Genomic DNA, 57,671 nt, shown 5'->3' with positions numbered 1-57,671 from the left:
CACCTGCTGGCCAAAACGGTCCGGTGGTTCAGGATACGCTGGTGGATGCCGGTGCAACCCTCGACGTGGACGCCACAGGTGGCTCGGGTGTTGTCGGGCTGGACGTCATCGACAACCAGATCGAAACGGACATCCTCAGCTCGATCGAACGGGTTGTCGGCTCGGGTGACAGCGACACGATCGACCTGTCGGGCTTCGACGGTGTGGCAATCGATCTGGACCTCAGTGGCCCGGTACCCAGCCCTCTGGTAGACGGCGACGTAGGTCCGCAGGACGGGGCCATCATCCAGTTCGGCGAGATCGTGGCCGAGGTTGACGACTTCGAAAACGTGATCGGGTCGGAAGGCGATGACCTGATCCTTGGCAACAACGAGTTCAACGTGCTCGACGGTGCTGGGGGCAACGATGCCATCCACTCGTTCGGTGGGGCCGATATCATCATCGGCGGCGAAGGCATTGACACCGCGCTGTTCACCGCTGGGCCGGGCGTTGTTCTGGACCTTGACGAAGACGGCAACGGTGTCGCCAGCGTCAACGCGCCCGATGGGGTCACGCTGGATCAGGTCTTCGGGTTCGAAAACATCAGCGGCTCGAACAACGTGAACAGCCCGAACGGTGGCGACGACATCTTGTCTGGCAACTCGGGCGACAACGTCCTGCGCGGTCAGGCCGGTGACGACATCCTGAACGGTGAGGGTGGCAATGACGTCCTGATCGGTGGCGCCGGAGAAGACATCCTGATCTTCGAAGGTGAGTTCGGCCACGATGTGGTCGAAGAATACGAGACCGGCATCGACCGTCTGGACTTCACCGATTTCGGTCCGGATTTCCGCGACAATCTGAACATCGAACAAGACGGAGAAGATGCGGTTCTGTCCTTCTCGTCCGACAACTCGGTGCGTCTGGTTGGCGTCAACGCCTCGGATCTGACTGACGATGACTTTGTCGTCTGATCACTGACCCAACGGGGTGGCGGCGTAGGTCGCCACCCTTTCACCCTGAAAAGAGATCACCGTCATGTTTCAGAAAAAATCATCCGTCAAAACAGCCTGGGCCTCGTTGCGAGGCGGCTTTTTCGCAATCGGCTTTTTCAGCCTTGTCCTTAACCTTCTTATGCTCGCCGGTCCGCTTTACATGCTGCAGGTCTATGACCGCGTACTGACCAGCCAGAACATGGACACCCTGATCGCCCTGACCCTGCTGTTAGGCGGCGTGTTCATCGTCACCGGCCTGCTGGACCTGATGCGAGTCCGCATCCTGAGCCGGCTGGGCGCGCGGTTCGAGCTGAAGATCGGCGCACCACTGCTGCAGGCTTCGATCCGCCGCCGTCTGCAGGGCAAATCCACTGCCACGGACAATCCGTCCGCAGATATCACCGGTCTACGTGATTTCATCTCGGGCCCCACATTGATCGCGTTTTTCGATGCGCCGTGGATCCCGATCTATCTGGCGGTGCTTTACATGCTGCACCCCTATCTGGGCGCGCTTGGCCTTTCTGGAGCGCTGACCCTTACAATTCTGGCCCTGATCAACAATTCGCGCGCCGCCGGCGTCATGCAGGACGCATCCCGCGCGCGCAGCAGGTCCGACGCTTTGTTCACCGCAAGTGAGCAAAATGCAGAGCTTGTCCAAGCAATGGGGATGAATGGTGATCTCGCCCGGCGCTGGACAGCTCTGCAACAGGATGCCCATGCGCTGAAAACCCGCGTGGCCGACCGCATCGCCAGTTTCTCGGTTCTGTCCAAGACGATCCGCATGGCGCTGCAGTCGGGCATGCTGGGACTGGGCGCAGCACTAGCCATCACCGGGCAGGCTACGGCTGGGGTGATGATCGCTGCAACCATCGTTCTGGCCCGCGCTCTGGCCCCGATCGATCAGCTGATTGGCCAATGGCGTGGGTTTCTGGCCGCGCGGGGGTCGTATAAGAACCTGCGCGCTCTGGACGAGGCTTTCCCCGAGCAGCCCAAGCGCCTTGCGCTGCCGCATCCGCAATTCTCGATCAACACGGTGATTTCTCAGGCCGGACCACCGCTGGCTCGCAATGCCACCATCGGCGATATTGAGTTTGCATTGTCTGCAGGGGACGTGATGGCCGTGATCGGTCATAGTGGCTCGGGCAAGAGCACATTGGCGCGGATGTTGGCGGGGATCTGGACCCCTCAGCGCGGGGCGATCCGGTTGGACGGGACGCCCATGTCGAAATGGGATCCGCAGGATCTGGGCCACTTGATCGGATATCTGCCGCAGGATGTGCAACTGTTCGATGGTACGATCCGCGAGAATATCGCGCGCTTTTCAACCTCGGTCGATGACGCCAAGGTGTTTGAGGCCGCCGTCGCTGCCGATGTTCATGGCCTGATCAGCAACCTGCCCGATGGCTATGACACGCAGCTGGGTGACGGTTTCCACCTGTCGGGCGGTCAGAGACAGCGTATCGCGCTGGCGCGTGCGCTGTATGGTGACCCATTCATTCTGGTGCTGGATGAGCCGAACTCGGACCTCGACGCGCAAGGTGAGCTTGCCCTGCGTAACGCCATTCGCGGTGCCAGTGCACGCGGAGCTATCACCTTCGTGATGACCCACCGTCCCAGCACGCTGGAAGCCGTGAACAAGGTCCTTACGCTCAGCAAGGGCACTCAGACCGGCTTTGGCGACAAGGATGAGATTCTGCGCCCGCGTCAGCAAACCGACCTGCCGCGACAAGAACGTCCTCAGATTACGACTCGTGACACGCAGTCGTCTGTACGGAAAGGACCAATCCAATGACCCCTACAGTTTACAACGCACCCGAACAGGGCCTTCTACGTCTGGAAGATTATAATCGGGCCGAGCAAAAGCTTCCCGGTGCAGGTATCAAGGGATTTGTGATCCTGGGACTGCTGATCGTGGCCGGGTTTGTCGGAGGTTCGGTTTACTGGGCCGCCGCGTCAAAACTGGATGGCGCGGTTGTGGCTCCGGCATCCTTCGTGGTCGAAGGTAACCGCAAGACGGTCGAGCATCTGGACGGCGGTATCGTGCGCACGATTTTGGTCGCCGATGGGGATCTGGTTGAGGCCGGGCAGACATTGGTTGAACTCGATAGCACCGATCTGGACGTCAACCTGGACGTTATCAAAAGCCAGTTGGGCGAGTTGACGGTGCGCCGTGCCCGTTTGGTTGCGCAAATCCGCGACGAAGGCCGATTCGAACGGGCAGATGTCGATCAGATGATGCGGGTCGAGATGGACAGTCGCGACTGGCAAGATGCGTTCCTGACGCAGAAATTACTGTTCGATGCCGAAATCCGTACACGGACAGCCGAGAAGAATCTGCTGGACCAGCAGATTGCCAACCTGCGGGACCAGATCGCAGGGCTTCAGGCCCAGCGTGCGGCCAATGCGCGCCAGATGGACATCACGCGTGAAGAGCTTGGCAATCTTGAGACGCTGCAGAGCAAAGGGTTGGTCGCCGCGAACCGCGTCAACAGCCGTCGGGTCGAGGTCGAGCGCCTGATCGGTGTCGAGGCTTCCTTGACCACGCAAGAAGCTCAGGCGCGCAACCGGATCAACGAATTGCAGTTGGCCAGTATCGGTCAGCAGACCCAGCGCGCCGAGGCAATCTCGACCGAACTGGCGCAGGTTGAGGCACTGTTGGCAACCCTGGAGCCGCAATATGTGGGTGCTGCCGAGCGTCGCAAACGCGTCGCGGTCACCGCCCCGGTCAGCGGGCGTGTCGTGGGCCTGACGGTGTTTACATCAGGGGGTGTTGTGCGTCCGGGTGAGTCCATTCTGGACATTGTCCCGGCCGACCAGCCTCTGATCGTTGAGGCCCGTGTGAATACGGCTGATATCGAGAAGCTGTTTGTCGGTCAGTCGACCCGCGTGCGTCTGTCGGCCTTTGATCAGGGCGAGGTGCCCGAAGCGACCGGCAGGATCACCGATATCTCGGCAGACAGTCTTGAGGACGACCGCACAGGACAGCCCTATTATCTGGCGCAGATCAAGCTGGACGAGGCGCAACCAGAACAGGTGGCCTCGCTGGAGCTGGTGCCGGGGATGCCTGCGGATCTGTTCGTGAATACTGGTGAACGTACGGCGCTCAGCTATCTGGCCCAACCGCTCAGGGACCGTCTGGCACGGACTTTCATCGAGTGATTTGATAGCCGCCGACATCTGCGTCGGCGGCTATCCTAACTGCGGGATAGAGCGCTTTGCAGCGCGCGGTAGGAGGCTTTGGGCCTCCGCTCCAGCGTCTCGAAATCCACATCGACCAGTCCGAAACGCTTTTCATATCCCAGGGCCCATTCGTAATTGTCGAGCAGCGACCATACGAAATACCCTTTGACTGGGACACCTTGCTCCTGCGCCCTACGAACCTCGGCTAGGTGTCGATCCAGATAGTCGATCCGGTTCTGATCCTGCTGACGATCCTGGCTCGCCATCCCGTTTTCGGTGACATAGATCGGCAGGTCGCCTGTGTGGTCCTTTGCAGTGCGGATCAGGAAGCGCGAGAGGGCGGCGGGATCGATCTCCCATCCCATCTGGGTCTTGGGTAGAGGGCCGGGCACCTCTTGCAGAGAGGGCCATGGCGTGTCAGCAGGCGCAATCAGTTTGCGTGTATAATAGTTCAATCCGCACCAGTCGACTGGCGTGCCGATGGTGTCAAAATCGTCCTGCCAGCCTTGGGGCAGATGAGGGGAGAGACCCTCCAGAACGTTTTCGGGATAGGCTTTGTTGAATACACCGCCCAGAAAGAAGCGATTGTAGATGCCGTCATAGAGTGCGGCAGCCGTTTGCGCCCCGGCGCTGTCGTCGGCGGGTTCAGCCCATTCCAGATTGAACACCGCTCCCAGATTGGACATGCCCAGGGCGCGCATGGTTTGAATGGCATGACCATGCGCCAATAGGACGTGATGCATCGCGCGTGCGGTGGCACGGATGTCACGCAGCCCGGGGGCGTGGTGACCTTCAAAATGGCTCAGCCAACTCACACACCATGGCTCATTGATCGGGGCGACGCTGTGCATCCGGTCACCGATGCGCCCCATGATGACCTGCGTAAAGTCTGCAAACCAGCCCGCAATATCGCGATTGCGCCAGCCGCCCAGATCGGCAAGCGGCGAAGGCAGCTCCCAATGATAAAGCGTGGCGCATGGCTTGATGCCGCGTTCCAGCAGTGCATCTGTCAACCTGTCATAGAAATCCAACCCTTCTTGATTCACCTGGCCGCGCCCCTCGGGCAGGACCCGCGCCCAGCTGGTCGAGAACCGATAGCAGTCGAAGCCTGCGTCCCGGATCAGGTCGAAATCTTCTTCGAACCGGTTATAGTGATCACAGGCCACGCCCCCGTTTTCCGCATGCGCAACGTTGCCTGGGGTGGCGGCAAAACTATCCCAGTGAGTTGTGCCTGCACCGCCTTGGGCATGCCCCTCGATCTGGTAGGCTGAGGTTGCCACGCCAAATAGGAAATCCTGAGGAAAATCTATGCGTTTATGTTTCATATCAATCCCTTCGCAGCGCAGGCCCGGTTGAGCTACCAACAACCAGCTCAGCCTCTAGAAGTCGCGTTTTTGGTGGGTCATTGGGTGCGTTGATCCGTTCGATCAACATTTCTGCTGCCAGATCTCCGGCATGTCGGACGGATGAACGCGTCGCGGTGAAAATCGGTACGTCCTGCCCGTTACGCATGTATGACAACTCATCATCATGGGCGATGACTGAGATATCACGGCCCATCTTCAACCCGTTCTCTTCCAGTGCGCGCCGGATACCCACCGCAGAGATAATGGACGAGGCCAGAATTGCCGTGGGCGGGTTCGGGAGTTTCAGCATGTCGCAAGCAGTTTGGTGCCCGTAAATCTCGGTCATTTCGGCGCTGCGCAGCAATTCCGGATCAGGGGTGATCCCGGCTTCGGCCAAGGCCGCCATATAGCCGTTTCGGCGGCGCTGGGCAAAATCCATCTCTTCCAAGCCGTTGATGAGTGCAATTCGACGATGCCCGAGGTCGATCAGAAAACGCGTCGCACGCTCGAAGGACCGCTGGTTGTTCACGTCGATCCAGTCATAAGGAACTTCTGCGCCGGTCGAGCGACCGTGGACGATAAACGGCACTCCCATCCGGGACAGAACCGAAATCCGCGGTTCGTTCACCTTTGGGCCTTGCAGCACAATGCCATCCACCACGCCGCGATTAAAAAGGCTGCGATAGGAGGCCTCGATCGATGTATCAGGCGCATGGGTGAACATCATGTCATAGTTGTTATCAGCGTATTTCTGCGCCGCGCCGGCAACAAAATCCCCAAAAATCGGATTTACCATCTCATGCTGCGATGAGGTGGGAATCACATGGCCGATCACCATCGAGCGCCCTGTAGCCAGCCCTTTGGCACGACTATTTGGACGGTAGCCGTGCCTGTCGGCAGCGGCCTGAACTCGGATGCGCGTATCCTCTTTCACTTCGGGGTACCCGTTCAACGCTCGGCTGACCGTTGTCTGTGAAAGGCCGAGTATTTCCGAGAGCTGCTTTAAGTTCATGGCTTTCAAAGCGCCTTCAAAAGTTGATTTACATTGTTGTGATTCGAAATCCAGTTTCCGTCAACCTGTTTCGCGAGATAAGCAAAAGTAACCGGTATTATGGCGATGGAGTAACGAAATGTTGACAGAGCTTAAATGTTAGCGGATAAACTCAGGCATTCAAAGCGCTTTGAAAAACGAATCTCGATGCGCGGAACATACTGGGAGGAGAATTCATGAAACACTCGCTTTATGCAGGTGCGGCCACGTTCGCCCTGATGGCGGGCGCGGCGCAGGCTGACAAGGTGACTGTGTTCGGGCCATGGCTGGGGCCGGATCAGGAGAATGTCGAAAAGGTTCTGGATGGCTTCGCCGCCGCGACGGGTCATGAGTATGCCTATGTTGGTTCGGACAGTTTCGAGCAGCAGATCAGAATTGATGCCGAGGCCGGGTCGGCGCCGAATGTTGCTGTCTTCCCTCAGCCTGGGCTTGCGGCGGACATGGCCAAGTCGGGATTTCTGACCCCGCTGGGTGATGGAACAGCGGATTGGATACGGGACAACTATGCCGCAGGTCAGTCCTGGGTTGATCTGGGAACTTACCCGGGCGCGGACGGACAGGAGCATCTGTACGGCTTCTTCTATAAGGTCGATGTGAAGTCGCTGGTCTGGTACGTGCCAGAGAATTTCGAGGATGCGGGCTATGAAGTCCCAACCACGATGGAAGAATTAAAGGCGCTGACCGACCAGATCGTAGCTGACGGAGAGACGCCGTGGTGTATCGGGCTGGGATCCGGTGGCGCAACCGGATGGCCGGCGACGGATTGGGTCGAAGACATGATGCTGCGTACGCAGTCGCCCGATGACTACGACGCCTGGGTCGCGAACGAGATGAAGTTTAATGACCCTAAAGTCATCGCAGCGATCGAAGAATTTGGGGCCTTCGCACGCAATGACGACTATGTAGCAGGTGGTGCCGGTGCGGTCGCGACAACAGATTTCCGTGATAGTCCGAAGGGCATGTTCAGTTCTCCTCCACAGTGTTACCTGCATCGTCAGGCGTCATTCATCCCTGCTTTCTTTCCAGAAGGCACCGTCGTGGGTGAAGATGCGGATTTCTTCTACTTCCCTGCGTATGAAAGCACGGATCTGGGCAGCCCAGTTCTGGGTGCAGGCACGCTCTGGGCAATAACCAATGACAGCCCTGCTGCACACGATCTGATCGCTTACCTGCAAACGCCCGAAGCGCATGAGATCTGGATGCAGTTGACCGGTTTTCTGACCCCCCACAAGGGCGTTGATACCTCATTGTTCTCGGACCCAACGCTGGCGAAAATGAACGACATCCTTCTGGGCGCGACCACGTTCCGATTTGATGGCTCCGACCTTATGCCGGGCGGGGTGGGTGCGGGCACCTTCTGGACCGGAATGGTCGATTACACCGGAGGCAAGCCTGCACAAGAGGTAGCCGATGAAATCCAATCCTCCTGGGATGCGCTGGACTAAGCGCCTCTGAGACCGGGCGGTCTACTCAATAGGCCGCCCCAATCCCTTTTTTGCAACGGAGAGTGTCATGCATCCGGCACTTCAGGGCCTGCTGACCATCGCCATCGGCGTGTCGGGCTGTGTGGGCTATTTCTATCTGTCGAACCAGTTTCTGGACAAGGTTCTGTTCCCGGCACGCGGACCGAATGCAGGTCGCAATATCAACCGTGCCAATATGATCCGGCCCTGGCTATTTCTGTTTCCTGCGCTGCTCGCTCTGGGCCTGTATCTGGCCTACCCGGTGGTTGAGACGCTGCGCCTGTCGCTGACAGATCGCATCCCCGGGGGCGGCTACGAATGGGTTGGCCTTGAAAATTATCGCCAGATGGCCGCCGAGCCGAAATTCTGGGAGGCCATGCGCAATAATATGCTCTGGCTGATTGTGGTTCCGGCGATGTCGACAGCGTTTGGGCTGCTGGTGGCACAACTGACCGACCGGATCCGCTGGGGCAATGTGGCCAAGGCACTGATCTTCATGCCGATGGCGATTTCGTTTGTCGGAGCCTCGGTGATCTGGAAGCTGGTCTATGACACAAGGCCAGCGGAACAGGATCAGATCGGCATCCTGAACGCGCTTTATATCTTCTTTGGCGGAACCGAGCCGCAGACTTGGCTGACGATCCCATTTTGGAACAGTTTCTTCCTGATGATCGTGCTGGTCTGGATTCAGACCGGGTTTGCCATGGTTATCCTATCTGCCGCACTGCGGGGCATTCCAGAAGAGACCATCGAGGCTGCCATTCTGGACGGTGCGAACCCGTTCCAGATCTTTTTCAAGATTAAGGTACCGCAGATCAAGACCACAATCCTCGTGGTGTGGACGACGATCACGATCACCGTTCTAAAGGTCTTTGACATCGTTTTCGCCATGACCAACGGGCAGTGGGAAACTCAAGTGCTGGCCAATTACATGTTCGACAAGCTGTTCCGCGCCAATGATTGGGGCGTGGGATCGGCTTCGGCCATGGTGATCATGCTGCTGGTGACACCGATCCTGATCTGGAACGTGCGCAATGCGCGCCAAGAGATGAAGTAGGGGGCTGGCATGAACGATATTGCAGGAACCAAACCGGCCCTCAGATGGGTGGTCCATGCCTCAGTCGTATTACTTGTGGTGCTATGGGTCTTTCCGACGCTGGGTCTTCTGATCTCGTCCTTTCGGACGGCGGATCAGATTGCGACCAGCGGCTGGTGGCGCTCGCTGTTTCCGTCCGAGCAGAACCTGACACTGCGCAGCGCAGCGCCCGATACGCAGGCCCTTGAAAATGGGGTTTACGTCATCGAAGGCAATCTGTTTGACGCAGGCGTGACGGCCAAGATTTCGCAGTGGGGCGTCAGCTCTCGCGCAATCGATGCGTTCAAACCGGGCGAAACGGCTGAGCTTCGTCGAGGTGGAGATATTACGGTTGACGCTGATGGCAACTACCGGATGAAGAACACCGAAGAGTTCTCGGGCAGCCGCGGCGCGCGCGTCTTTGTAACGGCCGAGTTGCCGCCTGAATTCACGCTAGAGAACTATCACAAGGTGCTGCTGGCTGAAGACAGCACCGACAGCATGGGCAAGGCCTTTTTCAACACACTCACGGTAACGATCCCGGCAACGATCATTCCGATCCTAGTCGCCGCCTTTGCGGCCTATGCGCTCGCTTGGATGGATTTCCCGGGTCGTGCCCTGCTGATCGCAGCTGTGGTCGGATTGCTGGTCGTACCTTTGCAATTGGCACTGATCCCGCTGCTGAAACTTCACCTGAGCATTGGGATTCCCAAAGGGTATCTTGGCGTCTGGCTCGCGCATACCGGTTTCGGGATGCCGTTGGCGATTTACCTGCTGCGGAATTACATGGCCGGGCTGCCTCGCGATCTAATTGAAAATGCGCGGGTCGATGGCGCGACCGAGTTTCAGATCTTCACAAAACTGATCTTGCCGCTCAGCTTCCCGGCCTTGGCCTCATTTGCGATCTTTCAGTTCTTATGGACATGGAACGATCTGCTAGTCGCCAAGGTGTTTCTGATCGATGCCACCGGCCAGACCACGGTGATGACCAACCGCATCGTTGAGCTTTTGGGTACACGAGGCGGCAACTGGGAAATCCTAGCCACAGCGGCGTTCGTCTCAATCGCGGTACCGCTGGTGGTCTTCTTCGCAATGCAAAAATATCTGGTCCGCGGTTTGCTGGCCGGGTCTGTAAAATAAGGGCGTGTGATGAACGTGCAAAACAACGCGACAGCATTCGAAACAACCAAAGCGGCGTCGGAGTGGTGGCGGGGCGGTGTGATCTATCAGATCTATCCACGCAGCTTTCAGGACAGCAACGGCGACGGGATCGGAGACCTCAAGGGCATCACCCAGCGGCTAGGCTACATCGCCTCGCTGGGGGTTGATGCGATCTGGATTTCGCCGTTCTTCAAATCTCCGATGAAGGATTTTGGTTATGACGTCAGCGACTATCGCGATGTCGACCCGATGTTCGGCACCATGGCGGACTTCAAAGAGCTGCTGGATCAAGCCCATGCGCATGGGTTGAAGGTGATGATCGATCTGGTGCTATCCCACACCTCGGACCAACACCCATGGTTTAGCGAAAGCCGCGCCAGTCGCGAGAACTCGAAATCCGATTGGTATGTGTGGGCCGATCCCAAGCCTGACGGGACACCTCCGAATAATTGGCTGTCGATCTTTGGCGGTTCGGCGTGGCAGTGGGATGCGCGGCGGTTACAGTATTATTTGCACAACTTCCTGACCTCGCAGCCGGATTTGAACTTCCATTGCAAGGATGTTCAGGATGCGCTGCTGGATGTGGCGCGCTTCTGGCTGGATATGGGGGTCGACGGGTTCCGTCTGGATACGATCAATTTCTATTTCCACGACGCCCAGCTGCGTGACAATCCCGGCCTGCCGATGGATCAGAGGAACTCATCAATTGCGCCGATGGTGAACCCGTATAACCATCAGGATCACCTCTATTCCAAAAGCCAACCCGAGAATATCGCGTTCCTTGAACGGTTGCGCGCCCTGACTGACGAATACCAGGGCCGCGCCTGTCTGGGCGAGGTCGGCGACGCGCAGCGCGGGCTTGAGATTATGGGCGAGTACACCAGCGGCGATAAACGGATGCATATGTGTTATGCCTTCGAGTTCCTTGAAAAGCGTGCGCTGACGGCAGCTTACACCAAGCAGGTTTTTGATCAGTTGGAGGACAAGGCGGGCGATGCGTGGCCCTGCTGGGCCTTCTCGAACCACGATGTGCAGCGCCATGCCTCGCGCTGGGGTCTGGATGATGCGGCCATCCGACAGCATGCGGTCCTGATGATGTGCCTGAAGGGTTCCGCCTGCCTGTACCAAGGTGAAGAACTGGGTCTGCCCGAGGCAGATGTAGCATTCGAGGATTTGCAGGACCCCTATGGCATTGAATTTTGGCCAGAATTCAAAGGCCGTGACGGTTGTCGGACGCCGATGGTTTGGGCTTCGCAGGATGAACAATCCGGGTTCAGCACAGGCCGACCGTGGTTACCGGTCAGCCGTACACAAGCCGAGCGAGCAGTGGACCGGTTAGAGCAGGACCCAACTTCGATGCTGTACCACTACCGCCATGCGATTGCTTTGCGTCATGCGCATTCAGCGTTGATGTCCGGAGCGCAAACAGGAATGGCACAGATCGGGTCGCTTCTGACCTTCATTCGCGAGGATGACGCCCAGCAGGTGTTTTGCGCTTTTAACATGGGAGCAGAACCCACTGAGGTGTCTCTGCCTGGCGGCGAATGGCATGTGATCGGGGAGGAGTTGGGCGGTGTTCACGGGGAAGGCACTGTGGTGCTGAACGCCGCTCAATTCTGTCTGCTGGCTCGGGAAAAGAGGTAAACCATGTCGGAACTCAAGCTTACGGATGTGGCCAAGTCCTATGGCCCGGTCGATGTTTTGAAACATATCGATCTCGATATCGAACAGGGTGAGCTGGTCGTTTTTGTCGGCCCTTCGGGCTGTGGTAAATCCACGTTGCTGAGGATGATCGCGGGCCTTGAAAAGATCACGGGTGGCACGCTTGAGATCGAAGGGCAGGTGGTGAACGATGTGCCGCCCGCGCAGCGGGGCATCGCGATGGTGTTCCAGTCTTATGCGCTTTATCCGCATATGACGGTGCGGGAAAACATGGCCTTCGCGCTCAAGATCGCCAAGATGCCAAGCGCTGAGGTTGATGCGGCCGTGGATCGCGCCGCGCAGATTCTGCAGCTTGAACCGCTGCTGGATCGTCTGCCCAAGGCACTGTCCGGCGGGCAGCGCCAGCGTGTTGCAATAGGACGGGCCATCGTGCGCGACCCAAAGGTGTATTTGTTTGACGAGCCGCTCTCGAACCTGGACGCTGCGTTGCGCGTGGCCACACGGATCGAGATTGCGCGTCTGAAAGAAGCGATGCCCGATAGCACGATGATCTACGTCACCCATGATCAGGTCGAGGCGATGACCCTGGCCAGCCGCATCGTGGTTTTGGCCAACAAGGGAATCGCTCAGGTTGGCACACCGCTCGAATTGTATGAGACGCCTGACAATGAGTTCGTCGCGCAATTCATCGGCTCACCCGCCATGAATCTGCTTCCGGGCACCATCACCGCGACCGGAGAGACGACGACTGTGGCACTGGATGATGGTGGCGTGGCGGTCTCTTCGATACCGACCGATGCCTCGGACGAAGGCAAAACCGTCAATATCGGCGTCCGGCCTGAGGATTTGGTGATGGCCGAGGAAGACGCGATCTATTCCGGCGTGGTGGACTTTACCGAAGCGCTGGGCGAGGTTACGTTGCTCTATTTCGCAGCACCCGAAGACCGGGATGCAGTGATTGCCAAGCTTCCTGGCATTCAGCGTAATCTGCGTGGGCAAAGCGTCTCGGTCACCGCTGCGCCCGAGAAAGTGCATCTGTTCCACAATGGTCAGTCGATGCGGCGCTAACCCAGTTTTGCTAGGAAACCGGAGACCTTCTCCAATCCGTCGCGAAGGATCGAGGGCGTATTGGCGTAACCGATCCGAACGCAGCCTTCTAATCCCAGCGCAGAGCCTGGCGTGAACATCACACCGGTGCCCTGCAGTAGTTTCACGCAGAATTCGCGTGAGGGCATGTCGAAATCATAGTGCAACAGCGCGGTCGTCCCGGCTTTGGGTTTGATCCAGCTGATCCGGGGCTCTTTCGCAACCCATTCCGCCAGCATGGCAAGGTTGCCGCGCGTGATGGCTTGACTGCGCGCCAGAACCTTGTCGTGGTGTTCCAGCGCGAGTGTCGCGAAATGGTCGTCGATCATACCGACCGAGATCGTATCGTAATCCCGATGGATCGATACCGCCTCGATCAATTCTGGTGCGGCGGCGATCCAGCCCAGCCGCAGCCCCGCCAGTGAGAATGCCTTGGACATGCCCGCAGTCGAAATTCCTTTCTCATAGAGATCAGAAACTGCGTCGGTCATGCCGGAGCCTTCTTGCCCGGTGCCGCGATAAACCTCGTCACACAGCAACCAGGCCCCGGCGGCGCGCGCGATCTCAACAATCTCAAGCAGGAAAGCGCGATCCATCACCGCGCCGGTCGGATTGTTGGGGTTGTTGATGGCGATCAGTTTGGTGTCTTGCGTCACTGCGGCGCGCAGCTCTTCCAGATCGGGCAGATAGGCGTTCTCGGCCCGCAGTTGGATTTGCGTCACCTCCGCACCGATGCTGGCCGGGATCGAGTAATGCTGTTGATAGGTCGGCACAACGGCCACCACCTTGTCGCCACGTTCGACCAGGGTTTTGTGGACCAACATGTTGGCCCCGATCGTACCGTGGGTGACGATGATATTCTCGCGCGCCTGTCGCTCATACAGGCCACAAATCGCATCGCGCAGCCGATCCGAACCCCGTATCGCGCCATAGGTCATCTTCATCCCCAGCAGCTCGGACAGATCATCCGAGTTTCGGCCGGCAAGCTGCAACAGCTCTGCGATGGTCAGGCTTTCGACACAGGTCTCCGCAAGATTATAGGCGCATCTGGTTTCCCATTCGTCCATCCAGATTTCGACGCCAAAGGGTTCGATCTTCATCGCACTATCCTGCCTGACTGAGCCTTAGCGCATCGTTCCCACGGCGAAGGCGCGAGGTCAACCAGAGCCTAGTCTGACTGGATCGTCGCAACCGCCGCCTGCACGGCTGCTTCTGTCAGGTCCAGATCAGCCTGCGTCACAGCGAGCGAGGGGTATAGTTTCCCCGGTGACTTAAACACACCTTTCTCACGCAGGACCGCATTGTAACGCGCATTCCGTCCGGGATCGTCATGGGCAGCGCTGCGGTAGTCGCGACAGGTTTGTTCGGTGAAGTAGATGTCGAACAGCGTCTCGTCGCCACAAATCCGATGCGGGATTCCGGCTTTGGTCAAAGCGTCGGATTGCATCGCCTGCAGCTTGCGTCCGATGTCGCGCAAGTGGTCATAAGCACCCTCACGTGCCAGAATTTCCATCGTTTTCAGCCCCGCTGCTGCGGCGACCGGGTTGCCTGAAAGCGTGCCCAGCTGCATCAGCCATTTATCGGCGCCGACCTTGTCCTTGTCGAAATGCTGCATGATCTCGGCGCTGGCCCCCAGGGCGGCCAAAGGGAAGCCGCCGCCGATGATCTTGCCCAGCGTGCAGATATCGGGCGTCACGCCATAATGCTCCTGTGCGCCGCCATAGGCGAGGCGGAATCCGGTGACGATCTCGTCAAAGATCAGCAAGACACCGTGCGTGTCGCACAGATCGCGCAGCCCCTGCAGATAGCCCGGCTCGGGCGGGATGATCCGCTGCAATGGCTCGACCATGATCGCGGCCACGTCACCGTGTTCCGCCAGCAGAGCGGCCACGGCCTCGAGGTCATTGTAAGGCGCAATCAGCATCTGGTCAGCAACGCCTTGCGGAATACCGGCGCTATCTGGCACGGCTTGGGGGAAGTTGACCCGTTTCGCTGGCGCGAGGCTCATCTGCGCTTCGGCGCTCATGCCGTGATATCCGCCTTCGAATTTCAGGATCTTGTCCTTGCCTGTATAGGCGCGCGCGAGCCGGATCGCGTACATATCCGCCTCACCCCCCGAAGCGACAAAGCGGACCTGTTCACAACACGGCACCGCGTTCACGATGGCCTCGGCCAGCTCTACGCCTTTGCTGTTGTTGGCAAAGAAGGTCATGCCCTTGGGTAGCTGTTCCAGTACGGCCTCCATCACCTCGGGATGGCCGTGCCCCAGCAGCATCGGGCCGGAGCCGATCAGATAGTCGACATATTCCCTGCCGTCCTCATCCCAGACCCGGCTGCCTTCGCCGCGTGCGATGATGATGCCGGGGTCGAAATTGCCAAACCCTCCGGCAGGCAGAACCTGTTCGGCGCGGGCGATCCATTCGGATTGTGTATGCGTTTTCAACATGTGTCAGGCCATTTCCAAAATCGGAGTTCCAAGGAGTTCCGGATCGGGCGTCACACCCAGCCCCGGGCCGTCAGGCGGCGCGATCCGACCATCCGCACGTTCTGGCGCATCAGGGCAGAGGCGCGGCGAAACATAAGAGGATAGATCGCAGGTATTCATCAACGAACCATGTGGTGTGGAGGCAGCAAAATGCAACGAAGCGGCGGTAACGATATCGGAACCCCACGTGCATTCGGCGCAGATCTCGGCCCCCAGATGAATGGTCAAGTCGCGCGCGCGGCGCATCGACGACAGGCCGCCGAATTTCGACAGTTTAAGCGCAACCGCGTCCATGCAGCCCAGTTCCGACGCCCGCAGCAGTGAGGCCAGATCGTACGCGTTTTCGTCTATTTTCATCGGCAGGCCGGTGGCCTGACGGACGGCGGCGCAGTCCTCAAGCGTTATGCAGGGCTGTTCCAGCATGATATCCAGATGCGCCACGGCGCGCCCGGTACGGGTGGCTTGCAGGCGCGAGGCTCCGCAGTTCCAGTCGCCATAGACCAGCGGGCCGGGACCCACGGCCTCTCGTACCTTGATTAGCCGTTCGGCGTCGGCCTGCCAGTCGCCCTCGACTCCCAGCTTGACCTGAAACTGTCGAATTCCGGTCTGATAAGCAGTTTGGGCGATCCGGACCATCTCATCCGACGCGACGCAGGTGATTGAATGATACAGGGGCATGTCCTTGCGCGTCCGCCCGCCCAGAAGCGCATAGACAGGTTGCCCCGTGGCTTTCCCAAACAAATCCCACAAGGCGATGTCGACGATCGATTTGGCGTGGGCATGACCCAGCAGGAAGCCATCCAGTTTCCGCATAGGGGCATCCGGGCCAAAGGGAGACATGCCGAGGATTTCAGGCCCCATCTCGGCCACTGCACTGGGCACACCTTTGGCAAAGGCAGGCAGGTAATGCGGTATCGGACAGACCTCGCCCCAGCCTTTCAAGCCGGTATCTGTTTCAAGACACAGTACATGGGTTTCGACGGTAGCGCAGGTTTTGCCGTCGGCCATGTAGTAGGTTTCGTGGCTGGTCAGGTCGATGGACCAGAGGGATATCTTGGTGATCTTCATTCAACCCATCCTTTGGGCTTGAGTGTGGCGTGGTCAGAGGGGCCAGCCCCTCTCTTGGCCTGTGGCCAATTCACACCCCGGGATATTTTGGGCCAGATGAAGGGGCGGATCATCGCGGGGCCTCGTAGGTTGCGATTGGAGGGCCGAGGGCGTCTTCGTCCGGGTGTACGCCGAGACCGGGGACCTCGGGCAAGTGAAGGTGGCCGTTGATATTGCGCGGCCCGCGACCGCCTGCGATGTCGACGGTAATCATGTCCTGACAGGCCCAGACTGCGTGGCAGTTCGCGTCCGGTATGGTCGCGGCCAGATGCAGGGCTTCGGCATCGGCCAATACTGTACCGCCTGTAGCCATGACGAACATATCGATCCCGTGCGCCAGCGCGACGTCTCGCATCCGGGCGGCTTTGGTCAGCCCTCCGACGCGGTTGAGCTTGATACCAAAGATCTCTGCGATGCCATCGCGGGTGATGCGGGTCGCGTCCTGCAGGGTGACGAGGCTTTCATCCACTGAAACCGGCGAGGCGTGTTTGCCGGAAATCGCCGCGATATCGTCCAGCGTTTCGCAGGGTTGTTCGATCATCACGTTGAGGTCTTCGACCGCGCTCATCACCCGCAAGGCTTGCTGCCGGGTCCAGCCGCGGTTGACGTCATACAGGATGATGTCCTCGGGATTGCGCAGGTTTTCGACGTCGCGGATACGGGCGATGTCACGGGCCACATCGCCGCCGATCTTGACCGAATGGGCGATATAACCGCGTTGGCGATAGCGATCGATCACAGAGCGGGTTTCTTCAATTGTTTTGGCCCCCACCGACGAGGCGACGGGGCGCGGGGTGCGAGAGCCTCCGCCCAGCAGATCGGCAATCGGCAAACCAGAAGCCTGACCAGCAATGTCCCAGCATGCCATATCAATCGGGCTTTTGGCATAGAGATGCCCGGGTAGCGCCAGATCCATCGCGCGTTCGACATCCAGTACCCGGCGCGGATCAAGGCCCAGAATGAACCGAGACATAGTTTCGATACCGGCACGAATGCCAGGGCCGTGGGCCGGAACATAAGTGTGCCCCCAGGGTGTGCCTTCACCCCATCCGATCAGCCCGGCATCGGTTTCGATTTTCACCAGCGTTGCATCGAGTGTTTCGAACTTCAGCCGCCCAGCGGACAACCAATAGGGATGCTCCAACGGAAGATCGACCTGATACACGGAAATGGATGTAATCTTCATAAGCCGTACTCTGCTACTGGCGCGCCGAGGCTTTCTAAGTCAGGAACGACACCCATGCCGGGCGTATCGGGCGCAAACAGTTTCCCATTCCGTGCCACCGCGCCACCGATCCCGGTCGAGCGCGTGTTATAGTTCATCAGATCCGTGGTGTTCTGCAGATACTCAGGCGGAGTCGAAGCCGCGAAATGCGCCACGGCGGCGGTTGCGATCTCACCGCCCCACGTGTCTTCGCTGACCACGGGGATGCGGTTTTCGATCAGGTAATCGCGCACGCGCCGCGCCTTGCTGAGCCCGCCGAGATTCGAGATTTTCAGGCAGCAGATTTCAGCCCCGCGATCCGCAACGACCCGCTGGGCCATATGCATACCCGTCAGACATTCATCCAGCTTCATCGGCTGTTCGGCGACGCGGCGCACCTGCTGGCATTCCCCGTAGGTCCGGCAAGGCTGTTCAAGGATGAAATCCAGATCACTGGTCGCCCGCGCCACGCGGATCGCATTGTCGACCCGCCACCCTTGATTGGCATCCGCCATCGCCTTTTCTCCGGCGTTTAACAACGGCACTGTCGCGCGTATCCGGTCGATATCAGTTGCCCAATCGCCGCCGACCTTGATCTGGAACTGGCGATAACCCTGATCGCGATAGGCGTTCATCTCGGCGATGGTTTCATCCGTCGCTTTCTGTGGTGCGACCCTATACATCGATGCACCGTCCGTTAGCTTGCCGCCCAACAACATCCAGACCGGCTGATCGCAAGCCTGTCCGAGGATATCCCAGCAGGCCGCATCGAACGGGGCCTTGGCATAGCCGTGACCTTGGATAAGATGATCCATCAATTGCTCGATCCGTCCGACCTGTCGTGGATCTTCGCCCAGCAGCTTGGGCGCGACCAGCTTGGCCAGCGCCGGGACACCTTCGGAATGGGCGATCATGTAGTTCTCACCGCAGGGCGTGAACTCACCACAGCCTTGCAGGCCCGCATCGGTGTCGATGACCACGACCGAGGCTATGGCCGTTTCAATCGCATTTCCCGCGCCCCAAACGTACGCGCCGCCTACATAAGGCAGCCCGGTCTGATAGATGCGGATGCGTGTGATCTTCATGATGCATCCATTTGCGGCAGGGCGTTCAGACCCGCGCCACGCCACAGCACGAAGGTCAGGATGGGCTGATCGCCGGTGGTCATCGCATGGCTTTGCCAGCTTTGGTGCAGGCGGGTCTGGCCGGGGCCGACAAAAGCCTCATCACCTTCGACCCGGAATTGCGCGCCACCGGCGAGGGTCACGTATAGTTCCTCGGCCTGATGGCTGTGCCAGTCATAGTTCAGGCCCGCGCCCCAATATGCGACATAGCCCCGCAATCGGGTCGAGCGGAAATGCCCGGTCGGCCCGAACAACTCATAATACCCATAGCGCGCGAGGAAGTCCGCACCGACCTCCTCCTCGGTATAGGTCACTTTCCAGTTTGCCAGTTCAGCTGTCGCTGCAATGGCTTCGACCATACAGTGTGTTGCTTCGGACCCAGCAAGGTCAAAGCTGCGAACAAGCTGAGTTGCCGGGATCGGCGAGGGTGCCGTTTCCGTTGATGCCAGATCTGTGGGCCAATCGGCAAACCCTGCCAGATCAGGGTGCGATTGATGTAACAGCCGGGCTGCTTCCAGAACATCATGCATCGTCATGGGATCACCACGATATTTCCGGTGTGTTTCTTGGCGATAAAGGCAGCCTGAGCCGCGTGCAATTCGCTCAGCGGATAAGTCGCGGCGAGCGAAGGTTTCACTTCGCCAGCCTCTATGTATCGAACGAGGTTTTGCATTACCTCCGGGTCAATCACGGTCGAGCCGGTAAAGGTCAGATCGCGCAAATAGAAAGTACGCAGATCGAACTCGACCATCGGGCCAGCGATCGCGCCCGAGCAGGTATACCGCCCGCCGCGCTCCAAAACGTCGATCAGCTTTGGCCAGAACGGCCCACCGACCACATCGGCAACGACGGTGATCTTTTCCTGCCCAAGCGCGGCACGCAGGTTTTCCGGTGCGCGCGGCAGGATGCGGTCAGGTCCAAGCTGCGCGACCTCGGCATGTTTGGCTTCTGACGCCAGGGCGATCACCCGCGCGCCGCGTCGCTTTGCCAACTGGACCAATGCACCTCCGACGCCGCCCGATGCGCCAGGCACCAGAACCGTGTCGTTCTCCGAGACATTTGCGCGGGTCAGCATCCCTTCGGCGGTGGAATATGAGCACGAGAATGTTGCCAGTTCCGCATCTGACAGAGGGGATTGGATCGCAATGGCATTCCGCGCGGGGATTGTCGAGTATTGCGCAAACCCGCCATCCCGTTCGGAACCAAAATAGCCGGTCTTGTCTTTGTTCGTTGGCTCTGCCGGATCGCGCAGCCAGCAATCGGTGATCACTCGCTCGCCGATCCTGAGCGGGTCCACACCTTCGCCAACGGCGACGATCTGGCCGCACACATCTGCGCCTTGAATGCGCGGAAAAACCAAAGGCGCGCCACCCCAGGTCGGGTCTTCCTCGCCGACTTCTTCAAATGCGCCGCCTGTCGTGGCGTCGCTTACCGTTTTTGAATACCAGCCAGAGCGCGTATTCACGTCGGTATTGTTCAGCCCGCAGGCTCCGACCCGGATCAATACTTCGCCCGAGGCAGGGATCGGGCAGGGCCAGTCTTCGTGCCAGGCCATCTGATCCAGATCGCCGTGGCCCATGGTGACCATGGCCTGCATTGTGGTGGGATGCGTCATTGGGCGGCCTCGAGCGCGGCGTCCGTGCGGGGGAGCAGGCTTTGCGGGTCATAAGCGGGCTCAGACAAAACCAGCGCGGCGCGGGGTGTGCCATGGATGATGACCTCAAGCTGGGTGCCTGCAGCGGCGGCTTCGGGCTTGATATAAGCGAAGGCCAGGATTTTGCCGACTGTGTGGCCATACGCTACGGACGCGGTCGAGCCAACAACACGCCCGTCCAGCAACACGGCCTCACCACCATGTCCGTCGATCTCACCATCCGGTTCGATCTCAAGATAGGTACAGATCCACGGCAAATCTGTGTTCAGGGTCTTATCCTTGCCGAGATAGTCTTTGTCGGTTTTCGCAAAGCGCAGCACATCGGCTTCGGCCAAAGTGACTTCGTTGGTCAGTTCTCCGGCCCCTTTGAAGCCTTTCTCCATCCGCATCACATTCATCGCAAAGCTGCCGTAGTCGGCGATTCCATGCGCTTCGCCAGCGGCCCAGAGCGCGTTGTAGACGTCCAGACAGGCGGTGTTGGGCATGTGCAGTTCCCAGCCAAGTTCACCTGCATAGGACATCCGGAAAGCCCAGACATCATGACCCGCGATCCTGATTTGCTGGGCAGATAGCCAGCGGAACCCGGCATTGCTGAGGTCGGCATCAGTGCAGGCGCTCAGGACGTCACGCGACTTTGGCCCGTTCAAAGACAGAGCCGACCAATCTACTGACAGTGCGGCGATCACGACGTCTTCTGCATCGCGCTGCTGTGCCAGATGATCCAGCAGGCGTTGTTCGAAAAACGCGGCACATACGAGGTAATAGCGATCCTGCGCCATGCGCACGATGGTCGTCTCCAATTCGATCCGTCCCCGGTGGTTCAGCATGTGGGTCAGGGTGATCGAGCCATCTTTCTGCGGCATCCGGTTCGCGGTCAGCCGATCCAGCAGGGCGTAGGCATCAGGGCCTGAAACCTCGACCTTGGTGAAGGCGGTGACGTCCATGATGCCGACCCGTTCGCGCACGGCTTTGACTTCTTGCGCGACCATGTCGTCCGCAGCAGTCCGGCGGAAGGAATAGTGATCCTGTTGCGCGACCCCATCCCGTGCAAACCAGCGCGGGCGCTCAAAGCCATAGACCTCTTCATGCACCGCACCCTTTGATTTCAGCAGCTCATGAAGGGGTGACGGTTTGATCGGACGGCCTGCCAGGCGATTGAAATGCGGGAAGGGGATTTCGTGGCGCAGGCAATAGTCTTCCTCAGCCTTGATCACCTGCCAGTCTTTCGTGGCGTAGCTGCCAAAGCGGCGGGGATCATACTCGCGCATCGAGATGTCGGCGGCTCCGTGCACCATCCAGCGTGCCAGCTCGCGCGTTAGGCCCGGCCCCCAGCCGATCCCGATCTGAGTGCCGCAGCAGCACCAGTAATTCCGCACGCCCGGCGCAGGCCCGATCAGCGGGTTGCCATCGGGCGGATGGCTGATCGCACCATGCACCTCGCGCTGAATGCCCAGTTCGGCAAAGATCGGCATCCGGTTCAGGCTTTCCTCAAGCCATGGCATTACCCGGTCGTAATCGGCATCGAACAGCCAGTTCTCGTAGTCCCACGGGCAGTGATCATGCCAGACCGAGTTTGGGTTCTCTTTCTCGTAGATCCCGATCAGCCCGCGCTTTTGCTCCATCCGGATATAGCCCGAGACCTTCTTGTCATCGCGGATCACTGGCAGTTCTTTGTCCAGAGCTTCAAACTCGGGCACTGGTTCGGTCACGAAGTAATGGTGCGTCATCGACGTCATCGGCAGCTGCAGCCCCGACCATTCGCCCATCTGCCGCGCATAAGTGCCGCCCGCGTTGACCACGTGTTCGCAGGTGATCGTGCCCTTGGGCGTCTCGACCACCCATTCACCGTTCTCGGCCTGAGTGATGTTGGTCGCCTGACAGTGCCGGATGATCCGAACGCCCTTCTGACGCGCACCTGCGGCCATCGCCATGGTCACGTTGGTCGGGTCCACATGGCCGTCATCGGGCGTGTGCAGCGCGCCCAACACACCATCCAAATTGTAGAACGGATGCAGCTCGGCAATCCGATCCGGGCCAACCAGTTCGATGTTGAAACCCAGGGAACGACCCACAGACAGAGTATGGCGCAGCCAGTCCATCTCGTCTTCGGTATAGGCCAGCCGGAACGAGCCACATCCATGCCATGTCACGGCCTGACCGGTCTCGGCCTCCAAGGCCCCGGAGTACAGCCCGATATTGTAATCGACGCATTTGCCTAAGCCGAAGCTAGAGGTCGAATGGGTGATCTGCCCCGCCGCATGCCAGGTGCTGCCGCTGGTCAGTTCGGCCTTTTCCAGCAGCACAGTGTCTGTGCCCCAGCCCTCGTGCCCAAGATGGTAGGCAAGGCCCACCCCCATCACTCCGCCACCCACGATAACCACGCGTGCGTGGGTCGGGAAATCAGATGCCATCGGATCAATCCTCTGAGTCGATTTTGTCTCGACATCGTAAGCAAACAAAAGTACCATCGTCAATCATGAATGGGACAAATGTATCAAATACGATTCTTGAGCGGTTGGCGGACGAACTGTCCGAGCTGACACCAGAAGCGCGCAAGGCCGCCACTTATGTGCTGGAAAACCCGCGCGATGTGGGGGTTTCGACGGTGCGGGAAATCGCCGAGGCCGCGAATGTGAAGCCCAACACCATCGTCCGCATGGCGCGGCAGGTCGGGTTCGATGGCTACGAGGATTTCCGCGTGCCCTTCCGCGAGGCGATCCGGCGCGGGCAGGCTGATTTCCCGGATCGCGCCCGCTGGCTGCAGGATATTCGCAAGTCCGGCAATATGGGCGGGTTATATGCGGATATGGTTCAGGACGCCCTGCGCAATGTCGAGGAGACCTTTGCCAATATCTCGTCCGAACAGTTGAAAGCCGCCGCCGAAGACATCTGGAATTCGCGCAATGTGTTCGTGCTGGGCGTGGGCGTAAACAACTCGAATGCGCGGAACTTTGTCTATCTGGCGTCGACCGGGATGGTGCAGTTCCACGCAATCCCGCGCCCCGGATCGAATCCGATCGACGATCTGGCGTGGGCCGAAGAACGCGACGTTCTGATCGCCATGACCTGCAAGCCTTATCGCAACGAGGTGGTCGAGGCGGTTCATGTCGCAAAGGAACAGGGCCTGAAGGTCGTGGGCCTGTCCGACAGTCCCGCCAGCCCAATTCTACGCAGCGCCGACCATGGTTTTGTCATCTCGGCGGACACACCGCAATTCTTCCCGTCCTCGGTCAGTACGGTTGCCTTGCTGGAAACGCTGCTGTCCTTTGTGATCGCCGTTGCCAGCGACGAGATCGTCGAGCGGGTCGAAACTTTTCATAAACGTCGCCATCAGCTTGGCCTTTATCACTCGGAGGACACGTGACAGCACCCATCCAATCTCTTGCAGCCCGGTATTATACTGATCCCGCCATATTTCGGTTGGAAACGGAAGGGTTGCTCGCGCGTACCTGGCAGTTTGGTTGCCATGCATCTGAACTGGCTGAGCCGGGCGCTTATGTGGCCTTCGAGGTTGCCGGGCAGGACCTGTTTGCCATTCGCGGGCGCGACTCGAAGATCCGCGTGTTCTACAATGTATGTCAGCACCGCGCCCATCAACTGGTCGAGGGCACAGGCACCACGCGCGTTGTGGTCTGCCCCTATCACGCCTGGACCTATGAGTTGACCGGAGAGTTGCGGGCCGGGCCGAACCTCAAGGCGGTTGAAGGGTTCGACAAATCCTCCGTGTGTCTGAACGAAGTGCGCACCGAAGAGTTCCTGGGCTTTGTCTTCGTCAATCTCGATCCCAACGCTGCGCCCATGGATGAGTGGTTTCCGAACGCCCGCGCCGAGCTTGAGGAATGGGTGCCCAACTGGGCCGATCTGAAGCCGTTGGAATGGGTCGAGATACCGGAACTGTGCAACTGGAAGGTCTCAGTCGAGAATTACTCGGAGTGCTACCATTGCTCGCTCAACCATCCGACTTTTGCCAATGGCGTGGTCAGGCCGGAAACCTATGACATTCAGCCTCAGGGCATGTGCCTGCGCCACACGACGGAATGCCAAAGCCTCGAGAACATGACTTATGACATTAAGTCAGGCTTTGAGCATTTCGATGAGTATTCCAGTTGGTTCCTCTGGCCGATGTTCTCGTTTCAGGTCTATCCGGGGAACGTGCTGAACACCTATCACTGGCGTGCTGTGGATGCCGACCACGTGGTGGTTTGGCGCGGTTGGTATTCGGTGGGTGGCATGGACGACCAGAAGATAAGGCAACTTGCTGCACAGGATCGGGCAACAACGGTGGAAGAGGATATCCGGCTGGTCGAATCCGTACAGCGTGGCCTGCATTCGCGCGGATATCGTCCGGGCCCTCTGGTCGTCGATCCCAAAGGTGGGGTAAATTCGGAACATCCCGTCATGCATCTACAAAAATGGATGCGCGAAGCGGTTGACGGGCAGCCTCAATAAAAGGACCGAGTGATGAGCACATTTGACGAAGACCTGTTCCTGAAAGGTCTGGAACAGCGCAAGGCGACGCTGGGCGCGGAGTATGTGGAAAAGAATCTGGCCGCTGCCGATGATTTTACCCGCCCGTTTCAGGAAGCGATGACCGCTTGGTGCTGGGGCTTCGGCTGGGGTGACGATGTGATCGACGCCAAGACACGGTCCATGATGAACCTGTCGATGATCGGTGCGCTGGGCAAAATGCATGAATGGGAAATCCATTGCCGGGGTGCGATCAACAACGGCGTCACGACCGAGGAAATCCGCGCCATCATCCATGTCATAGGCATCTATTGCGGCGTGCCGCAGGCGCTGGAATGCTTCCGCGTGGCCCGCAAGGTGATTGAGGGCTAAGCGCCTTAGTGAAAATCCCGGCTTGGAAACAGCCGTTTGGCCTGCTCACGCGGATGGCGGGCGCTTGGTCCGTTCTGGCGGGGGCGCGGGGTGTCATCCGCTTGGGGTTGGGTGATGCCGATAGCTTCGTCCAGCGGATGTCCAAGCTCGGACAGTTTGTGCGACATATCGGTGATTTCCTGCGCGATCAGATGCACGACGATTCCCTCGCGTTGCAGATATCCACGGACCTGCAGCAGCCGCCCGCCCATCACGATGCGGCGAAATCGTTCATAGACCTTGGGCCAGACAACCACATTGCTGACACCGGTTTCATCCTCGAGCGTCAGAAAGATCACGCCCGAGGCGGTTCCCGGCCGTTGGCGTGTGATCACCAGCCCACACACGCTGTAGCGGCCCAGCGGGATGTCCTGCAGCGTGGCATGCGGCACAAGGCTGGGGATGGAGGGGCGCAACAGCTCCATCGGGTGTGAACGCAGGGTCAGGCGGGTCGAGACATAATCCTCGACCACCTCCTCGCCCAGATGCATCACCGGCAGGTTGACCTGCGGCTCATTGATGCTCTCACCATCGATGGGGTCATTGAACAGCGGCAGGGCGGTCCGGCTGCGGATGGCTTTGACATGCCACAGGGCGTCGCGCCGGGTCAGGTCCATGCCGGAAAACGCATCCGCCTCGGCCAGACGGGTCAGCACATCCGGGCGCAATCCGGCCCGCAGCCACAGCGTTTCGGGGTCCGGATACCCATTGCCCCGCGCAGCCACGATCCAATCCGCATCCTCCTGCTTGAACCCTTTGATCTGGCGAAAACCCAGCCGCAGGGCCAGCGCCCCGTCGGCGCGGCGTTCCAGCAGGTTATCCCAGGTCGAGGCATTGACGCAGACCGGACGAATCTCGACCCCATGCTCGCGCGCGTCGCGCACGATTTGGGCAGGCGCGTAAAACCCCATGGGCTGCGAATTCAGCAGCGCGCAGGCAAAGATTGCCGGGTGGTGGCATTTCATCCAGGCCGAGACATAGGCCAGCATGGCAAAAGCTGCGGCATGGCTTTCGGGAAAGCCGTAATCGGCAAACCCTTCGATCTGGCCAAAGCAGCGGTCGGCGACCTCGGGTGTATAGCCATTGTTCAGCATCCCTGCGATGAACTTGTCGCGATAGGTGCCAATCGTCCCCATGCGCCGGAACGAGGCCAGCGAGCGGCGCAGGTGATCAGCCTCTTCCGCCGAAAACCCAGCGCCTACCACCGCGATTTGCAGGGCCTGTTCCTGAAACAGCGGCACGCCCAGCGTGCGTCGTGTCACCTCTTCCAAGGCGGGGCCGAAGGGTTCGGACTTTTCCAGCCCGTTGCGCCGCCGGATATAGGGCTGCACCATATCGCCCTGAATGGGGCCGGGGCGGACGATGGCGACCTCGATCACCAGATCATAGAACTCGCGCGGCCGCATCCGGGGCAGGAAATTCATCTGTGCCCGGCTTTCGACCTGAAACACGCCCACCGCATCAGCGGCACACAGCATGTCATAGGTCGCCGTATCCTCTTGCGGGACGGTGGCGATGCTGAGGGTTTCGCTGTTGTGTTGCTGCATCAGGTCAAACGCCTTGCGGATGCAGCTGAGCATCCCCAGCCCCAATATATCCACCTTCAGAATGCCAAGCGCATCGATGTCGTCCTTGTCCCACTCGATCACGGTGCGATCTTCCATCGCGGCGTTTTCAATCGGGCACAGCTCATCCAGCCGCCCTTTGGTGATGACAAACCCGCCTACATGCTGCGACAGATGGCGGGGGAAGCCGATGATCTCGCCAATCAGTCGAACCGTCTGCATCAGGCGCCGGTCTTTGAGGTCGAGGCCCAGTTCCTGCAACCTCTCGGCATCAACGCCGCCATTGCTCATTCCCCAGATCTGGCCGGACAGGCCCGCGGTGACGTCCTGAGACAGGCCCATCACCTTGCCCACCTCGCGGATTGCCGCGCGGGATCGGAAATGGATGACCGTGGCACAGAGGCCCGCGCGGTGTCGGCCATACTGCTCGTAAATCCACTGGATCACCTCTTCGCGCCGCTCGTGTTCAAAATCCACGTCGATATCCGGCGGCTCGCCCCGGTGTTTTGACACAAAACGCTCGAACACCATGGCGATCATGTCGGGGCTGACATCGGTGATGCCCAGCAGATAGCACAGGATCGAATTGGCGGCTGATCCGCGCCCCTGACACAGAATGCCTTGCGAGCGGGCGAATTGCACAATGTCATGCACGGTCAAGAAATAGGCCGGGAAATCCAGTTCCGCGATCAGTGCCAGTTCCTTTTTCATCAGGCTGATGGCTTTTTCAGAGGGGCCATCGGGATAACGCCGCTTCAACCCTTCTCGTGCCAGACGCTCCAGCCGCGCTTGCGGGGTCTCGCTGCTGGCGATCTCGTCGGGATATTCATACGACAGCTCGCTCAGATCAAAACTACAGCGGTCGGCGATTTCCAGCGTGCGGCGCAGCGCGCCGGGGTGGTCCTGAAACAGCCGGGCCATGTCGGCATAGCCTTTTAATCGCCGTTCGGCGTTGGGCAGGGCGCGTGTGCCGATCTGGTCAATCGTGACGTGCTCGCGCATGCAGGTCAGCACGTCGGCCAGCTGGCGGCGGCTGGCGCGGTGCATCAGCACATCCCCCACCGCAACCATAGGGGCCGAGGCCTTTTGCGAGGCCCGCGCGCAAGCCGCCAGATAGGTCCGGTCGCTACCGTCATAGCGCGGCGCGGCCCCCAGAAAGACAGCGTTGGGAAACTGCCTTCTGATCCTTTGGATATCCGGGATGGCCTGCCGCACCCCCGCCTGCGGCAACGCGATCAGGATCATCCCCTGACAGGCCCTCAGCATGTCCTTCATATCCAGATGGCACTCCCCTTTCTCAGCCCGCCGCTTGCCGAGGGTCAGCAGGCGGGTCAGCCGCTGATAGGCGGCACGGTCGCGGGGCAGGGCCAGCCAGTGCACGGAGCTGTCGCGCAATACCAGACGGCAGCCGACGATCAGTTGCGGCAGCCCGGGCGCATCGGGTTTGGCAATCGGCTGTGGGTGGCCAATTTCCTGCCGCGAACAGGAATCGACCCGGTGCTGAGACCGTATCTGCACCTCTTTCTCGGCTTCACGCCGCAGCTCTTTCAATGCGGTCCAGGCCCGAACAACCCCGGCCAGAGAATTCCGGTCGGTGATCGCGATGGCCTTCAGGCCCAGCTCAGCCGCGCGGGTCACCAGTTCTTCGGGATGCGAGGCCCCGGTCAGGAAGGTGAAATTGGTGGTCACGCCCAACTCGGCATAGCCGGGGCCATTAATGTGAGACCCCAGCAGGTCTCGGCGAAACGCTTCAACGGGACGATGAGTACGGTTCACCTCGATCATGCGAATTCTCCATGCACGAACCATCCCGGATTTTGAGGGGTGTGAAACAGCCATAACCGCCGCCCCTGCTGCGTCTCGACCTGCCAGTAGTCGCGCAGACCGCTGCGCCAGTTCTCATCCTCCAGCCACCATTCGGGACAGATGCGCTCGGGGCCGGTTGAACGGCCTGTGGTCAGCGACATGTGCCGCCAGCGAAAGCGGCGCGGCGGGTGGGCCCCTGACCCTGCGATGGGTTCCGGGGGGAACAGCTGCAGGGGGCGGGGGCGCAGAGCGCACCAACCGCCTGCGGGATCGGAATAAGCGGCGGGCGAGATGATGAAGCTGCGCTCGGGGATATGGCTTTGCACAGGCAGCAGGCGGTGGATTTGTTCCAGCCCGATCCGGGTGCCGATGCGGGTGATCAGGTCGTCCAGCTGATCCTTGTCCCGGCTTACGGCGCGGCTGACCTGACGCACCGGCAGGGGTTCCACCTGCGTGGCCTGCAGCCGGAACTGATCGATCCCGAAGCCCGCATCCACCTCGGCCAGCCCGCGTTCGAACAGGGGCAGGATGCGATGCGGGTCACGCAGGGGGCGGGCAAGGCGCAGCTCGACCTGCTGGTGATCCTGATCCACCCGACGCAGGGTCATGCACAGCTTGCGCGCGCCCATCTCCTGCGTTTTCAGCTTGTCGCAGAGCCGTTCCAGTAGCCGTTCGGCCCCGGCCATCATATCGGACAGCAAGCCAATGGGTTCGGGCAGGGTCATGCGCACGCCATAATGGGGCGGATCGGCCAGCGGCGTGATCTGTTCGGGTTGATCCCCCAGCGCCTGATCCAGCCGCATCAAAACCGCGGGGCCAAATCGGCGCGTTAATGGCGCGCGCGGGGTTTGCGCCAGCTCGCCAATCCGGCGCAGGCCCAGCCGTTGCAGCGCGATCGAGGTATCCTCATCCAGCCGCAGCGCTGCCACCGGCAGAGCGCGGATCGCTTTCAGCGTGTCCTCACCCGCGATCCCTTCGCCATAATGTGCCAAGGCCCAGGCCGCGCCGCGCGTTGGGGCAAGGCCGATCTGTACCGCCAACCCGGCGCGGGCCAGACGCCTGCGCATATCGGTCAGCATCATCTCTTCCCCGCCCGCAAGGTGCGCCGATCCGGTGATGTCCAGAACCAGCCCATCCTCACCCTCGAGCCCGACCCAGGGGCAATAGCGCGTGGCCCAGCGGCGCAGGGCGTGCAGAAACCGCTGATCCCCCTGCGGGTCGGCCGGGTGGCTTTGCAGATCGGGGCAAAAGGCGCGGGCATCGGAATAGGGCATGCCGCGATCCAGCCCTTGCCGCTGGGCCTGCACATTCAGGCAATACACCCGGTTTGCATTGTTCTGTTTCAGCGTCAGAACAAACGGCCCGTCGACTGGGCGCAGGCGCAGAGCCCGGTCACTTGCCAGCCGGGGAAACCACAGTGATACGATACGCCGTCGAGTGCCATCGAGCATGCCGGAAACCAAATGTTCTATATTTGTTCTTTTTAGGTTTCCTTGGATGCAGAGTCGAGTCTTTCGTGGTCAAAAAGCCCGTCAGCTATAGTGCTTGTTCCGCGACATTTTCCCGATACCGGGGTTCATGCTGTTGGTCGGGTCGACCGATTTGTAGAATGCCGCCAGATCCGGCTTGGCCGTATAAAGGTGCCCGACATTGTGTTCGGCCGGGTATTCGGCCCCGCGCTGATCCAGTATCTCTAGCATCGCAGATTTTAGCGCCTTGGGGTTGGCCCCCTTCTTCACGATGTAATCCTGATGCAGAACGTGGCACATGAAGTGCCCGTAATAGAGCTTGCTGACCAGTTGATCCGCTAACTCGGGGGGCAACTCCTCGAACCAGTCCACATCATTGCGGCGCAGGGCGATGTCCAGCGCGATGATGTCTTCGACCTCATGTGCGTGCACTTTCATATAGCGGATCGCGGCCCCGGCGGCAGCAAAGCGGTGCAGGCCAGCAATCTTAGCCTCGCGCGGGTCGCATTCGAAGAAATCCAGTTGGTTGTCGTCCACCATATCGCGCAGTAATGCGCGGGCTTCATCAATGCCGCCGTCGCGCATTTTCAGGATCAAATGATGGGGATAGCGTTCGTGATACGCGCGCATCCGCTGAGGTAGAATATCGGGCCAGAACCGCATGGCGAACTGCATGAAACGGTCGGTGAAGTTCGACAGGCCCGGAATACCCTCTAACCGGGCATCCACCGCACCTTTCAGCGCAAAGAAAGTGGGCAAACGGTCGGTACCTAGCTTGTCGATCATCACCATGGTGTCCTTGCCGTAGCGATCCGAGATGTCGAAGACCTCTTCATGCATATACTCGGCGCTGACCGGCAGGGTCTTGAAGCCTGACAAGATGCGACGGCGTAGTTCGGTCAGGGAGCTGGTGTCCTCGGCGCCGATATAGAAGGTGCGTTCGCTGTCATTCTTGGGGTATGTGTCCAGCCGGACAGCAAAAACAGCCAGTTTTCCGGCGCATCCAGCGGCCTCATACAGACGGGATTTGTCGGCATTGAACCGGGCCGGCGTGTCCGCATCCACGTTGCGCACCCGGCGGGCATAGTCGGTGTCGGAAGCCTTGCGATTGTCAGTCTCGATATCTGTTGTGCTGAAATAGCCGTTTTGCAGTCGGGTCAGGATTTCTTCGGGCGTGTCACCTAAGTTCATACCCAGATGGTTGACCAACTCCAGCTCACCATCCCGCGTGATGCGGGCGTGCAGAGACAGCTCGGTATAGGAGGGGCCGCGTTCGACCAGCGAACCACCCGAGTTGTTACACACCCCGCCCACGACCGAAGCACCGATGCAAGACGATCCGATCACTGAATGCGGCTGCCGCCCGATCGGGTCCAGCAGCTTCTCCAGTGCAAACAAGGTGCTGCCCGGAAAGCTGATAACCTGCTTGCCATCATTGATCAGATGCAGGTCGTCAATCCGCCGCGTGTTGATCAAAACCACATCGCGATCATAGCTGCCTTTGGGGGTAGAGCCTTCGGTCAAGCCAGTATTGGCCGCTTGCATGATGACGATCTTGTCGGCTGCGACACAGGCCTGCAGCACCTGCCATTGCTCCAGCAGCGTAGCGGGCTGAGCCACCGCCAGCGCATCACCTTCACCCGACCTGAACCCTCGGCGAAAGCGACGGGTGCTGCGGGCCGAGGTCAACACATGCCGCCGCCCGCAAATGGCCTGAAGACGCTTGATCAGATCGGCTTCGGTCATCCCACAGCCCTCCTTAATACGCGACCGAGGGCAGCCACGTGGCCAGTTGAGGCCAAAGGAAAACGAAGAACAGACCGGTCAACTGCAGGATCACGAACGGGATGATGCCTTTGTAGATATCGGTCAGCTTGATCTCGGGCGGGCAGACCCCTTTTAGGTAGAATAGCGCAAAACCAACAGGCGGTGTCAGGAATGAGGTTTGCAGGGTCACCGCGACGAGGATCACGAACCACACCAGCGCGGGCTCATCAATGACGCCAAAGCCGTCGATATCCAGACCTAGTCCATTTACGATGGGGCGCATCAAGGGCAGCACGATGAGTGTGATTTCGATCCAGTCCAGCACGAAGCCCAACAAGAAGACGATGAAGAGGATCATGAAGACGGTGCCGTTGGGACCAAGCCCAGTACCATGGATCATGTCCTCGATCAGCGCATCGCCGCCCAGTTCGCGCAGGACGTATGAGAAAACGGTTGCGCCAAGGAAGATCGCAAAGATGTAGGCGGTGGTGTTAAACGTGGCCTTCAGCACATTCACCAGTTTCGCCAGCGTCAGTTTGCGATAGCCAAGCGCCAGCAGTGTGGCACCCAGCGCGCCTACGCCTGAGGCTTCGGTCGGCGTTGTCAGGCCCGCAAAGATTGAGCCAAGCACAGCAAGGATCAGCGCCAGCGTCGGCAGCACGGCGATCAGCACATCTTTGACGGCAGCCCAGTCGGGCCGCTTAGCACCCTCGGGCACCGGGGCCACGTCGCGTTTGATCAGGGCGATGACGAAGATATAGGTCAGATACAGCGCGCCGATGATCACGCCAGGGAAGACCGCAGCCATGAACAGATCACCAACCGACAGTGCCATCTGATCCGCCATGATTACCAACATGATCGACGGCGGGATCAGGATGCCCAGTGTGCCTGACGCACTGACCACACCGGCGGCCAGCGAAGGACTGTATTTCTGCTCCATCATCGAGGGCAGAGACAACACGCCCAGCAGAACGACCGAGGCTCCGATGATGCCGGTCGAAGCAGCCAGAATGATCCCGATCATCGTCACCGTGATCGCCAGCCCGCCGCGCACCGTACCAAACAGACGCTGCATCGAAGACATCAGACGCTCGGCCACACCGGATTCATCCAACATCAGGCCCATGAAAATGAACATCGGCAAGGCGACCAAAACGGCGTTTGACATGGTGGCATAAACCCGGTTCACCACCGCACCCAGCGTCAGATAATCCAGCCCGGTCAGCGTTTCCTCAAGCCCGGTCCAGTTCATCAAGCCGTTGTCGAACAGATAGGCCAGACCGCAATAGGCAACACCGACTCCCGCAAGTGTCCACGCCACCGGGAAGCCAGTGAACAGCAACGCGATGAAGGTCAGGAACATGGCGATGACCAGTTTTTCTTCGGTTGTCTCAACCAGGAAGGTTAGCGCAGTCGCCACAACAGCAAAGCCCAGAAGGGCCCAGATGATCAGGCGCAGGCCCTTGCCCTGACGCTCTTCATCCAGGTTCATGAACAGAGCATGGATGTCATGGATCAGTCGCGCCCCTGCTGCCAGAGCCAACAAAATGAAACTGGCTGGGATGATACCTTTCAAAGCCCAACGAGCGGGCAGACCGGTAGGGCTGTCCGAGGATTCATTGACGCGCCAGCTTTCGTAAAAATAGTCATACCCCTGATCGATCATCAGATAGATGAACGGCACAAGCAGGGTGAAGATTCCGATGATCTCAATGATCCGGCGCGCGCGCTGGCTGAGCTGCATATGCAGCAGGTCGACCCGCACATGACTGTCGGTGACCAAGGCATACGAGATGCCGACCATCGTCACCAACCCGTAGAAATGCCACTGGATCTCGTCCAGCTTGGGATAATTCTGATTGAGCAAATAGCGCAGCGCCACTTGCGAGACGATGGCCGCAACCAGCAGCAGGTTGGCCCACATGACCACATGGCCTACCGCCTTGACGCCGTTGTCGATTGCCACCGCCAACCTCTGACGGTCGGGTTCACCATGCTCAAGGATGCTTTCATAGACTTCAATCGGATCGTCGTGCTGACGCTGTGTCTCGGCCATGGTCTCCTCCTCGAGATTTCGGCGATGGGGACGTGAATGCGCCCGGGATGCTTGGGAAAATAAAGAAAATCAGCATTGTCCAAGGGCGGCGGGAGAGGCCGCCCTCAGACGATCGCAAGCGATTATTTTACTTGCGGGGGAGGAACGCGTTCTCTTTCCAGACGGCGTAGCCGTCGCGGAACTCGGTCATGTCGGCCAAAACCTTGGCAAAGAACTCATCGTTCGCGGCCTGTTCGGCAGCAACCTCATCCCAGGTCGCGCGGAAGGTCGACAGCATTTCATCATTCCACTGCTTGATCTGGACGCCGTTGTTTTCGACGTTGTCCAACAGGGCCGCGTGCTGGATCGCTTCACCTTCGGCAAAACTGTCGGCCATCGATGCCTTACAGGCGTTTTCGATGATCGCCTTGTGCTGATCGCTGGCTTCGTTCCAGACGTCTTTGTTGATCATCAACTCAAACACAGTCGCCTGCTGGTGCCAGCCGGGGAAATAGTTGTACTTGACCAGCTTGTGGAAACCGAGCCGCGCGTCGATGGCAGGCATCGAGAATTCGGTCGCGTCAATCGCGCCTTTTTCCAGTGCCGGGAAGATTTCGCCACCGGGCAGCAGAGAGGTCGCCACGCCCAGTTTCTGCATCACTTCACCGCCCAAACCGAAAAAGCGCATTTTCAGGCCGTTCAGATCTTCGGGACTGTTGATCTCATTCGCGAACCAGCCCGAGGTTTCGGGGGCAATGATCGCGCAGGGGATGACATGGACGTTGAAGCCCGCCTGATCATACATCTCCTGATACAGATTCATGCCGTTGCCATAGTACAGCCACGCCATGTATTCGCCCGCCTCGGGGCCAAACGGAACGGCCGAGAACAACGGTGCAGCCGGAATCTTACCCGCCCAGTATCCGGCAGTGGTGTAGCCCGAGTTGATCTTGCCCGAAGACACCGCATCCAGAATTTCAAACGGCGGGACCAGCTTGCCGGGCTCATAAACCTTCATCTTCAGCGTGCCGCCGGACATCAGGTCCAGCTGTTCAGCCACGCGCGGGATCGGCGAGCCGAGACCGGGCAAAGCGGTCGAAAACGCGATCGGTGTTTTCAGCAGCATCTTGTCCGCCGCGTGGGCAACCGGAGCGGCCAACAGCGAGGCAGCAACGGCAAGCGATGTCAGGGTGGTCTTCATGGGTTCTCCTCCAGGGTATATGCCAGCTGTGGGATCGGCTGACGGAATTCCCGCCGTGGCGGTGATATGAAGAGGTAAATATTTTTTACCATGAAGGTTAGTCAACAATTTTATTTACCACTTCTGATTCGATCAGTGGCGTTTCGCGACTGTGTCGAACAAGGAGAAATTTTAGCCAAATGGAGTGATATTACGGATTTATCGTTAATCACCAGATAGATATATCTGTCGGGTATATCCGTATTTTTGGGTATTTTTACTTGCATAAATTCAGTCAATTGGTAAATTTTGTGAACAACTTATATTTTGTGATTTCTGGTAGGCCGCGGAGCAGACATGAGCAACAACAGCCCATTTGAGCCTGTCGGCCACGAATCAATTGCTGATGCGGTGGTCGAGCAGATCGAGACGATGATCGTCGATGGCATCCTGAAAGAAGGCCGCAGATTGCCCTCGGAACGGGATCTGGCCGAGGCCATGTCTGTCTCGCGCCCCAAGCTGCGCGAGGCGTTGCAGATTCTCGAACAGCGCGGCCTGGTTTCAGTGCGTCATGGTGAGGGGACGTTCATCGCCGCGCTGACCGGCCGGGCAATGTCGCCGGCACTCCTGTCGCTTTACGCCCGGCATGGCGGGGCGTTCTATGATTATCTGGAATATCGACGTGAGCAGGAGATCTTTGCCAGCCGTCTGGCTGCACAGCGGGCGACGCAATCCGACAAGGAGCGCATCTCTGAGATCATAGGCGAGATGCAAAAGGCGTGGGAAGATGATGATGCGGATGCCAGTGAGGAAGCGGATTTTCGTCTGCATTCGGCGGTGGTGGATGCCAGTCAGAACACGACGCTGATCCACATGATGGCTTCGGTTTATGATCTGACGCGTCAGGGTGTCTTTTATAACCGCCGATTTCTGAGAACGATGGACGGCTCGGGCGAGTTGTTGCTGGCGCAACACAAGGAAATCGCGCAGTCCATTCTGGAGGGGGATCCAGAGCGGGCCGAAACTGCGGCCCGCGATCACATGGATTTCGTCGAGAGCTCATTCCGAAAAGGGCAAGAGCAACAGGCGCGTGAAATACGCGCCTCGAAACGACGGTTATATTCGGTCTGAAATCTGCGACTCTGCAGGGCTATTCTGGATGATCGGCCCGAAACAGATCCCAAGCGTCCAGCGATGTGCCATCGGGTTTTGTGCAAATTCCGACCTGACCTTGGTCGGTGTCCTCAATCCGATAGCTGCCGCCGATTTCGATGCAATACGTTGCCGCCGGGTTTGCAAGCCGGGTAAAGCTGTCACTTTTGTGATCTGCATTATTTTCGCGAAAATAGGTCCAAGCGTCGACCTTGGTGCCGTCCGGTAGCTGGCATATTCCGGTTTGGCCATCAGTTCCGTCTTGTATGCCGTAGAGCCCGCCCTGAGCGATGCAATAGGTTGCCGCCGGATTGGCCAGACCAGTATTGGCCAGCGCGCCTGCAGGGCTCAGCAGTGCAAGTGCCATGATCATCGGGTTCAGCTTTATCATTCGCTCCTCGCCGGGGTTGGTTCGCTCTTAGGAAGATTCTCCGGGGCATAGCCCGGATTCAGTTCCATTCTTTCCTGTACCGAAGTATGGATCAATGCACCTTCGGGGATAAAGCGTGGCTCTTTCATCGGAAAATAAAAGCCACCTTCTTTGCGTATCTCAGGATCATCATGCCATTTTTTACGTTTGGGCAGATATTCAAGAATTTTCCACCAGAACGTCATTGAATCATGCAATTTGGCATCTGCACTGGGCGCGGCATAGTCGCGTTTGCTTCCGGGCGCGATATTCTTTGGTGTCTCTCCCTGCACCAGACGTTTGACCATGGTCTCGCGGAACTCCAAGCCATGTGCCCTTGCCTCATCGACCATCCAGCCCAACGGATATTTCGCTGCTCCACTGTCCTGTTCGGGGTAGCCGCTGCCATTGTCGCCATGCACGCCAGCGAACCAGACCTGCTGAATATCCTGATTTTCGGCATCTTCATCATTGACGAAAGGGTGGGTTTTGAACAGCTGCGGCTCGGTCCAGCGCGACAGTCGGAACATGCGGCGACGCTCATCAATGGCGCAGGACTGGCGAAAGACGCGCACGCAAGGATTAGTATGGGTATAGGGCAGGGACTCGAGCGAAGGCAGATACATTCTGTCCGGGCGCGGTACGATGACCGAGGCGACGGTATCCCAGCATCCCATGAAGCGGATTGTCACGCGCCGAGTATCCAGCACCTCTTGCACACGCCAGGCCAAATCAAACCTGTCCTGAGCGCCGGATTGCTTATAGGCGGTCAATGCGTAAGAACACAGATGATCCTGATGCGCGTGCAGCAGGCCGACCATGTTAATAAATCCGGCCAGGACGCGCACCGTGTGCGCCCCGCGCGAGAAGCCGAACAGATAGATCTCATCCCCATCTTCATAATGGCGCAGCAGGAACCTGTAGGCATCCAGCACATTGGCATCCAGCCCATAGCCGGTCGCCAGCCCGAAGACACCCTTCATCTGATGCTTGAATCGATCCCAGGCACCGCTGTTCGAGATCGTCCCGACCCCCGGATCGTAAAACCCGATCTGATCTTTGCTCTCTTTCAGGACGCGATAGAACTTGAGAACGTTGGATTGATTTTCCTTGATCTCGTTGCCGGTGCCATCACAGCAGATAACGATTTTCTTCACAGCAGGACCTCAGGCAATACATTCAAAGCAATGCCTGCAGCTTATCGGAACTTCTCAAAGCTGTTAACCGGTCTAAAGCGAAGCTTGCGTGTCAGAGCTGCTCTACTTTGATGGAGTCTTCGGGGTAGAACGCCAGATGATCCTTGATCTCGGCCACGGTCTCGATCGGGCTCTCGTAGCTCCAGGCGGCGTTTTCAGTGACCGAGGACTTGTTCACGATCGAGAAATGCGTGGCGTCCCCTTTGCCCGGGCAGTGGGTCACCTTGTCGGTCCGGTCCAGAAAGGCCATGGCGATGTCAGCGCGCGGGAAGTAGATCACCGGATCCTTATTGCTTTCCAACAACTCCAAAGCGTTGTTGGTTTCACCCAGAATGGCACCGCCTGAACGGACGCTCCATTTACCCGGTGCTTTGCGGATCGTGATCTGATTGGTCATGTTTACTCCTTCCCTCGTCGTGTACGGGCTTCCCCATTGCCTATTCTATGTAACAATCCGGTGTCAGACCGGTGCAGTTGCGGCATCCAACCACAGTTGAGCGTCCTCGCCCAGCCTTGGTCGGATCTTTTCTGCAACATCGCGGTGATATGCGTTCAACCAGGCACGTTCTTCGCGTGTCATCATGTCGACGACAATCAGTCGCCGGTCGATGGGCACATAGGTCAATGTACGCCATTGCAACATAGCCCGTTCGTCATCGCCGCCGGGCAGGGCGGGGGCCTCTTCCACCACCACAAGATTCTCCAACCGGATGCCAAACGCGCCTTCGCGGTAATATCCCGGCTCGTTGGACAGGATCATGCCGGGCTCCAGCGGCACATGGCTGACCCGTGACAGACGCTGAGGGCCTTCATGCACGCTCAGGTAGGTGCCCACGCCATGTCCAACCCCGTGGTTGAAATCCTGCCCCGCGAGCCACAACGGCAGGCGTGCGACGCATTCGATATCACGTCCTGCCAACCCAACCGGCCAGCGCAGCATCGACATGGCGATCATGCCCTTTAGCACGCGGGTGAAGCATAGCTTTTCCTCATCCCCTACGTCACCGATTGCGATGGTCCGGGTGATATCGGTGGTGCCATCCAGATACTGCCCGCCACTATCGAGCACCAGCAGATGACCATTCTCTAACCGGCTGTCCGTTTCCTCGGTCACCCGATAATGCATAATGGCCCCGTTCGGACCGGTGCCTGCGATGGTGTCAAATGAGATATCCTGCAACGCATTGTCTCGGCGGCGGCATTCTTCCAGTCTGGTCACCACTTGTGTTTCGGATAGGCTGTCCGGGGCCTGTGCGTCCAACCAACAGAGCAATTCCACCACTGCCGCGGCGTCACGCAGATGCGCCTCGGCGCTGCCTGCGATCTCGGCAGGGTTTTTACAGGCCTTTGGCAATGCACAGGGATCACCACCCTCGACCATCCGATCCCCGAGCGCATCCGCCACGATCTGCGGTACGGTGTTCGGGTCGACTTGCACCGCCCCCTCAAGGGCCCCGATGGTGGTAAGGAAGTTTTCCGGCTCATTCACAGTGACCTGAGCGCCCAAATGATCCATCACCTCCGTCAGCTTCGCAGCGGCCATGAACAGATCAACACGCCCATCACTGTGCAGTATGGCAAACCCGTGCGCCACTGGGTTATAGGCAATGTCCGAACCGCGAATGTTCAGCAGCCACATGATCGAATCTGGAAGCGTAATCACTGCCGCCGTGCGCCCGGACCTCCGCAACTCTTCGGCGAGGCGCTTGATCTTGCTTTCCGCAGTTTCCCCGGCGAACTCAATCGGATGCGCTTTGACCGAGTTCATCGGTGGCTCAGGCTGGTCATCCCAGACCCGATCCACCAGATTGTCACAGCGCACCAATTCGACGCCGCTGCCTTTCAGTTCCTTTTGAGCGCCGGCGATCTGACCAGCCGCATGGAGCCACGGATCGAACCCGACTTTACCGCCATCTGGCAGTTGTTCCTTCAGCCAAGTGCTAAGGCTGACATCCGGCCACGGCACCGGAGTGTACTCCTCGGCCACCTGTGCCTTCACCTGCGTGCGATAGCGCCCGTCGATGAATACGCCTGCCACGCTAGTCAATGCAACGCAGAAACCGGCAGAACCTGTGAACCCGGTCAGCCAAGCCAGCCTCTCGTCATGGGGTGCCACATATTCACCCTGATGTGCATCAGAGCGCGGGATGAGGAAACCGTCCAGCCCGTCTTTTGCCATTTCGGCCCGCAACGCGGCCAGTCGAGGAGGACCCTGTTCGGGGCGCGCGGTCACTTCGAAACTCTGGAACATCGGGGCCTCATTCGTCGGTTTGATCGGCGCAAACCTGCGGCCTGCGGCGGAAAATGTCCAGCCGCTTGCTCTGCTCGGTTCAGGAAGTTCCGCAGCGCATTCAGGAAGGTAGCGTAGACCCGCGCTCCGCTAACCGGCCCGTTTCATCCCCATAACTCGCGCCCGAGCGCGTGGATCACTGTCGAACAGGGCGGCCAACTGTTCGGTCATGGCACCGGCCAGCTGCTCGACATCGGTGATCGTCACCGCGCGGTCATAGTACCGCGTCACGTCATGCCCGATCCCGATGGCCAACAATTCCACCATCTTGCGCTTTTCCACCATGGCGATCACGTCACGCAGATGTTTTTCAAGATAGTTGGCTGGATTGACGCTGAGCGTTGAATCATCGACCGGTGCGCCATCTGAAATCACCATCAGGATCTTGCGCGCCTCACGCCGCGCGAGCATCCGGCGATGTGCCCATTCCAGCGCCTCACCGTCGATGTTTTCCTTCAGCAGGCCCTCTTTCATCATCAGGCCCAGATTGGGCCGCGCCCGACGCCATGGCGCATCCGCACCCTTATAGATGATGTGGCGCAGATCGTTCAGACGCCCGGGCTGCTGCGGTCGGCCATCGTTGAGCCAAGCTTCGCGTGCCTGTCCACCTTTCCAAGCGCGAGTGGTAAAGCCCAGAATCTCGACCTTCACATTGCAGCGCTCCAGCGTCCGCGCCAGAACATCGGCGCAGATTGCTGCGATGGAGATAGGACGCCCGCGCATCGAACCCGAATTGTCCAGCAGCAGCGTCACCACGGTATCGCGGAATTCCGTATCTTTTTCGACCTTGAAACTCAGCGGAGTCGTGGGGTTCGCGACGACACGTGCCAGACGCCCAGCATCCAGAATGCCTTCCTCGCGGTCGAACTCCCAAGACCGGTTCTGCTGCGCCTGCAAGCGACGCTGCAGCTTGTTGGCCAGGCGGCTCACCGCGCCTTTCAGGGGTTCAAGCTGTTGGTCAAGATAAGCCCGCAGACGTTCCAGCTCTGCCGGTTCCGCAAGATCTTCGGCCGCAATCTCTTCATCATAGCTGTTCAGATAGACCTTGTAGTCCGGATCTGCTTCGGACGCGGGCGGCGGGGCAGGTGGCTCCAGCGGGGCCTCGCCTTCGGGCATCTCGGCCTCATCGCCCATCTCATCCTCGGCCATCTCATCCATCGAGACCTGAGCCTGAGATTGGTCCTGCTGCTCTTCCTGCGACTGTTCCGGGTTGGCGTCGGCGTCCTGTTCTTCCTGATCGTCTTGTCCGGTGCTGTCGGGATCGGGCTGTTCCTCGGCGTCTTCCTCGGCCTGATCTTCCTGCTCGTCATCCAGCTCATCGGGGTCGTCCCCCAACTGGTCGCCATAGCCCAGATCTTTGATCATCTGGCGCGCGAACCTGGCAAATTCGGCCTGATCCGAAAGCACCTCATCAAGGTTCTCTAAAACGCCGCCAGCCTGTTCCTCAATAAACCCGCGCCACAGGTTCATGACATTTTCCGCCGCCGGAGGCATGTCGCGTCCCGTTGCCAGATGCCGGATCAGATAACCCGCCGCGACGGCCAAAGGCGCATCCGCAGGCTGCTTGCATTGATCATAACCACGCCGGATCGCCTCATGCCCGATCTTGACGTCGATATTGGACGCCGTTCCGGGCATATCCCGCGCGCCCATCGCCTCGCAGCGCGCGACTTCCATGGCCTCGTACAAATCGCGGGCCATATCGCCCGGGGGCGCATAACGCGCATGGGTTGCGTCGTCATGATACTTACGCTGCAACGCCAATGCATCCGCCGTGCCACGGGCCAGCAATACCTCTTCCCGTGTCATCCGCCGCGACACCTGTGGCAGTCGCATCGACTCGCCCGTCATGCCCGATGGATCAACCGTATAGGTCACCGACAATTCGGGGTCGTCGGCCATAACCTTAGTGGCTTCGGCCAGAGCCTTCTTGAACGGATCAGCAGGATTGTCGTTCTTCTGCACCATGATCAAACGCCCTTTGTGCTGCAGCGATCCGGTATCTCAAAGCGAAACCGGATCCCCCTTCATCTGGCCAAAAATATCCCCGCCGGAGGCATTGCGCCCGGCAAGGGCACAATTCAGGTCCTTAGCCCAAGCTCGCAGAGGCGGCGCTTTCAGGCAACTCCTCGTCAAAACAGCGCTGATAGAACTCGGCCACTGTCTGGCGCTCAAGCTCATCGCATTTGTTCAGGAAAGACAGACGGAAGGCGTAGCCTACATCGCGGAAGATTTCGGCATTCTGGGCCCAGTTGATCACGGTCCGCGGGCTCATCACAGTCGACAGATCACCGTTCATGAAAGCTGTCCGGGTTAGGTCAGCGACCGTCACCATCTGGCTGACGGTCTTGCGGCCTTTCTCGGTGTTGTAGTGAGGAGCCTTGGATAGCACGATCATCGTCTCGGCATCATGGCTGAGATAGTTCAGCGTCGAGACCAGCGACCAGCGGTCCATCTGCGCCTGGTTGATCTGCTGTGTACCGTGATAGAGGCCAGTGGTATCACCCAGACCCACGGTGTTGGCGGTCGCAAACAGGCGGAAGTTGGGGTTCGGCGTAATAATCTCGTTCTGGTCAAGCAGGGTCAGCTTGCCGTCATGCTCCAGCACGCGCTGGATGACAAACATCACATCCGCCCGACCCGCATCATATTCGTCGAACACGATGGCAACCGGGTTGCGCAGCGCCCAGGGCAAGATGCCTTCATGGAATTCGGTGACCTGTTTGCCGTCACGCAGTTTGATCGCGTCCTTGCCGATCAGGTCGATCCGGCTGATGTGGCTGTCCAGGTTCACGCGAACGGCGGGCCAGTTCAGACGCGCCGCAACCTGTTCGATATGGGTCGACTTCCCGGTGCCGTGATAGCCCTGGATCATCACCCGACGATTGTGAGCAAAGCCCGCCAAAATCGCGAGTGTGGTCTCTGGGTCGAACTTATAGGTATGGTCGATCACCGGTACCCGGTCACTGCGCTCGGCAAAGCCCTTGACTGCCATATCGCTGTCAATGCCGAACACCTCACGGACCGAGATATCCTCGGTAGGTTTTGCGTTGATGTCGATCGATCCGTCAGCCATGCGCCTTGTCCTTATCCTATGGCCCGCTCACCGGGTTTGAACCCGTGTGTGGTGCAACATATTGCAAGCAAGGGCAAGGGAAAGCCGCGCCTGTCAAAAGCTGAGGGGATTTTTCTTTGAAACTGGCCTTATCGGAGTTGATGGAGCGTCAACGCAGGCGGCGCTTAGCGCACTCTGAGCGTTTGGTATCGCTGACGCCCGTAGGCGCGACGGGGCTGACCTTGGCCGACGTGCCCGTTGCCAATACTATCAACCTGTCCATAACGCCATTTTCCTAGAGGTTTTGTCATGAGCAAAGTTAGGGTTATTGGGTTAGGGATGATGGGTTCGGCGATAGCCAAGACCTATCGGAAGTCAGGTATTTCCCTCACTGTTTGGAACCGTTCAATCGAAAAAGCCACGGCGCTTGAAGGTGAAAACGTCGCCGTCGCTCAATCTATCTCTAACGCCGTAGCCGCAAGCCCCACAACGATCATATGCGTGGATGATCCCACGTCTATTTTTTCTCTTTTTGGAGACAGCCGTGTGCAACCGCTGCTCGATAATCGGACGATAGTCCAGCTCAGCACGTGTCTGCCGAAACAGGCCAGAGAGGCCAGAGATTGGTTGGCAGAAAAAAACGCGGACTATTTGGATGGAGAAATTCACTGCGGCCCCCAAAACATAGGAACCAAAGATGGCAGGATACTTATCTCTGGCTCGTCGACCACATTTGAACAAGTTGCATCACTCTTTGACTGCCTGGGCGAAAGAATAGACTTCCTTGGGGACGACATAGCAGCGGCGTCCACACTTGATCTGGCCTGGTTATCAACCCGTTTCGGTGAGTTTGCCGGAATGCTTCACGCTGCAAACGTTTGCCGTGCAGAGGGGATCGAACTTCAGAAATTTATCTCGATGTTCCCAGATAACCCAAGAATTCAGCATCATGTCGGAACAATACGCGATGGTACATATGACCAACGAACCGCCATGCTTTCAGTTTGGCAGGGCTCACTTGAATTGCTGAGGCGGCAATCACTTGACGCTGGTATGAACTCGGAGTTTCCGGACTACTTCGGCAGGTTATTCGAGAAAGCAATCGAAGCCGGCTATGGGGAAGAGCATGTTATGGCGCTTTTCAAAGCCTTGCAGAAAGACAGGTGATCAGAACGAGCCTCTCAGGGCTCAAAACCGCCCAATGCACCTTGCGGCACACAGTTTTCATGAAAACACCAGCTCACTACTCTACCGCTAATAAAGGGCCGCCAAAAGGCCGACCCTACTTGAAGCTGCGGCTGTCCTTGATCTGATCCCAGGCCCAGACGACCTCTTGCAGCTGTTCTTCCTGCGACCGGTCGCCGCCGTTCATGTCCGGGTGCAGCACCTTGATCAGCTTCTTGTAGGCTTTGCGGATCTCGGCCTTCGACCAGCTGTCCTGCGCCTCCAGAATTTCAATCGCCCGGCGCTCGGTCGGGGGCAAGCGGCGACCGCCGGAATTGGCGCGACCGGGGTTCTTCGTGGCGTTCTCACCCAGTACTTGATGCGGGTCTTCGATGCCCAGGCGTGCCCAGGCGCGGGCCTCTGGGTCGCCCATGGGTTTGGTCTCACGCTCCCAGACCTTGTCCTTGGAACGCTGCGCGTTCAGCTCGGCCTCGGTGGTGCCGTCGAAGAAATTCCATTTCTGGTTATATTCGCGCACGTGCTGCTGGCAGAACCAGAAGAAGTCGTCCAGCACATCCGGCGCTTTGGGCGCGCGGAACTTGCCTGCCTCCTCACAGCCCTCATGATCGCAAATACGCGTCGAGGTCTCGGACGCGCCCGACATGCCCCGACGCCCGCGCGGCTTCTTTTTCTTCGCGCTGGACACGGACATATCGAATCCGAAGGGATCTGACTTCACCATCTGCTCAACCTCACGAACGCATCTTTTCGACTCGGAGGCAGCAGTTTAATCTAAGCAGCCGAAAGTAGAAGAGGGGGACGGCAATTAATTTGCCGATGAGCATAAAAATGAGCGTGACCGACGAAATCCGTGACCGCCTGCAGGCAGCATTTGATCCGCGTGAGCTGGACGTTGTAGACGACAGCGAAAGCCATCGCGGTCACGCAGGGTACCAAGAGGGCGGAGAAAGCCATTTCAACGTCCGTATCCGGGCGGAAGCTTTTCAGGGGCAATCCCGTGTTGCGCGCCATCGCGCGGTGCACAAAGCGCTGGGCGATATCGTGCCACGCATTCATGCGCTGGCGCTTGATATCGACGGCTAAGTTGCTTTCGATCTGCGCGATCAGTTTACTGGATAAGGCGCGTGGGAGATATAATCGTAAGTGGCCGGATGATCGACGTGTACGTTGCGCGGTTGCGAAAAAGATTGAACCTGCTCCTTCGGCCCCAACATTCATCAAGGCCGTGTAGGGGATTGGATATTGCTTTGCCGCCAATACACGCAAAACCGGCAGTTATGTCAGTTGCTTATACATATAGGTGGTCGGCTCCAACCGATCCTCGAAGGGGTTGCGGCAATAGTTCGGAATCTCTCCGGCAATATGAAAGCCCTGCGATTGGTAGAGCAGACGCGAAGGGTCGCTGCTGCGGGTATCCAGCACCAGCGTCGTTCGCCCTAAATCGCGCGCCCGGTCCTCTAATGCTTCCATCAGTGCCCGACCTAATCCGCGTCGGCGGGCCTGAGGGTGGACCAATAGCTTGGCGACATCAGCGCGATGCGGCTGGTTTGGCATGGAGGCGGGGATCAGCTGCACTGTTCCAAGTATGCCACCCCCATCATGAGCGACGAATAAATCTAACGCTTCGATCTGCAAATCCGGCCTTACCCGACCCAGCCAGTAGCTGCGGGCATCCTCCTTTGAGAATGGCAGGATAAAGCCTATGCTGGCGCCAGTGTGGACGCAGCTATGAAGGATATCCGTCAGATCCTCGAGCGCTTCGTCAAAATAGGCAGCAGTTAATCGTGTGATCATATCAGTACCAACAGATAACGCGCGCCGCGTGCAGGCCCGGTTTGGAACCGTGTTGCTCCGGATAAATGATAGCGTAGACAATCCCCGTCATTGAGCATGTGATCGACGCCATCGACCGTGAGCGTCAGTTCCCCGTCCCGCATGATCAGGTGATGCTCCTGCCCGGGCTTTGGGGGGGTGTCATAGCTGATTACAGTGTTTGGGGGCAGCTGACCTTCCATGACTTCGCCGCTCAACCCGGCAGCGGGTGGTGAGACGGACCGGCGAGTGAAACCGGTCTCGGGATCGCGCCATTCGGGTTGGCGCTCAAGGGGGATGCGAGGGTCGAAACTGTCTTCGACCATCATCAGCAGGCGCGACATGGGCAAGCCATAGGCGGCACACAATCGGCCCAGCGTTTCCGCCGTCGGGCTGACATCCCCCTTTTCCATCCGAGACAGCGTCGCGCGGCTTATGCCGCTATGTTCGGCAAGCTGGTCAAGCGACCAGCCGCGTCCCTGGCGCAGCTCTTTCAGCCTTGTAGCGAGCCGGAAGGAGAGTTCATCTAGCATTGTTCAAATACGAGAATCATGTTCATATTTGGGATTATTGGCTAACAGATATCATGAACACAATAAAAAAGAGCGCAGAAGGCGCTACGCTCTTTCAATTTCTCGGGTGAACCGAAGGCTTACTTCCAGCCAACTTCATTGAAAATTTTCTGCGCCTCAGGGATGTTCTTGGCCACTTCAGACAGGTTTACTTCATCCGCCTTGAAATCGCCCAACGAGGCCACGTTCTCGGCCAGGGCCACGCCTTTAACCGCCGGGAATTCGTCGTTGCCGTTCGAGAAGTAGACCTGAGCCTGGTCGCTGGCCAGATACTCAAGGAACTTGATCGCGTTTTCCTTGTTCGGAGCGTTCGCCGCAACCCCTGCGCCCGACAAGTTCATGTGTGCACCCTCGGCATCCTGTGCCGGAAATTGCACGCCAATCATGTCCATATCAGCGCTCAGACCTTTGACGTCCCTGCGGATAGCGCGCGCAAAGTAGTAGGAATTCGAAACGGCAATCTCGCATTCACCGGATACGATGCCGCGCAGTTGGTCAGTATCACCGCCCTGAGGTTCACGCGCCATGTTGGCGACGACGCCTTCAGCCCAGGTTTTTGCGGCCTCAGCACCGTGGTTGGTGATGATCGCAGCCAGCAGGGTCTGGTTATAGGTGTTGCTGGAAGAGCGGATGCAGACCAGGCCTTTGTATTCAGGCTTGGCCAGATCCAGATAGCTTGCGGGTGGATTGGCGACCTCATTCTTGTCAAAGAAGATGATCCGGGCGCGCTGCGAGAAGCCATACCATTGGTTATCTTCGTCCTGCAGGTTGGCCGGAATACGCTCTTCCAGAATGGCGCTGTCGATCGTCTGCAGTAGGTCGGCATTCTTGGCGCGCGCCAGACGCGAGGTATCGACGGTCAGCAGGATGTCGGCGGGCGAGTTTGCGCCTTCAGCCTCCATGCGCGCGATCAACTCATCGGCCTTGCCTTCGATGCGGTTGATGGTGATGCCGGTTGCTTCTTCGAAATCGGAATACAGCCTCTCATCCGTATCATAGTGACGCGACGAATAGAGGTTCAGTTCGCCTTCGGCGACAGCAGATGTCGCAATCAGTGCCGTTAGGGCGGTGGCGATACAGGTGGAAGATTTCAGCATGATGTGTCCCAACATTAGAATACGCTGCGGGTTATAACCCGACTGATTTGGTCAATTAAACGATTCTGAGCGGGATGCAAGGAATTCCGACAAAATTGGTCGGTCAAATGGTCACGCCATATTTTTATGTTTCGGGGCTGAGGTCAGGTGCTTGGGCATTGGGCCACCTATTACCTTGCTGGCCAGAGCCGAATGGATTGATGGCATTCGCGTGGTCTGCCATTTCGCATCGCTGGTACAGGCACAAAAAAAAACCGCGCCCGAAGGCGCGGCTTTTTCTATTCGGAATGTGCAGTTCTTAGCCCTGGCGAGCTTTGAACTTGCGCTGCGTCTTGTTGATCACGTAGACGCGGCCTTTGCGACGCACAACCCGGCAGTCACGGTGCCGGTTCTTGAGCGAGCGGAGCGAGTTCTTGACCTTCATGGGTCTGTCTCCAATCTGCGGCGCCTTCATCAAAGACGTGGCCAGCGCCTGGGTTAGTCGGGTGCCCCGGAAGCCCGGAACAGTGAATCATGGTGGGCGGTACAAGGATCGAACTTGTGACCCCTTCGATGTCAACGAAGTGCTCTACCGCTGAGCTAACCGCCCATGAAACCGTCGCGTGACCTACCCCATAACGAAATGGGGCGCGGAACCCCGCGCCGGTAGCGGGGTCTATAAAAGGAGTCGTTGGGGGGATCAAGGGGTTTGGAAGAACTATTTTCCGGTCTATGTTCAATGCGAATAACGGAGAGCCCATGACCAAACCTTCGTCCAATGCCGCCTACCTACTGGATATGCCCGCCAAGCGCACGTCTTGCGTGGTATTTGCCTCTCCGCATAGCGGCAGGACCTATCCGGGCTCGCTTTTGAAGCGGTCGGTGCTGAACCGGCATGCGATTCGGTCGTCCGAAGATGCTTATGTCGATCAACTGTTCGATTCTGCCGCCACCTTTGGTGCGCCTTTGCTGGCTGCAGCTATGCCGCGCGCATATCTCGACTTGAACCGCAGCGCGGATGAGCTGGACCCTGCCTTGATCCAAGGCGCCCGCCGCCATGGGCATAACCCTCGCGTCGCTTCGGGGCTGGGCGTGATTCCGCGCGTCGTGGCGAACGGGCGCGCGATCTACAATGGCAAGCTGACGATGGACGAGGCGCGGCTGCGCATCGATACCTATTGGCGGCCTTACCACCAGCGCCTCAAGTCACTTCTGGCCGAATCGCATGCGACCTTCGGGCAGGCGATCCTGATCGATTGCCACTCGATGCCACATGAGGCGGTCGCCATGGCCAACAGCGGACGCAGTTCGCGGCCCGAGATTGTGTTGGGGGATCGGTTCGGAGCCTCTGCCTCGGGCGTGATCGTGGATCAGATCGAAGCGGCCTTTGCCTCGGTCGGGCTGAATGTGGTGCGCAATACGCCCTTCGCGGGGGCCTATGTCACCCAGACCTATGGCCGCCCGGCGCGTCATCAACACGCCATTCAGATCGAGATCGACCGGTCGCTCTATATGAATGAAGGCACGATCCAGCCCAATGGTAATTTCCAGGCCTTCCGCGACCTGTTGCGGCAGGTGACGGCGGATATTGCTGCCATCGGATCTGAAACACAACAGCTGGCGGCCGAATAGGCTAACGCAGCGCGCGCCCCTTCACGATCGCATCCGTTCCGAACCGTCGCCGGATTTCATCGGTGGCCCGTTCGGCCTGCGAGCGTTGTGCCGCACCGGGGTCCAGCAAATCACCCGAGATATCCGCCTGATCCTCTGGGCACAGATCGGACAGGCCACATCCCAACAGGCGATAGGGCCCCTGATCACCCACCTGATCAAAAAGGTTGCGCGCAATACGATAGATTCGGTCTGCGATCTGGGTCGCATCGCGCAGAGAGACCCTCCGCGTTATGATCTTGTGATTGGCCTGTTTCAGCTTGAGCGTCACCACTCGCCCGGCCAGCCCTCTGGCCTTGGCCCGGTCGGCTACCTTCTCGGACATGCGCCAGATATGCCCGTCCAGAATGTCCGTGCTAGCGGTATCCTCGAAAAACGTAGTCTCGTTGCTGATCGACTTCATCGGTGTATGTGCCGAGACCCGACGTTTGTCCTGCCCTCGGGCGAGATGCCACAGACGATATCCCATTGATCCAAACCGCGCCGTCAACGCCTCCTGATCCCAGCGCAACAGGTCGCTGAAGGTGCGAATACCCGCCCGTTCCAGCGTCTCCTGCGCCGCCGGGCCAATGCCCCAGATCAGGCGCACGGGTCGGTCATGCAGGAACTCGGCAGTCTCTGCCTTGCCGATCACCGAAAACCCGCGCGGCTTGTCGAGGTCCGAGGCCACCTTGGCCAGAAATTTGTTATGACTCAGCCCGATCGAGCCGGTCAGTCCCTGTTCGTCCTTCATCCGCTTGACGAGCCGGGCGAGCATCACAGCAGGCGGCGCGCCATGCAGCCGCGCGGTACCGGAGAGATCCATAAAGGCTTCATCCAGCGATAGGGGTTCCACATCCGGCGTCAGATCGTCCATCATCGCCCGAATTTCGCGTGAGACGCTGGCATAAAGCGACATGCGAGGTTTAATCACCACCGCATCAGGGCAGAGCGTCAGCGCCTTGAACATCGGCATGGCCGAGCGTACGCCGCGAATGCGGGCCACGTAACAGGCGGTGGAGACCACGCCGCGCTTACCGCCACCGATGATCACCGGCTTGTCCGCCAGATCGGGATTTTCACGTTTCTCGACCGAGGCATAAAATGCATCGCAATCCATATGCGCGATGGTCAGGTCAAACAGTTCGGGATGGGATTTCACACGCGGGCTGCCGCAGGACGGACAGCGCCGCTCGTCGGTCAGTGTGGTCAGGCAATCTCGGCAAAGACCGGGCATTCGGTTTCCCGTTTTTCACGCGGTTCAGGTCAGGACCAGTCTTATAACAGCACAGGTCCCGGTTCAAAGGATTGGGTCGGGGTGGGGGAGTGTCTACTGACAAGAAAACCCCCCGCGGTAGCGGGGGGAGAAGGTAACGGACCTCAGGAAGTCACAGTCCGTTGGGGAGTGTCTTGCATTTAGAATCGCTTAAAACTGCTGTTTTCGATAGCTGTAAGCGTCGGATCGAAAAACTCGCATATTTGATGTGTGTTTTCGGGCACAGGGGCGATTTGGCGCAGAAAGGGTAAAAATTGACCTAAGGTCAACTGGTTGCCTGCAGTTGCTATCGTAAATGCCGGGCGATTCCGTGCGGAATTCAATGCCGCGTCAAAGAATTTAACTCGTTCAGAACAGCTTCTGCTGCCGCTTTGGGATCGTCGGCCTGATAGATCGGTCTTCCGACGACGATATGATCCGCACCATCTCCGATTGCACTCGCTGGGGTCGCCACACGTTTCTGATCGCCCAGAGCAGCGCCCGCAGGCCGAACGCCTGGAGTGACGATCAAGCGGCCGTCCGCCTGGGGCAGGGCGCGGATCAAGGCGGCCTCTTGCGGGCTGGCAATGACGCCGTCGGCCCCGGCCTCCAGCGCGCGTGCGGCGCGCTCGACGACCAGTTCTTGCACATCACCGGCCTTCAGCAGGCTGGCATCCAGATCGTCACGGTTCAATGAGGTCAGAATGGTCACAGCCAAAATCTTCAGGTCTTTGCCCGAGGCGCCTTCTTTGGCCGCCCGCACCACATGCGGATCGCCATGCACGGTCAGGAAATCCAGATCAAACTGTGCCAATCCGCGTACTGCGTTCTCAACCGTATTGCCGATATCGAACAGTTTCATGTCCAGGAAAATACGCTTTCCGTGATCCTGCTTCAGCTCATTGGCCAGCGCCAGCCCGCCACCTGTCAGCATACCCAACCCGATTTTGTAGAAGGACACGGCGTCCCCCAGCCGTTCGGCCATGGCCAGTCCCTGCAAAGCGTTAGGAACATCAAGGGCAACGATCAGGCGGTCATCGGACATAGGTGGGCTCCTTTTTGGCAAACTTCTGCGTCGTAACGGGTTCGGGGCGTTCTGTCCATGCAGGAAGGTTGGGTGACGCAGTTCACGCATAAATTTCCTTGCTGTGCTATGTTGCGGCAATTCAAAGCAAGGGACAGAATGATGCAGAAGATAGTAGCGATTGGCGCAGCGCTGATGCTGGCCGCCTGTGATGACACCCCGCAAAACGATCCTTCAGATACCGGCGTGGCCCCGGCTCCGACCAATGACAACCTTCCCCTGGTGGGCGGCTATCGGTCCGAGGATGACTGGTGCCAGCTCACAGGAGAAAGCCCCTTTACCGGCGAGTTTCTGGATCACACCGCGGATCTGGTTTCATGCCCCACAGGCAGTAGTGCCGAGCAATCGCTGCTTGAGATGTATAATGCCCAGAAGATGGCGGAAACGGGCGGTTACTCCGTCTATTCAATCCCGCGGGGTTGACGGCGTCTTGCCACCCAATAGGCATTGAGGGCGATCAGGCCGATACCTGACAGCTCCAACAGCCAATTGACACGGATGAACAGGAAGTCTGCGTTCAGCAGGGCGTCGAATTTGTGAAACCCTGCTGCGCGGATCAACACGAAACAGATCAGGGCAATGAACCCTATCAGGGCCACGCCGACCTGGCGCAGATGCTTGCGGAGAAACCAAAGGCTGACCAGCGCGCCCCAGAAACCGCAGAAGATCACCGCCAGTATAAAGCCGACCTGGACCGAGCGGCGATCCTGATACCAGCCCTGCATGTGTGAGAGGCAGCGGGCGCTGGCGGTCAGAGCGGATTGCAGGTCAAGCTGCTTGTTGATCATCAGGGCGAACAACAGCAAAGACAGAAGCAGCCAGAACCATCGAACGCTGGGGCTGCATGCCGCGCGCAGGCATAAAAGAGCGGTGACGCCATAAACCGCAACTGTCAGCCATCCGACCGGGCTCGGGTCGCCGATAACGGTTGACCAATGTTCTGCAATGCAGTTGCCGAGGTCGTTGAGTGAAATCATCGCGAGGTGTTCCCAAAACCGGTTCGGTATCATTGGTTTGTGGCAAATCCCCATGGTTTTGCAAGCGCAGAAAGTTGACTGTGTTATTGTAGGGAAACGGTCTTGAATACACGCCAATATTTCCCAAATTGAATGTGAGGCCCAGACCGACGCGTGCCGCCAAGCGGGCGCAACACTTTCGGGCGCTTATAAAAAGGAGAATAACATGGACTTGAACAAGTTCACCGAGCGGGCACGGGGTTTCGTGCAGGCGGCGCAGACCATTGCGCTGCGCGAAGGGCACCAAAGGCTGGAGCCCACACATATCTTGAAAGCATTGATGGACGACGATCAGGGGCTGGCCAGCAACCTGATCACACGCGCTGGCGGCGCACCGAACCGCGTGGTTGAGGCGTTGGACGCGGCCATGGGCAAAATCCCGAAGGTCAGCGGCGACGCGAGCCAGATCTATATGGACGGGCAGACCGCCAAAGTTCTGGATGAGGCCGCAAAGATTGCCAACAAGGCAGGTGACAGCTTTGTGCCGGTCGAACGCGTTCTGATGGCGTTGTGCATGGTGAAGTCCAAAGCCAAAGAGGCGTTGGAAGCTGGTGCTGTGTCTGCACAAAAGCTGAACGAAGCGATTAATGACATTCGCAAGGGCCGCACTGCTGACACCGCATCGGCGGAAGAAGGCTACGACGCGCTTAAGAAATATGCGCGCGACCTGACCGAGGCTGCAGCCGAAGGCAAGATCGACCCGATCATCGGGCGGGATGAGGAAATCCGCCGTTCGATGCAGGTTCTGTCGCGCCGCACCAAGAACAATCCGGTACTGATTGGTGAACCCGGCGTCGGTAAGACCGCGATTGCCGAGGGCATGGCCCTGCGCATCGTCAATGGTGATGTGCCGGAATCATTGAAGGACAAGAAGCTTCTCGCGCTCGACATGGGTGCGCTGATCGCCGGCGCTAAATATCGCGGTGAGTTCGAAGAACGACTGAAGGCTGTTCTGACCGAAGTGACCGAAGCCGCCGGTGAGATCATACTGTTCATCGACGAGATGCACACGCTGGTAGGTGCAGGTAAATCCGACGGTGCGATGGATGCCGCCAACCTGATCAAGCCTGCGCTTGCTCGGGGTGAGTTGCATTGTATCGGCGCGACGACGCTGGATGAGTACCGCAAATACGTCGAGAAAGACGCAGCCCTCGCCCGCCGGTTCCAGCCGGTGATGGTCACTGAGCCGACAGTTGAGGACACGATCAGCATCCTTCGCGGTATCAAGGAAAAGTACGAGCTGCACCACGGTGTGCGCATCTCGGACTCAGCGCTCGTGTCGGCGGCGACCCTGTCGCATCGCTACATCACCGACCGCTTCCTGCCTGACAAAGCCATAGACCTTGTCGATGAAGCGGCGTCGCGTTTGCGGATGGAGGTGGATTCCAAGCCCGAGGAACTCGATCAACTGGATCGTCAGATCCTGCAGATGCAGATCGAGGAAGAGGCGCTGAAGCTTGAGGATGATGCGGCATCAAAAGATCGTCTTGAAACCTTGCAAAAGGACCTTGCCGATCTGCAGGAGAAATCCGCCGAGATGACCGCCCAGTGGCAGGCCGAACGTGACAAGCTTGCCGGAGCGCGCGATCTGAAAGAACAGCTCGACAAAGCGCGGGCTGATCTGGAAATCGCGAAGCGCGAAGGGAACCTCGCCAAAGCGGGTGAGCTGTCCTACGGTGTCATCCCTGAGCTTGAGAAAAAGCTGACCGAGGCCGAAAACGCCGAAAGCAACGCCATGATGGCCGAGGAAACGGTGCGCCCAGAACAGATTGCGTCGGTGGTCGAACGCTGGACCGGTATCCCGACCTCGAAAATGCTGGAAGGCGAGCGTGAGAAACTGCTGCGGATGGAAGACGATCTGCATTCCCGCGTGATCGGTCAGGATGCGGCGGTCACTGCCGTTGCCAACGCCGTGCGCCGTGCGCGTGCCGGTCTGAACGACGAAGGGCGCCCGCTGGGCTCGTTCCTGTTCCTCGGGCCGACGGGTGTGGGTAAGACCGAGCTGACCAAGGCTGTGGCGAACTTCCTGTTCGACGACGACAACGCGATGGTGCGCATCGACATGTCCGAGTTCATGGAAAAACACGCGGTCGCCCGTCTGATCGGTGCCCCTCCGGGCTATGTCGGTTATGACGAAGGCGGTGTGCTGACCGAGGCCGTGCGACGCAGGCCCTATCAGGTCGTGCTGTTTGACGAGGTCGAAAAGGCGCACCCGGATGTCTTCAACGTGCTGTTGCAGGTTCTGGACGACGGTGTTCTGACCGATGGTCAGGGCCGCACCGTGGATTTCAAGCAGACGCTGATCATCCTGACGTCGAACCTCGGGAGCCAAGCGCTTAGCCAACTGCCCGAAGGGGCCGACAGCGCGCAGGCGCGGCGGGATGTGATGGATGCGGTCCGGGCGCATTTCCGGCCCGAGTTCCTGAATCGTCTGGACGAGACCATCATCTTCGACCGGCTCAAGCGGGCCGATATGGATGGCATCGTCGATATCCAGATGGCACGTCTGCAGAAACGTCTAGCCGCCCGCAAGATCGAGCTGGCATTGGACGACGGAGCCAAGGAATGGTTGGCGAACGAAGGCTATGACCCGGTCTTTGGGGCCCGCCCGCTGAAACGCGTGATCCAGCGTGCGTTGCAGAACCCATTGGCCGAAGCATTGCTGGCCGGTGAGATCAAGGACGGAGAGACTGTTCCCGTGTCAGCTGGTTCTGACGGCCTGATCATCGGCGATCGGTTGGGAACGTCTGATCGTCCACGCCCGGATGATGCCGTGGTGCATTAACTGGCAGAACCTGAAAGGCCCACCGAAGTGGCGGGCCTTTTTAGGATCGGGTCAAACAACTCTGACCGTTCCCTTCATATGCGGGTGGAACGCGCAGAAATAGGTCAACACCATCCCGTCTTCGACAGTGATTTCGGCGCTCTCATTCCGCTTCAGTTCCTTTGTATCCCAACTCAGGTCGTCGGCTGAAGCAGTGTGAGGAGCGATGTCCAGATTGGTCCAGCGGATGATGTCTCCGACTCGAACCTCGATTTGCTCTGGCTCATAGGTGAAACGCTTGATCGTCACTTCATGCACCTTGGCGGCTTGCTCCGCGCGCGCCGAGAATGTCAGGGCGGTCGCTGAAACCACCGCCCCTCCAAGAAACGTGCGCCGCATGATGGTGCGTGGCATTAATTCAGCGACTCGACCATTACTTCGGCATGACCTTCATGGGCCTTGAATATCTCAAGCCCCTGTTCGAACAGCGCCTTGACCTCGGCGTTGTCGATATTGGGGATCATGGTGCCTTCGACCAGCTCGTTCACTGCCTGATGATAGGCCAGCTCATTGGCGGCATATGCCGCATCGAACTCGGCCCCGCGCAGTTGCGAAAGATTGTCGATGATCTTCTCGGCATTGGCGTTCAGTGTCTGGCTGAATGCGTTATCCTGTGCGGTAGCCCCCAGCTTATCAAGTAATCCAAGTGCGGCGGCGTTCACAGCAGTATGGTCGCGGATCATGGTATTTGCGAATTCATGGATATCGGGATTTTCCGACAGGGCCAGCGCCAGATGCGCATAACGGATATCGATATTGTCGGCGGTATAGGCGATATGGGCGTATTCCAGATCGTTCATATCCGCGATTTCCTGTGCCGAAGCCTGCGCGCTTGTCATGGCGATGGCAACGGCGAGAACGGAAACTAGTCTGTGCATTTGAGAAACTCCTCGAGAGACATTTTTTGCCCGCCCAGTATTTTCCGATCCTCTGTGCTGTCACAGACCGGAGCGTTCACAACAGGACTCAGATCGTCCGGAAAGCAGAACGAAGAAGCAGTCAGCGGATCTCTTTCAAGGTCCGTTGCTATCCAATAAGAGTTCAGGCGGTTTCAAGGGGCGCAAATCCACCGCCTCACGCCAGCGGGGGCATGTGCGCTCAATTGCCCTCTCTCTACGTTACAATCTCGTCTCTCAATCGTTACGCTTGTTTCCTTGGCACTGTGCTATGAGCAAACTACCTCGTTCCTGAGGCAGACTGTAAACGGAGACTTACATGGCGCACCGCTGGACCAATACTTTGACACATGCCGACGTCACCCCACGGGCCGCGTTTCTGAACCGGCGGCAAGTGATGGCCGGGCTGGCGGGTGTGGGGCTGGCAGGTCTGGCGCGACCGGCGGCAGCGGCTGAAACGCTTGAGCCGAACACTTGGGAAGAGGTCACCTCGTACAACAATTATTATGAATTCGGCACCCGGAAGGATGACCCGGCAAAATATGCCCACACGCTGGTGACCGAGCCCTGGAGTGTACAGATCGATGGTCTGGTCGACCGCCCTGGCGAATATGACTTTAAGGACATCATGTCCGAAATGACGGTTGAGGAGCGTATCTATCGGTTCCGCTGTGTCGAGGCGTGGTCGATGGTCATTCCATGGAACGGTTTCGAACTGGCCGATCTGCTGAACATGGCGGGTGTTCAGGAAGGCGCGAAATATGTCGCGTTCGAGACCGCCTATCGTCCGGACGAAATGCCCGGCGTCGCCTATCCGGTGCTGGAGTGGCCTTATCGCGAAGGACTGCGACTGGACGAAGCGATGCATCCGCTGACCATCATGGCCACGGGAATCTACGACAAACCGATCCCGAACCAGAATGG

The 57,671-nt window shown here is 58.7% G+C and carries 49 protein-coding genes and 1 tRNA gene (2 of these 50 only partly in view); 18 read left to right on the top strand and 32 right to left on the bottom strand.

Annotated elements, in window-relative coordinates; translation table 11 throughout:
• The 3 genes from ACR3EM_RS10455 to ACR3EM_RS10445 all read left to right on the top strand — a co-directional run.
• A protein-coding gene (locus ACR3EM_RS10455; protein ID WP_480470638.1) for a CHRD domain-containing protein crosses the window boundary here: on the top strand, nt 1-953 show its end. 2,683 nt of this gene lie to the left of the window's left edge; 953 of the gene's 3,636 nt are visible here — the last part of the coding sequence; the start codon falls outside the window, past its left edge; the stop codon is at nt 951-953.
• A gap of 64 nt (nt 954-1,017) precedes the next feature.
• On the top strand, nt 1,018-2,766 hold the full coding sequence (locus tag ACR3EM_RS10450) for a type I secretion system permease/ATPase (protein WP_480470637.1): 1,749 nt from the start codon (nt 1,018-1,020) through the stop codon (nt 2,764-2,766).
• Entirely contained in the window at nt 2,763-4,133 is a 1,371-nt protein-coding gene (locus ACR3EM_RS10445) for an HlyD family type I secretion periplasmic adaptor subunit (protein WP_480470636.1), read from the top strand. The genes ACR3EM_RS10450 and ACR3EM_RS10445 overlap by 4 nt, the downstream gene beginning before the upstream one ends.
• 35 nt (nt 4,134-4,168) lie before the next feature.
• On the opposite strand, the gene ACR3EM_RS10440 is transcribed toward ACR3EM_RS10445, so the two are convergent.
• Together ACR3EM_RS10440 and ACR3EM_RS10435 are read right to left on the bottom strand one after the other, a co-directional pair.
• Nucleotides 4,169-5,479 carry a GH1 family beta-glucosidase gene (locus ACR3EM_RS10440; RefSeq protein WP_480470635.1) on the bottom strand — a complete coding sequence of 437 codons (1,311 nt, stop codon included), beginning with the start codon at nt 5,477-5,479 and terminating at the stop codon, nt 4,169-4,171.
• A gap of 1 nt (nt 5,480) precedes the next feature.
• Complete coding sequence (locus tag ACR3EM_RS10435; RefSeq protein ID WP_480470634.1) at nt 5,481-6,512, bottom strand: LacI family DNA-binding transcriptional regulator; 1,032 nt, start codon at nt 6,510-6,512, stop codon at nt 5,481-5,483.
• 215 nt (nt 6,513-6,727) lie between these two features.
• Between ACR3EM_RS10435 and ACR3EM_RS10430 the strand changes: the two genes are divergently transcribed.
• The 5 genes from ACR3EM_RS10430 (at nt 6,728) to ACR3EM_RS10410 (ending at nt 12,980) form a co-directional block, all read left to right on the top strand.
• Nucleotides 6,728-7,996: an ABC transporter substrate-binding protein gene (locus ACR3EM_RS10430; RefSeq protein WP_480470633.1), complete on the top strand. Its 1,269-nt coding sequence runs from the start codon at nt 6,728-6,730 to the stop codon at nt 7,994-7,996.
• A gap of 67 nt (nt 7,997-8,063) precedes the next feature.
• Nucleotides 8,064-9,071, top strand: a complete 1,008-nt coding sequence (locus ACR3EM_RS10425) for a carbohydrate ABC transporter permease (protein WP_480470632.1) — start codon at nt 8,064-8,066, stop codon at nt 9,069-9,071.
• A 9-nt stretch (nt 9,072-9,080) separates the two neighbouring features.
• Entirely contained in the window at nt 9,081-10,229 is a 1,149-nt protein-coding gene (locus tag ACR3EM_RS10420; protein WP_480470631.1) for a carbohydrate ABC transporter permease, read from the top strand.
• 9 nt (nt 10,230-10,238) lie between these two features.
• Nucleotides 10,239-11,894 carry an alpha-glucosidase gene (locus ACR3EM_RS10415; protein ID WP_480470630.1) on the top strand — a complete coding sequence of 552 codons (1,656 nt, stop codon included), beginning with the start codon at nt 10,239-10,241 and terminating at the stop codon, nt 11,892-11,894.
• 3 nt (nt 11,895-11,897) lie between these two features.
• Entirely contained in the window at nt 11,898-12,980 is a 1,083-nt protein-coding gene (locus ACR3EM_RS10410) for an ABC transporter ATP-binding protein (RefSeq protein WP_480470629.1), read from the top strand.
• On the opposite strand, the gene ACR3EM_RS10405 is transcribed toward ACR3EM_RS10410, so the two are convergent.
• The 8 genes from ACR3EM_RS10405 to ACR3EM_RS10370 form a co-directional block, all read right to left on the bottom strand.
• Nucleotides 12,977-14,098, bottom strand: a complete 1,122-nt coding sequence (locus tag ACR3EM_RS10405) for an aminotransferase (RefSeq protein WP_480470628.1) — start codon at nt 14,096-14,098, stop codon at nt 12,977-12,979. The two genes, ACR3EM_RS10410 and ACR3EM_RS10405, sit on opposite strands and share 4 nt — an antisense overlap.
• Before the next feature lie 68 nt (nt 14,099-14,166).
• Nucleotides 14,167-15,444, bottom strand: coding sequence for an aspartate aminotransferase family protein (locus tag ACR3EM_RS10400; protein WP_480470627.1), 1,278 nt, complete (start codon nt 15,442-15,444; stop codon nt 14,167-14,169).
• A 3-nt stretch (nt 15,445-15,447) separates the two neighbouring features.
• Nucleotides 15,448-16,551 (bottom strand): mandelate racemase/muconate lactonizing enzyme family protein, encoded by a 1,104-nt coding sequence (locus ACR3EM_RS10395; RefSeq protein WP_480470626.1) that lies wholly within the window; start codon nt 16,549-16,551, stop codon nt 15,448-15,450.
• A gap of 109 nt (nt 16,552-16,660) precedes the next feature.
• On the bottom strand, nt 16,661-17,776 hold the full coding sequence (locus tag ACR3EM_RS10390) for a mandelate racemase/muconate lactonizing enzyme family protein (protein WP_480470625.1): 1,116 nt from the start codon (nt 17,774-17,776) through the stop codon (nt 16,661-16,663).
• Entirely contained in the window at nt 17,773-18,879 is a 1,107-nt protein-coding gene (locus ACR3EM_RS10385) for a mandelate racemase/muconate lactonizing enzyme family protein (protein WP_480470624.1), read from the bottom strand. Before ACR3EM_RS10385 ends, ACR3EM_RS10390 begins: the two co-directional genes overlap by 4 nt.
• Nucleotides 18,876-19,454, bottom strand: a complete 579-nt coding sequence (locus ACR3EM_RS10380; RefSeq protein WP_480470623.1) for a dimethylsulfonioproprionate lyase family protein — start codon at nt 19,452-19,454, stop codon at nt 18,876-18,878. The genes ACR3EM_RS10385 and ACR3EM_RS10380 overlap by 4 nt, the downstream gene beginning before the upstream one ends.
• Nucleotides 19,451-20,533, bottom strand: coding sequence for an alcohol dehydrogenase family protein (locus ACR3EM_RS10375; protein ID WP_480470622.1), 1,083 nt, complete (start codon nt 20,531-20,533; stop codon nt 19,451-19,453). The genes ACR3EM_RS10380 and ACR3EM_RS10375 overlap by 4 nt, the downstream gene beginning before the upstream one ends.
• On the bottom strand, nt 20,530-22,983 hold the full coding sequence (locus ACR3EM_RS10370; RefSeq protein ID WP_480471917.1) for an FAD-dependent oxidoreductase: 2,454 nt from the start codon (nt 22,981-22,983) through the stop codon (nt 20,530-20,532). The genes ACR3EM_RS10375 and ACR3EM_RS10370 overlap by 4 nt, the downstream gene beginning before the upstream one ends.
• A gap of 65 nt (nt 22,984-23,048) precedes the next feature.
• On the opposite strand from ACR3EM_RS10370, the gene ACR3EM_RS10365 reads away from it, so the two are divergent.
• Genes ACR3EM_RS10365 through ACR3EM_RS10355 form a run of 3 tightly spaced genes read left to right on the top strand, consistent with a single transcriptional unit; the run spans nt 23,049 to nt 25,411 of the window.
• Nucleotides 23,049-23,936, top strand: a complete 888-nt coding sequence (locus ACR3EM_RS10365) for a MurR/RpiR family transcriptional regulator (protein WP_480470621.1) — start codon at nt 23,049-23,051, stop codon at nt 23,934-23,936.
• A complete protein-coding gene (locus tag ACR3EM_RS10360) occupies nt 23,933-25,021 on the top strand; it encodes an aromatic ring-hydroxylating oxygenase subunit alpha (RefSeq protein ID WP_480470620.1) in 1,089 nt (362 codons plus the stop codon). Before ACR3EM_RS10365 ends, ACR3EM_RS10360 begins: the two co-directional genes overlap by 4 nt.
• Nucleotides 25,022-25,033: 12 nt before the next feature.
• Nucleotides 25,034-25,411: a carboxymuconolactone decarboxylase family protein gene (locus tag ACR3EM_RS10355; protein WP_480470619.1), complete on the top strand. Its 378-nt coding sequence runs from the start codon at nt 25,034-25,036 to the stop codon at nt 25,409-25,411.
• A 5-nt stretch (nt 25,412-25,416) separates the two neighbouring features.
• Here the strand turns inward: ACR3EM_RS10355 and ACR3EM_RS10350 are convergent, their stop codons facing one another.
• The 5 genes from ACR3EM_RS10350 to ACR3EM_RS10330 all read right to left on the bottom strand — a co-directional run bounded on the left by ACR3EM_RS10350 (nt 25,417) and on the right by ACR3EM_RS10330 (nt 35,296).
• Nucleotides 25,417-28,800, bottom strand: coding sequence for an error-prone DNA polymerase (locus tag ACR3EM_RS10350; RefSeq protein WP_480470618.1), 3,384 nt, complete (start codon nt 28,798-28,800; stop codon nt 25,417-25,419).
• Nucleotides 28,797-30,272: a Y-family DNA polymerase gene (locus tag ACR3EM_RS10345; protein WP_480470617.1), complete on the bottom strand. Its 1,476-nt coding sequence runs from the start codon at nt 30,270-30,272 to the stop codon at nt 28,797-28,799. The genes ACR3EM_RS10350 and ACR3EM_RS10345 overlap by 4 nt, the downstream gene beginning before the upstream one ends.
• A gap of 81 nt (nt 30,273-30,353) precedes the next feature.
• Nucleotides 30,354-32,036: a D-lactate dehydrogenase gene (gene dld / locus ACR3EM_RS10340; RefSeq protein WP_480470616.1), complete on the bottom strand. Its 1,683-nt coding sequence runs from the start codon at nt 32,034-32,036 to the stop codon at nt 30,354-30,356.
• 13 nt (nt 32,037-32,049) lie between these two features.
• Entirely contained in the window at nt 32,050-34,116 is a 2,067-nt protein-coding gene (locus ACR3EM_RS10335) for a TRAP transporter large permease subunit (RefSeq protein ID WP_480470615.1), read from the bottom strand.
• 127 nt (nt 34,117-34,243) lie between these two features.
• Complete coding sequence (locus tag ACR3EM_RS10330) at nt 34,244-35,296, bottom strand: TRAP transporter substrate-binding protein (RefSeq protein WP_480470614.1); 1,053 nt, start codon at nt 35,294-35,296, stop codon at nt 34,244-34,246.
• Nucleotides 35,297-35,632: 336 nt separating this feature from the next.
• On the opposite strand from ACR3EM_RS10330, the gene ACR3EM_RS10325 reads away from it, so the two are divergent.
• On the top strand, nt 35,633-36,406 hold the full coding sequence (locus ACR3EM_RS10325; RefSeq protein ID WP_480470613.1) for a FadR/GntR family transcriptional regulator: 774 nt from the start codon (nt 35,633-35,635) through the stop codon (nt 36,404-36,406).
• 19 nt (nt 36,407-36,425) lie between these two features.
• Here the strand turns inward: ACR3EM_RS10325 and ACR3EM_RS10320 are convergent, their stop codons facing one another.
• The 6 genes from ACR3EM_RS10320 to cobS form a co-directional block, all read right to left on the bottom strand.
• Complete coding sequence (locus ACR3EM_RS10320; RefSeq protein ID WP_480470612.1) at nt 36,426-36,818, bottom strand: DUF333 domain-containing protein; 393 nt, start codon at nt 36,816-36,818, stop codon at nt 36,426-36,428.
• Nucleotides 36,815-37,993 (bottom strand): DUF2235 domain-containing protein, encoded by a 1,179-nt coding sequence (locus ACR3EM_RS10315; RefSeq protein WP_480470611.1) that lies wholly within the window; start codon nt 37,991-37,993, stop codon nt 36,815-36,817. The genes ACR3EM_RS10320 and ACR3EM_RS10315 overlap by 4 nt, the downstream gene beginning before the upstream one ends.
• A gap of 91 nt (nt 37,994-38,084) precedes the next feature.
• Entirely contained in the window at nt 38,085-38,429 is a 345-nt protein-coding gene (locus ACR3EM_RS10310) for a DUF427 domain-containing protein (RefSeq protein WP_480470610.1), read from the bottom strand.
• Nucleotides 38,430-38,492: 63 nt separating this feature from the next.
• The gene (locus ACR3EM_RS10305) at nt 38,493-40,283 is read right to left on the bottom strand and encodes an aminopeptidase P family protein (RefSeq protein ID WP_480470609.1); all 1,791 of its coding nucleotides are present in this window, start codon (nt 40,281-40,283) and stop codon (nt 38,493-38,495) included.
• Nucleotides 40,284-40,412: 129 nt separating this feature from the next.
• Nucleotides 40,413-42,290 (bottom strand): cobaltochelatase subunit CobT, encoded by a 1,878-nt coding sequence (cobT, locus tag ACR3EM_RS10300; protein WP_480470608.1) that lies wholly within the window; start codon nt 42,288-42,290, stop codon nt 40,413-40,415.
• A gap of 121 nt (nt 42,291-42,411) precedes the next feature.
• The gene (gene cobS, locus ACR3EM_RS10295; protein WP_480470607.1) at nt 42,412-43,398 is read right to left on the bottom strand and encodes a cobaltochelatase subunit CobS; all 987 of its coding nucleotides are present in this window, start codon (nt 43,396-43,398) and stop codon (nt 42,412-42,414) included.
• Between the two features lie 288 nt (nt 43,399-43,686).
• Between cobS and ACR3EM_RS10290 the strand changes: the two genes are divergently transcribed.
• On the top strand, nt 43,687-44,544 hold the full coding sequence (locus ACR3EM_RS10290) for an NAD(P)-dependent oxidoreductase (protein WP_480470606.1): 858 nt from the start codon (nt 43,687-43,689) through the stop codon (nt 44,542-44,544).
• A 115-nt stretch (nt 44,545-44,659) separates the two neighbouring features.
• Here the strand turns inward: ACR3EM_RS10290 and ACR3EM_RS10285 are convergent, their stop codons facing one another.
• Nucleotides 44,660-45,283, bottom strand: a complete 624-nt coding sequence (locus ACR3EM_RS10285; protein ID WP_170716335.1) for a DnaJ domain-containing protein — start codon at nt 45,281-45,283, stop codon at nt 44,660-44,662.
• Nucleotides 45,284-45,390: 107 nt separating this feature from the next.
• On the opposite strand from ACR3EM_RS10285, the gene ACR3EM_RS10280 reads away from it, so the two are divergent.
• Nucleotides 45,391-45,645 carry a BolA family protein gene (locus ACR3EM_RS10280; protein ID WP_480470605.1) on the top strand — a complete coding sequence of 85 codons (255 nt, stop codon included), beginning with the start codon at nt 45,391-45,393 and terminating at the stop codon, nt 45,643-45,645.
• 192 nt (nt 45,646-45,837) lie between these two features.
• Here ACR3EM_RS10280 and ACR3EM_RS10275 read toward each other — a convergent pair whose 3' ends face one another.
• The 5 genes from ACR3EM_RS10275 to ACR3EM_RS10255 form a co-directional block, all read right to left on the bottom strand.
• Nucleotides 45,838-46,356, bottom strand: a complete 519-nt coding sequence (locus ACR3EM_RS10275) for an N-acetyltransferase family protein (RefSeq protein ID WP_480470604.1) — start codon at nt 46,354-46,356, stop codon at nt 45,838-45,840.
• A complete protein-coding gene (locus tag ACR3EM_RS10270) occupies nt 46,353-46,907 on the bottom strand; it encodes a helix-turn-helix domain-containing protein (RefSeq protein ID WP_480470603.1) in 555 nt (184 codons plus the stop codon). Before ACR3EM_RS10270 ends, ACR3EM_RS10275 begins: the two co-directional genes overlap by 4 nt.
• Nucleotides 46,908-47,026: 119 nt before the next feature.
• Nucleotides 47,027-48,043 carry an extracellular solute-binding protein gene (locus tag ACR3EM_RS10265; protein ID WP_480470602.1) on the bottom strand — a complete coding sequence of 339 codons (1,017 nt, stop codon included), beginning with the start codon at nt 48,041-48,043 and terminating at the stop codon, nt 47,027-47,029.
• 298 nt (nt 48,044-48,341) lie between these two features.
• Entirely contained in the window at nt 48,342-48,467 is a 126-nt protein-coding gene (gene ykgO / locus ACR3EM_RS10260) for a type B 50S ribosomal protein L36 (RefSeq protein ID WP_005648635.1), read from the bottom strand.
• A 90-nt stretch (nt 48,468-48,557) separates the two neighbouring features.
• Nucleotides 48,558-48,632: transfer RNA gene (locus tag ACR3EM_RS10255), tRNA-Val, on the bottom strand.
• Between the two features lie 149 nt (nt 48,633-48,781).
• Between ACR3EM_RS10255 and ACR3EM_RS10250 the strand changes: the two genes are divergently transcribed.
• A complete protein-coding gene (locus ACR3EM_RS10250) occupies nt 48,782-49,654 on the top strand; it encodes an N-formylglutamate amidohydrolase (RefSeq protein ID WP_480470601.1) in 873 nt (290 codons plus the stop codon).
• A 1-nt stretch (nt 49,655) separates the two neighbouring features.
• On the opposite strand, the gene ACR3EM_RS10245 is transcribed toward ACR3EM_RS10250, so the two are convergent.
• Together ACR3EM_RS10245 and pyrF are read right to left on the bottom strand one after the other, a co-directional pair.
• Complete coding sequence (locus tag ACR3EM_RS10245) at nt 49,656-50,909, bottom strand: DNA polymerase IV (protein WP_480470600.1); 1,254 nt, start codon at nt 50,907-50,909, stop codon at nt 49,656-49,658.
• Between the two features lie 358 nt (nt 50,910-51,267).
• On the bottom strand, nt 51,268-51,972 hold the full coding sequence (pyrF, locus tag ACR3EM_RS10240) for an orotidine-5'-phosphate decarboxylase (RefSeq protein WP_480470599.1): 705 nt from the start codon (nt 51,970-51,972) through the stop codon (nt 51,268-51,270).
• Between the two features lie 141 nt (nt 51,973-52,113).
• Between pyrF and ACR3EM_RS10235 the strand changes: the two genes are divergently transcribed.
• Nucleotides 52,114-52,434, top strand: coding sequence for a hypothetical protein (locus ACR3EM_RS10235; RefSeq protein WP_480470598.1), 321 nt, complete (start codon nt 52,114-52,116; stop codon nt 52,432-52,434).
• Here ACR3EM_RS10235 and ACR3EM_RS10230 read toward each other — a convergent pair.
• Nucleotides 52,413-52,988 (bottom strand): isopropylmalate isomerase, encoded by a 576-nt coding sequence (locus tag ACR3EM_RS10230; protein WP_480470597.1) that lies wholly within the window; start codon nt 52,986-52,988, stop codon nt 52,413-52,415. The genes ACR3EM_RS10235 and ACR3EM_RS10230 overlap by 22 nt on opposite strands.
• 205 nt (nt 52,989-53,193) lie before the next feature.
• On the opposite strand from ACR3EM_RS10230, the gene clpB reads away from it, so the two are divergent.
• Nucleotides 53,194-55,812 (top strand): ATP-dependent chaperone ClpB, encoded by a 2,619-nt coding sequence (gene clpB / locus ACR3EM_RS10225; protein ID WP_480470596.1) that lies wholly within the window; start codon nt 53,194-53,196, stop codon nt 55,810-55,812.
• Nucleotides 55,813-55,863: 51 nt separating this feature from the next.
• Here the strand turns inward: clpB and ACR3EM_RS10220 are convergent, their stop codons facing one another.
• Both ACR3EM_RS10220 and ACR3EM_RS10215 read right to left on the bottom strand, forming a co-directional pair.
• Nucleotides 55,864-56,205 carry a cupredoxin domain-containing protein gene (locus ACR3EM_RS10220; protein WP_480470595.1) on the bottom strand — a complete coding sequence of 114 codons (342 nt, stop codon included), beginning with the start codon at nt 56,203-56,205 and terminating at the stop codon, nt 55,864-55,866.
• Nucleotides 56,205-56,729, bottom strand: coding sequence for a DUF4142 domain-containing protein (locus ACR3EM_RS10215; RefSeq protein WP_480470594.1), 525 nt, complete (start codon nt 56,727-56,729; stop codon nt 56,205-56,207). Before ACR3EM_RS10215 ends, ACR3EM_RS10220 begins: the two co-directional genes overlap by 1 nt.
• A gap of 337 nt (nt 56,730-57,066) precedes the next feature.
• Here ACR3EM_RS10215 and msrP point away from each other — a divergent pair, with 337 nt between their 5' ends.
• Nucleotides 57,067-57,671, top strand: the 5' portion of a protein-coding gene (gene msrP / locus ACR3EM_RS10210; protein WP_480470593.1) for a protein-methionine-sulfoxide reductase catalytic subunit MsrP. Its footprint extends 298 nt past the window's final position; the window shows 605 of its 903 coding nt (coding positions 1-605); the start codon lies at nt 57,067-57,069; its stop codon lies beyond the right edge, outside the window.

The sequence above is a fragment of the Ruegeria sp. AH3 genome (assembly GCF_056536265.1).
This window is presented reverse-complemented; position numbering and strand designations above follow the sequence as displayed.

Coding starts and splice junctions, on each gene's coding strand:
- clpB (WP_480470596.1), top strand. CDS start 53,194: ATGGACTTGAACAAGTTCACCGAGCGGGCACGGGGTTTCGTGCAGGCG.
- ACR3EM_RS10220 (WP_480470595.1), bottom strand. CDS start 56,205: ATGCCACGCACCATCATGCGGCGCACGTTTCTTGGAGGGGCGGTGGTT.
- ACR3EM_RS10395 (WP_480470626.1), bottom strand. CDS start 16,551: ATGAAGATCACCAAGATATCCCTCTGGTCCATCGACCTGACCAGCCAC.
- ACR3EM_RS10385 (WP_480470624.1), bottom strand. CDS start 18,879: ATGAAGATCACACGCATCCGCATCTATCAGACCGGGCTGCCTTATGTA.
- ACR3EM_RS10345 (WP_480470617.1), bottom strand. CDS start 30,272: ATGCTCGATGGCACTCGACGGCGTATCGTATCACTGTGGTTTCCCCGG.
- ACR3EM_RS10440 (WP_480470635.1), bottom strand. CDS start 5,479: ATGAAACATAAACGCATAGATTTTCCTCAGGATTTCCTATTTGGCGTG.
- ACR3EM_RS10405 (WP_480470628.1), bottom strand. CDS start 14,098: ATGAAGATCGAACCCTTTGGCGTCGAAATCTGGATGGACGAATGGGAA.
- ACR3EM_RS10285 (WP_170716335.1), bottom strand. CDS start 45,283: ATGGTGAAGTCAGATCCCTTCGGATTCGATATGTCCGTGTCCAGCGCG.
- ACR3EM_RS10435 (WP_480470634.1), bottom strand. CDS start 6,512: ATGAACTTAAAGCAGCTCTCGGAAATACTCGGCCTTTCACAGACAACG.
- ACR3EM_RS10410 (WP_480470629.1), top strand. CDS start 11,898: ATGTCGGAACTCAAGCTTACGGATGTGGCCAAGTCCTATGGCCCGGTC.
- ACR3EM_RS10425 (WP_480470632.1), top strand. CDS start 8,064: ATGCATCCGGCACTTCAGGGCCTGCTGACCATCGCCATCGGCGTGTCG.
- ACR3EM_RS10420 (WP_480470631.1), top strand. CDS start 9,081: ATGAACGATATTGCAGGAACCAAACCGGCCCTCAGATGGGTGGTCCAT.
- ACR3EM_RS10250 (WP_480470601.1), top strand. CDS start 48,782: ATGACCAAACCTTCGTCCAATGCCGCCTACCTACTGGATATGCCCGCC.
- ACR3EM_RS10320 (WP_480470612.1), bottom strand. CDS start 36,818: ATGATAAAGCTGAACCCGATGATCATGGCACTTGCACTGCTGAGCCCT.
- ACR3EM_RS10245 (WP_480470600.1), bottom strand. CDS start 50,909: ATGCCCGGTCTTTGCCGAGATTGCCTGACCACACTGACCGACGAGCGG.
- cobT (WP_480470608.1), bottom strand. CDS start 42,290: ATGGTGCAGAAGAACGACAATCCTGCTGATCCGTTCAAGAAGGCTCTG.
- ACR3EM_RS10270 (WP_480470603.1), bottom strand. CDS start 46,907: ATGCTAGATGAACTCTCCTTCCGGCTCGCTACAAGGCTGAAAGAGCTG.
- ACR3EM_RS10445 (WP_480470636.1), top strand. CDS start 2,763: ATGACCCCTACAGTTTACAACGCACCCGAACAGGGCCTTCTACGTCTG.
- ACR3EM_RS10275 (WP_480470604.1), bottom strand. CDS start 46,356: ATGATCACACGATTAACTGCTGCCTATTTTGACGAAGCGCTCGAGGAT.
- ACR3EM_RS10330 (WP_480470614.1), bottom strand. CDS start 35,296: ATGAAGACCACCCTGACATCGCTTGCCGTTGCTGCCTCGCTGTTGGCC.
- ACR3EM_RS10310 (WP_480470610.1), bottom strand. CDS start 38,429: ATGACCAATCAGATCACGATCCGCAAAGCACCGGGTAAATGGAGCGTC.
- ACR3EM_RS10430 (WP_480470633.1), top strand. CDS start 6,728: ATGAAACACTCGCTTTATGCAGGTGCGGCCACGTTCGCCCTGATGGCG.
- ACR3EM_RS10450 (WP_480470637.1), top strand. CDS start 1,018: ATGTTTCAGAAAAAATCATCCGTCAAAACAGCCTGGGCCTCGTTGCGA.
- ACR3EM_RS10355 (WP_480470619.1), top strand. CDS start 25,034: ATGAGCACATTTGACGAAGACCTGTTCCTGAAAGGTCTGGAACAGCGC.
- ACR3EM_RS10235 (WP_480470598.1), top strand. CDS start 52,114: ATGCAGAAGATAGTAGCGATTGGCGCAGCGCTGATGCTGGCCGCCTGT.
- ACR3EM_RS10350 (WP_480470618.1), bottom strand. CDS start 28,800: ATGATCGAGGTGAACCGTACTCATCGTCCCGTTGAAGCGTTTCGCCGA.
- ykgO (WP_005648635.1), bottom strand. CDS start 48,467: ATGAAGGTCAAGAACTCGCTCCGCTCGCTCAAGAACCGGCACCGTGAC.
- ACR3EM_RS10230 (WP_480470597.1), bottom strand. CDS start 52,988: ATGATTTCACTCAACGACCTCGGCAACTGCATTGCAGAACATTGGTCA.
- ACR3EM_RS10415 (WP_480470630.1), top strand. CDS start 10,239: ATGAACGTGCAAAACAACGCGACAGCATTCGAAACAACCAAAGCGGCG.
- ACR3EM_RS10215 (WP_480470594.1), bottom strand. CDS start 56,729: ATGCACAGACTAGTTTCCGTTCTCGCCGTTGCCATCGCCATGACAAGC.
- ACR3EM_RS10335 (WP_480470615.1), bottom strand. CDS start 34,116: ATGGCCGAGACACAGCGTCAGCACGACGATCCGATTGAAGTCTATGAA.
- ACR3EM_RS10375 (WP_480470622.1), bottom strand. CDS start 20,533: ATGACGCATCCCACCACAATGCAGGCCATGGTCACCATGGGCCACGGC.
- ACR3EM_RS10400 (WP_480470627.1), bottom strand. CDS start 15,444: ATGTTGAAAACGCATACACAATCCGAATGGATCGCCCGCGCCGAACAG.
- pyrF (WP_480470599.1), bottom strand. CDS start 51,972: ATGTCCGATGACCGCCTGATCGTTGCCCTTGATGTTCCTAACGCTTTG.
- ACR3EM_RS10280 (WP_480470605.1), top strand. CDS start 45,391: ATGAGCGTGACCGACGAAATCCGTGACCGCCTGCAGGCAGCATTTGAT.
- ACR3EM_RS10290 (WP_480470606.1), top strand. CDS start 43,687: ATGAGCAAAGTTAGGGTTATTGGGTTAGGGATGATGGGTTCGGCGATA.
- ACR3EM_RS10365 (WP_480470621.1), top strand. CDS start 23,049: ATGAATGGGACAAATGTATCAAATACGATTCTTGAGCGGTTGGCGGAC.
- dld (WP_480470616.1), bottom strand. CDS start 32,036: ATGACCGAAGCCGATCTGATCAAGCGTCTTCAGGCCATTTGCGGGCGG.
- ACR3EM_RS10265 (WP_480470602.1), bottom strand. CDS start 48,043: ATGCTGAAATCTTCCACCTGTATCGCCACCGCCCTAACGGCACTGATT.
- ACR3EM_RS10370 (WP_480471917.1), bottom strand. CDS start 22,983: ATGGCATCTGATTTCCCGACCCACGCACGCGTGGTTATCGTGGGTGGC.
- cobS (WP_480470607.1), bottom strand. CDS start 43,398: ATGGCTGACGGATCGATCGACATCAACGCAAAACCTACCGAGGATATC.
- ACR3EM_RS10325 (WP_480470613.1), top strand. CDS start 35,633: ATGAGCAACAACAGCCCATTTGAGCCTGTCGGCCACGAATCAATTGCT.
- ACR3EM_RS10390 (WP_480470625.1), bottom strand. CDS start 17,776: ATGAAGATTACATCCATTTCCGTGTATCAGGTCGATCTTCCGTTGGAG.
- ACR3EM_RS10380 (WP_480470623.1), bottom strand. CDS start 19,454: ATGACGATGCATGATGTTCTGGAAGCAGCCCGGCTGTTACATCAATCG.
- ACR3EM_RS10305 (WP_480470609.1), bottom strand. CDS start 40,283: ATGTTCCAGAGTTTCGAAGTGACCGCGCGCCCCGAACAGGGTCCTCCT.